Here is a 43,405-nt window from a genome sequence, read left to right as displayed (position 1 = left end):
CGCGGGGGGGGGCCGCCCGCGGCGGTCCCGGCGCCCGCCGGTGACGTCACCGAGCGGCCGGGCGCGCCCTGCCCGCTCGCACCCGGCCGGGGCTTCGTGCCCGTCGCGGAGGCGGACGGCGAGGCCTGACCCGACGCCGACGCCGAGGCCTTCGCCGCGCGCACACCCGCGCTGTCCCCGGAGGCGTCGCCGAGCGGCCGTGCCGTGCCCGTCGCGCCCCTGTCCGCGTCCGGGCTCGCGGTGCCGCCGTCGGCCGCCGCGTCGCCCGCCGCCTCGGGGCCCCGTCCCGCCAGGCCCGGCAGGACGGGTGCGTCGGAGCCCAGTTCGGCCAGGCTCAGCCCGCCCGCCGCGAGCACGAACCCCGCGGTGATCAGCAGGGCCTTGCGGCGCCGCCTGCGATGGGCCGCGGCCTTGCGGTCACGCCGGCTCGCCCTCCCGGCGCGGCTCCCGCCCGTACGCTCGTCGGCACTCCCGCCCGTAAGCTCGTCGGTATTCCCGCCCGTAAGCTCGTCGGCACTCCCGCCCGGGCGCCCGTCGGTACTCCCGCCCGTACGCCCGTCGGTGCTCCCGCCAGGGCCGCCCGCGTGGTCGCCCGCGCTCCCGCCCTGCCGTGCCCGGCGGCGTGCCGCGCGGCCCGGCGCCGGGGCGTGACCGGCCTCGCCGTCCGGCTGCTCCGTGGCCGCGAACCCGGCGTACCGCGCGGGGGGTTCGGCCTCCTCCGCGTGCGCCGGGAGGGATTCGGCCGGGGTACCGCACCCCGGGCAGGCGAGGGCGCCGTTGAGATGGCGTCGGCACGGGGGGCAGTAGTTCATGACGCGGGAAGACTAAGTTGCGGGCGGGTGCCGTTCCTAGGGGCGTCTGTGAAGGTTCCATGGGGAACGAGCGGGCTTGCCGAAACCGTTACCGGTCCGCCCCATTGACACTCCCCGCACCCCGTCCTTACTGTCACGCCAGCATTTCGAACGCGTGACGAAATATCGAACACAGCGAAGGGCAACCGCCGTGCGCATCACCGGAATCAGCACACACGTGGTCGGGACGCCGTGGCGCAACCTGACCTACGTCCAGGTGCACACCGACGAGGGGGTCACGGGGGTCGGCGAGACCCGGATGCTGGGTCGCACCGACGCGCTGGTCGGCTACCTGCGGGAGGCCGAGGCCAACCACATTCTCGGTTCCGACCCCTTCGCCGTCGAGGACCTCGTGCGCCGGATGAAGTACGGCGACTACGGCCGCGCGGGCGAGATCGTCATGTCCGGCATCGCGGTCGTGGAGATGGCGTGCTGGGACATCAAGGGCAAGGCGCTGGGCGTCCCGGTCTGGCAGCTGCTCGGCGGGAAGGTGACCGACAAGGTCAAGGCGTACGCCAACGGCTGGTACACGACCGAGCGGACCCCGGAGGCGTACCACAAGGCCGCGCAGGGGGTCATGGAGCGCGGGTACCGGGCGCTGAAGATCGACCCGTTCGGCACCGGGCACTTCGAGCTGGACCACGAACAGACCCTCTACGCCGTCTCGCTGATCGAGGCCGTACGGGACGCCATCGGTCCGGACGCCGAGCTGATGCTGGAGATGCACGGCCGCTTCTCCCCCGCCACCGCCGTCCGGCTCGCCCGGGAGATGGCGCCCTTCAAGCCGGCCTGGCTGGAGGAGCCGGTGCCGCCGGAGAACCTGAAGGCGCTGGAGAAGGTCGCCTCGAAGGTGGACGTACCGGTCGCCACGGGTGAACGCATCCACGACCGGATCGAGTTCCGCGAGCTGTTCGAGAGCCAGGCCGTCGACATCATCCAGCCGGACGTCGGCCACATCGGCGGCATCTGGGAGACCCGCAAGCTGGCGGCCACCGCCGAGACGCACTACATGCTGGTGGCCCCGCACAACGTCGGCGGGTCCGTGCTGACCGCCGCCTCCCTCCAGGTCGGGTTCACCACCCCCAACTTCAAGATCCTGGAGCACTTCAACGACTTCGCGGACGCGGAGATCAAGAAGGTGGTCAAGGGCGCCCCGCAGGTCGACCCGGAGGACGGCTGCTTCCACCTCTCCCAGGCGCCCGGCCTCGGGGTGGAGCTGGACGTCGACGCGGCGGCCGAGTTCCCGCAGCAGCAGGCCCGGTTCGACCTGTGGGCCGAGGGCTGGGAGACGCGCAGGCCCAAGGGCACCCAGTGAGCACCGCCGTCGTCGTCCGGGCACCGGGCGAGCACCGGCTCGTACCGCACACGCCCCGCGAGCCGGGTCCGGGCGAGGCCCTGGTCGCGGTGCACGCGGTCGGCGTCTGCGGCAGCGACCGCGAGGTGTACCAGGGCAACCGGCCCGAGGGGTACGTCCGTTACCCGCTGACGCCCGGCCACGAGTGGTCCGGCACGGTGCGCGCGGTGGGCGCCGGGGTGCCCGGCCATCTGATCGGCCGCAAGGTCGTCGGGGAAGGCTTCCGCAACTGCCAGGTCTGCGACCGCTGCCACGCCGGCCAGACCACCCTGTGCACCGCGGGGTACGAGGAGACCGGCTTCACCCGGCCCGGCGCGATGGCGGGCACGCTCACGCTGCCGGCCCGGCTGCTGCACGTCCTGCCCGACGGCGCCGACCTGAGTGCCGCCGCCCTGCTGGAGCCCGCCGCGTGCATCGCCGCCGCCGTGCTGAAGGCCGGGGCCCGGCCGGGCGAGCGGGTGGCCGTCGTCGGCACCGGCACGCTCGGGATGTTCGCGGTGCAGTTCCTGAAGGCCCTCTCCCCCGCCGAGCTGCTGGTGGTGGGCGTCCACGACGAGCGGGAGGCCCTGTCGCGGCGGTTCGGCGCCACGGACTTCCGTACCAAGGACGATCCCGCGCTGCCGGACGGCTTCGACGCGGTCGTCGAGACCGCCGGGTCCGCGGACGCGGCGCGCACCGCCGCCGCGCTGCCACGGCGCGGCGGACGGCTGGTGCTGACGGGCATCCCGGCGCCGGGCGCCGAAGGACTCGACCCGACCGACCTGGTGGTGCGGCAACTGGAGGTGCACACCGTCTTCGGGGCGCCGCCGGACGCCTGGGCGCACACCGTCCGGGTGTTCGCGGCCGGCCTGCTCGATCCGCTGCCCCTGGTCACCCACGAACTCCCGCTCACCGAGTTCGCGCGCGCCGTCGAGCTGGCCGGGTCCGGTGATCCCGGGGTCGGCAAGGTCCTGCTGCGCCCGTGAACCGTGCCTCGGTCCGCCCGCGGCCGTTTATCGGTCCGCCCGTGACCGGCCATCGGCTCGCCCGTGACCGTGCACCGGTCCGTGCGTGGCCGTACGCCGGGCCCTTCCTGACCGTACGCCGGTCACGGGGCGACCCGAGGGCCCGCCGACGGCGTACCACCGCTCCTTTCCACGCCCCGAGCCGCGAACCTTGTTCGAAATATCGGACGGATGCCCGGCTCGCTCAAGACCTCTAAGGACAGCTCGTGACCGACGCTCCCGACACGGCGGCCCGCAGGCCCGGTGAGCCGGCGCTCACCGCGCTCGGCCTGGCCGCCCCCGCCCCCGATCCCGCCGACGCCTCCCCGCACACCTTCCCCGGCGGGGGCCGCTGGCGCACCGAGATCCCCTCGTGCGAGGGCCCCGAGGCGCTGGCGGTGGTCCTGAAGGAGTCCTCGCGGCTCGACGTCCCGATCCACCGCATCAGCCAGGGCAGCGGCGTGTGGATGCTGACCGACGCCGAGATCACGGAGATGGTCGGGGCGACCGCCGAACGCGGCATCGAGCTGTGCCTGTTCACCGGTCCGCGCGGCACCTGGGACACCGGCGCCTCGGTGCGCTCCGACTCGCGCGGCGCGGGGCTGCGCGCCCGCGGCCACGACGCGGTCGCCGGGTGCGTCGAGGACGCCGTACGGGCGACGGAACTTGGCGTCAAGTGCCTGCTCGTCGCCGACGAAGGCGTGCTGTGGACGCTGCACCGGGCGCGGCTGGCAGGCATCGTCCCGGCCGACACCACCCTGAAGGTGTCCGCGCTGATCGGTCCGGTCAACCCGGCCTCGTACGCCGTCTACGAGCACCTTGGCGCCGACTCCGTCAACGTGCCCAGCGACCTGACGCTGACTCACCTCACGGAGATCCGGCGGGTGTCGGCGGCCCCGATGGACATGTACATCGAGGCCCCGGACGACCTCGGCGGCTATGTGCGGATGTACGAGGTCGCGGAGCTGATCCGGCGCGGGGCGCCGCTGTACCTGAAGTTCGGGCTGTCCAAGGCGCCCGGCATCTATCCGTACGGGCACCAGTTGCGCGAGGTGACGCTGGCGAGCGCGCGGGAGCGGGTGCGCCGCGGCAGGCTGGCGCTGGACCTGCTGGAGCGGCACGGAGCGGGCGGTGACATGGCGCCGCTGGGCTCCCGGCTGCCGGGCGCGCTCACCCGCTTCGACACACCGGCATAACGTTCCGGAAACTGAGCTTCACAGAAGCCGACACAGCCGCGCACAATCCCACACATCTGTTCCCGGTCCCTCGGGGCACCGTTCGCCGCACCACTGCCCGGCACGACCCACCTGGCACCACGGCAATACCGGCACCACCGGCACCACGCCCGGGACCACGGCACCACCGGCACCACGGCACCACCCCCAGCGTCGCCGCACCGCCCCGCACCGCCTGCACCGCACCGCACGCACCGCCGGACCCACCCAGCACACACATCAAGGATGATGACCATGCGCAACCGCAGAGCCGCACTCGCCGCGATGGCCACCGCCGCCTCCCTCGCCCTGGCCCTGTCCGCCTGCGGACAGAACAGCGACGGCGGCAGCAAGGAGGACAAGAGCAGCAGCAAGGGCGGCACGATCGGCATCGCGATGCCGACCAAGTCCTCCGAGCGGTGGATCTCCGACGGCAAGAACGTCGTCAAGGATCTGGAAGCCAAGGGCTACAAGACCAAGCTGGTCTACGGCGAGGACGACCCGGACACCCAGGTCTCGCAGATCGAGAACCTGATCACCCAGGGCGTCAAGGGCCTGATCGTCGCGGCCATCGACAACAAGTCCCTGAACAACGTGCTCCAGCAGGCCGCCGACGCCAAGATCCCGGTGATCTCCTACGACCGGCTCATCCTGGGCACCAAGAACGTCGACTACTACGCCTCCTTCGACAACGAGAAGGTCGGCCGGCTCCAGGGCACGTACATCGTGCACCGGCTCGGGCTGGACAGCGGCAAGAAGGGCCCGTTCAACATCGAGCTGTTCGCCGGCTCCAACGACGACAACAACACCCGCTACTTCTTCAACGGCGCGATGAGCGTGCTCAAGCCGTACATGGACAAGAAGCAGCTGGTGGTCAGGTCCGGCCAGACCCAGCTGAACAAGGTGACCACCCTGCGCTGGGACGGCGCCACCGCCCAGCGGCGGATGGACGACATCCTCACGTCCTCGTACAAGAGCGAGAAGGTCGACGCCATCCTCTCGCCGTACGACGGCATCTCCATCGGTGTGCTGTCCGCGCTGAAGTCGGACGGCTACGGGTCCGGCAGCAAGCCGCTGCCCGTCATCACCGGGCAGGACGCCGAGCTGGCGTCCGTGAAGTCGATCATCGCGGGCCAGCAGACGCAGACCGTCTACAAGGACCTCCGCAAGCTCGCCGACGTCGCCTCCACCATGGTCGACGATCTCATCAACGGCAAGAAGCCGCAGGTCAACGACACCAAGTCGTACGACAACGGGACCAAGGTCGTGCCCTCCTACCTGCTCCAACCGGTGAGCGTCGACAAGAGCAACTACGAGGACGTCCTGGTCAAGGGCGGCTACTACACCGACGCCCAGCTGGGCAAGTAACCCGCCGCACCCACCGAACCGACCGACTGGAAGGCACGACCATGGCGGGACCCGTCCTGGAAATGCGCTCGATCGTCAAGACCTTTCCCGGTGTCAAAGCGCTGTCGGACGTCACCCTGACCGTCCGTCAGGGCGAGGTCCACGCCATCTGCGGGGAGAACGGCGCCGGCAAGTCCACCCTGATGAAGGTGCTCTCCGGCGTCCATCCGCACGGCAGTTACGAGGGCGAGGTCCTCTTCGAGGGGGAGGCCTGCCGGTTCCGGGACATCCGGGCCAGCGAGCAGCACGGCATCGTCATCATCCACCAGGAGCTTGCGCTGGTGCCGTACCTGTCCATCGCGGAGAACATCTTCCTCGGCAACGAGCACGCCACCCGCGGGTTCATCAACTGGAACGACACGCTCAAGCACGCCGCCGAGCTGCTGCGCCGCGTCGGCCTGAACGAGCACCCGGAGACCCGGGTCTCCGACATCGGGGTCGGCAAGCAGCAGCTGGTGGAGATCGCCAAGGCACTGTCGAAGTCCGTGAAGCTGCTCATCCTGGACGAGCCGACGGCCGCCCTCAACGACGAGGACAGCGACAAACTCCTCGATCTCATCCTGGAGTTGAAGAACCAGGGCATCACCTCGATCATCATCTCCCACAAGCTGAACGAGATCCGCAAGGTCGCCGACTCGGTGACGATCCTGCGCGACGGCCGCACCATCGAGACCCTCGACGTGAAGGCGGCCACGACGACCGAGGAGCGGATCATCGCCGGCATGGTCGGCCGCGACCTGGACAACCGCTTCCCCGAGCGCACCCCGCACCGGCCGGAGGAGGGCGTGGCGCCCGCGCTGGAGATCCGCAACTGGACCGTGTTCCACCCGATCGACCAGCAGCGCAAGGTCGTCGACGACGTGTCGATCCAGGTGCGGCGCGGGGAGATCGTCGGCATCGCGGGCCTGATGGGCGCGGGCCGCACCGAACTGGCCATGAACGTCTTCGGCCGCTCCTACGGACGCTACGCGGGCGGCACGGTCCTCAAGGACGGCACCGAGATCCGTACGAAGAGCGTCGCGGAGGCGGTCGGGCACGGCATCGCGTACGTCACCGAGGACCGCAAGCACTACGGCCTGAACCTCATCGACACCATCAACCGCAACATCTCGCTGACCGCCCTGCGGAAGGTCGCCAAGCGGGGTGTGGTGGACGAGCACGAGGAACGCCAGGTCTCCGAGGGCTTCCGCAAGTCCATGAACATCAAGGCGCCCACCGTGTTCGAGCCGGTGGGCAAGCTGTCCGGCGGCAACCAGCAGAAGGTCGTCCTCAGCAAGTGGATCTTCTCGGGTCCCGACGTGCTGATCCTGGACGAGCCGACGCGGGGCATCGACGTGGGCGCCAAGTACGAGATCTACACGGTCATCGACCAACTGGCCGCCCAGGGCAAGGCGGTCGTCTTCATCTCCTCCGAGCTGCCGGAGCTGCTCGGGATGTGCGACCGCATCTACACCATGTCCGCCGGCCGGCTGACCGGCGAGGTGCCGCGGGCCGAGGCCACCCAGGAAGTGCTGATGCGTCGGATGACGAAGGACACCCAGGACAAAGAGGTAACGCGATGAGCACGGATGTGACCGCCAAGAGCCCGGCCCCGGCGCCGCCGGGCGGCAGCGGAGCGGCGGCCGGCGGCGGCCTGCTCCAGATGATGCTGAACGGACTGCGCCGCAACATGCGCCAGTACGGCATGCTGATCGCGCTGGGTCTGATCGTCATCCTCTTCGAGGCATGGACCGGCGGCGACCTGCTGCTGCCGCGCAACGTCTCCAACCTGGTCCTGCAGAACAGCTACATCCTGATCCTCGCGATCGGCATGATGCTGGTGATCATCGCGGGGCACATCGACCTGTCGGTCGGTTCGCTCACCGCGTTCGTGGGCGCCTTCGCGGCCGTGCTGACCGTGGAGCACCACGTGGCCTGGCCGGTCGCGCTGGTGCTGTGCCTGGTGGTGGGCGCGGTCGCGGGTTCCGTACAGGGCTTCCTGATCGCCTACTTCGGCATACCGTCGTTCATCGTGACGCTCGCCGGGATGCTGATCTTCCGCGGTCTGACGGAGATCCTCCTCGCCGGGCAGACCCTCGGCCCCTTCCCGAACGGCCTGCAGAAGATGGGCAACGGGTTCCTGCCCGAGGTCGGCCCGAACACCAACTACCACAACATCACCCTGCTGCTGGGCCTCGTCCTGATCGTCTTCACGGTCGGGCAGGAGGTCCGTGACCGCCGGCGCCAGCAGGAGTTCGCCCTCGACGTGCCGCCGTTCCGGCTCTTCCTGCTCAAGCTCGTCGCCATGGTCGCCGCGATCCTCGTCGTCACGATGCTGCTGGCCAGCTACAAGGGCGCGCCGATCGTGCTGCTGGTCCTCGGTGTGCTGGTGGTCGGCTACGGCTACGTGATGCGCAACGCGGTCTTCGGCCGCCACATCTACGCGATCGGCGGCAACCTGCCCGCGGCGAAGCTGTCCGGCGTGAAGGACAAGAAGGTCACCTTCTACGTCTTCCTGAACATGGGCGTGCTCGCGGCCCTGGCCGGGCTGGTGGTCGCGGCCCGGCTGAACGCGGCGTCCCCGAAGGCGGGCCTGAACTTCGAACTGGAGGCCATCGCCTCCTCGTTCATCGGCGGCGCGTCCATGAGCGGCGGTGTCGGCACCGTGCTCGGCGCGATCATCGGTGGTCTCGTCCTCGGCGTGCTGAACAACGGCATGAACCTCCTCAGCGTCGGCACCGACTGGCAGCAGGTCATCAAGGGGCTCGCCCTGCTGGCCGCGGTCGGCTTCGACGTGTGGAACAAACGCAAGTCGGGTTCTTGACTCAGACGGGCCCCGCCGGACATCGCTCCGGCGGGGCCCTTCCTTTGACGTCCTTCCAACGGGAGCCGCACATGTCGCACACGGAACTGAACAGGCGCACGGTCATCGCCGGTGCCGCGGCGGCGGGCGTCGCCGCGAGCGCGCTGGGCGGCACCGCCCACGCCGCCGGGCGGGAGTCCTCCTCCGGGAGCCGGAAGCCGGCCAGGGAGTACTTCGGCACCCTCGCCGACGGCACGCGGGTGCACCGCTGGTCGCTGGCGAACGGCGGCACCCGGCTGAAGGTCCTCTCCTACGGCGGCATCGTCCAGTCGCTGGAGATCCCCGACCGCCACGGCCGCTACGCCAACGTGTCCCTCGGCTACGACAACCTGGACGCCTACGTCGCCGGCACCACGTTCTTCGGGGCCACCATCGGCCGCTACGGCAACCGCATCGCCGAGGGCCGCTTCACCCTCGACGGCAAGAACTACCGACTGTCCGTCAACGACGGCGAGAACAGTCTGCACGGCGGCGCGCGGGGCTTCAACACGAAGGTGTGGGACGTCGAGCCCTTCACCTCCGGCTCCGACGTGGGCCTGCACCTCCACTACGTCAGCCCGGACGGCGAGATGGGCTACCCGGGCACGCTGCGCGCGAAGGTGACGTACACCCTCACCCGGCACGGCGACTGGCGTATCGACTACGAGGCCGTCACCGACCGGCCGACCGTCGTCAACCTCACCAACCACACGTACTACAACCTGGCGGGCGAGGGCAGCGGCAGCATCTACGACCACGAGCTGTGGCTGGCCGCCGGGCGCTACACCCCGACCGACGCGGGCCTGATCCCCACCGGCGAACTGGCCCGGGTCAAGGGCACGCCCTTCGACTTCACCCGCCCCAAGCAGATCGGCCGGGACATCCGCACCGGCCACCCGCAGCTGGTCACCGCCAAGGGCTTCGACCACAACTTCGTCCTGGACAAGGGCGTCACCGCCCGCCCGGTCCACGTGGTCACCCTGCGCGACACGGACTCCGGCCGCACCCTGCGCATCTCCACGGACCAGCCCGGGGTGCAGTTCTACTCGGGCAACTTCCTCGACGGCACCCTGGTCGGCGCCTCCGGCCGCACCTACCGCCAGGGCGACGGCCTGGCCCTGGAGACCCAGCACTTCCCGGACTCCCCGAACCACCCCGCCTTCCCGTCGACCGTCCTGCGCCCGGGCCGGACGTACCGGACGACCACGGTCCACTCCTTCGACGCGTGAAGCCGATCGCACTGCCGGTGAGCTGAACACTCCCGCCGGCCGGCCGAGCTGCCCCCTCAGTCCCCCCGCACGTCCACGGCGTAGCCGTCACCGCAGCCCTCGAAGATGCTCGGGGTGCCGTGCGTGACGACCAGGACGTAGGAGTCCGGGACGAGGGGGCACTCGACCTCATGCCACTGGACGGCCAGGAAGGTCCAGACGACCACCAGGACCAGTCCGACAACCCCTCCGACGCTGTACCGCCGCTCCGTCATACGGACCCCCTCCCCCTCGGCCCGCGTACGGGCACAAGCCCATGCTGGGGGTGCCGCTCACCGCGGCGCAAGAACCCTGCGCGCACGGCGCCCGGCCGGCGGCGGCCAGGACACGCCGACCCAGGACATCAGCTCCTGAAGCGCCGGTCGGCAATCGCCGCCGCGGGGGCTTTCCGTCGCTCTAGCGGTACCCCCTCGATCGGTTCAGCGGACTGGTCCGGTCTGCATCGCCTGGGTGCCCACGACGGTCAGCAGCGCGAGTTTCTCGGCGGTGCCGGTCCCGGCCCGTGGGGTGAACCAGAGCAACCGCCGGCGGCCGTCCTCGCTGAAGAGGCTGAGGCAGTCGAGGTCGAGCATGCCGACGGTGGGGTGGACGATCCGCTTGCGCTCGTCTCTGCGCACCCCGACATCCTGGTCGGCCCAGAGCGCCTGGAACTCCGGTGACTGCCGCAGCAGTTCGTCCACCAGCCCGGTCGCCTCCGCGTCGCCCGGGCTGCGTCGCCCGACTGCCGCGCGCAGGTCGGCGACGAACGAGCGTGACTGTGGGGCGAGGTCCTCCTGCGGGTATATCTGCCGCGAGGCCGGGTCGGTGAACCATCGGTGGATGAAGCTCGCCGCGCGGCCGTGGTGCGCGGACAGGTCACCGAGCATCGCGACGGCGAGCGGGTTCTGGACCAGCACGGTGTGCAGGTCGGTGCAGACCATCGCCGGGGTCCCGTCGATTCGTGCCAGCAGGTCGAGCATCGCGGGGTGGACGTGTGCCGCCGTCCCGCCCTGGTTCGGGACCAGGCGGTTCGCCAACCGGTACAGATGGTCGCGTTCGTCGCGACTGAGGCGCAGGGCGCGGGCGAGCGCGGCGAGCATCTGGTCGGAGGGCTGCGAGCCGGCACCGCGCTCCAGCTCGGTGTAGTACTCCACCGAGGCGCCGGCCAGAACGGCGACCTCGTCGCGACGCAGACCGGGGACGCGGCGCCGCGGGCCGGGCGCGAGCCCGACCTCCTCGGGGCGGATCCGCTCGCGTCGCGAACGCAGGAAACCGCCGAGTTCGGAGTACCTCGTGTTCGACATGGACACAGCCTCCCTGGAGGGCGCCGTCGGTGCCAGGGGATGGCGTCCCCACCTTCGCAAGCAACTGTCGCGGGCCCGTGCCGCGCCACAGAGTGGACGGCGTGAACACCTCACTCACTGACACCCTCACTGACTCCGGCGCATCACCGGTCGCTGGAAAGACGGTCCTGATCACCGGTGGAACGAGCGGGATCGGCGCCGCGACCGCCCGGCTCCTGCTCGGGCGTGGCCACCGGGTCGCCGTCACCGGGCGCGACCCCGGCCGGCTCAAGGCCTTCCTCGACGAAGTCGGCCACGCGGACCGCGTCCTGGGCCTGGTGGCAGATGCCTCCGACTGGGACTCCACGGACACGGCGGTCACCAGCACGGTGGAGCGCTTCGGGTCGCTCGACGCGGCGATCGCGAACGCGGGCGGCGCGTCCGCGGATCACTTCCGGACGGGCGGTGCCGGCGTCGTCGACGGCGGCGATCCGCAGCTGTGGGCACCGATGGTGCTCGCCAACGTGCTCGGCCCGGCTCTGCTGGCCAAGGCGGCCCTGCCCCACCTCGAGCAGTCCCGCGGCCGGCTGGTGCTCATCGGCAGCGTGGCGGGAATCAAGAACAGCCCGGGCAACCTCTACTCCGCCACGAAGTGGGCAGTGGTCGGCTTCGCCGAGAACCTCCGCCTGCACGCCACGACCCGCGGCATCGGAGTCACGGTCGTGAACCCGGGCATGATCGACACCGGGTTCTGGCACGGCCAAGCTCCCCCCATCGCGATGAGCCCGGATTCGGTGGCCGAGGCGATCGGCTTCGCGCTCGACCAGCCGGCAGGCGTCGACCTCAACACGGTGACGATCCGCCCGATCGGCCAGCCCGCCTGACTCCGGGCGGGCGGCGTGCTCACCGGATCGCCGCCGGTCGGCGGTGCGCGGCGGAGGGCCGGTGCGGTGTGTCCGCCCGGCCCTCCGTCCGCTCGCCGGGGCGCCGTCCACGCATGCGCGACACTCCGGTGGCCGACCGGTACGGGTCCTTCTCAGCGGAGGGCTGTCCGGCCACGGCTCCGGCCCGGCGGCAGGTCGACCTCCGCGCGTACGGTCTTGCCCGGTGGCGGCACTCGGTCCAGCACCTCCCACCGGGAGGCGTACGCCCCGACCAGGACCAGCCCGCGCCCGCACTCCACGAGAGCGTCCGGCGGCGGTACGCACCCCGGACCGGGCGGAAGCGGCGGCCCGCTCCGGGTGTCACTCACCTCGATGCGGACACTCCCCGTCACGAGCGACAGCCGCAGCTCGAAGTCGCGGCCCGGGACCCGGCCGTGCGTCACGGCGTTCGCGGCCAGCTCCGCGACGATCGCGGCGACGGCGTCGCCGGCGCCGACCCGTACGCGATCCCCCAGGCGTCCAGTTGGTTCAGGGCGAGGTGACGGGCGAGGTGCCCGCCGCGCGGGGTGGCGCTGAGCTGCTGCGCGAACGTACGTACGGTGACGGTTGCTTGGGGAGTGGATGGTGCGGTCATGGCCTCAATCTGCGGCCTGGATCCGGCACTTCACCAGCCCTGACGCGCGTACGCTGCGACTGCGTACACGGTCACCCACTGGACAGTACCGATGACCGACCGTGAGCATGTGCGCGGGAGGTGACGCACAGTGGTGGATGCTGTGGCGGGCAGGGGTGGTGAACCGGAGTCTTCGGACAGTCTCCGTACGTTCGGAGCGGTGGTCCAGGGGTTGCGGGAACACGCGGGGCTGAGCCGGGAGGAGTTCGGCAGGCACGTCGGCTTCTCCAAGCACACGGTGGCGTCGGTCGAGCTGGGCAGGCGCATGCCGGACGTGGACTTCGTCGAGGCGGCGGAGGGGGTACTGGGGAACACGGGGGCGTTGCGTCGGGCGGCGGGGTGCCTCGCGCGGCAGCCCGGGCTGGCGGCCTGGTTCCGGCAGTGGGCACGGCTGGAGCAGTTGGCGATCACGTTGTACACGTACGAGTGCCGGTTGGTTCCGGGGCTGTTGCAGACGGAGGCGTACGCGCGGCAGTTGTTCGTCGATCAGTTGCCCCCGCTGAGCGACGAGCAGATCGAGGCGCAGTGGGCTGCGCGGGCCGAGAGGCAGCAGTTGCTGCGGGAGCGACCTAACACTGCGTTCGGGTTCATCCTGGAGGAGCACCTGTTTCTGAGGTGCACGGGCGGAGCAGAGGTCACGGGGGAACTCATCGACCATGTACTGGACATCGCCCAGCTGCGAAACGTCGAGATCCAGATCATGCCGGTGGTGAGGCACTCTCATGCGGGCATGCACGGCCCCATGCAACTGCTGGAGACGCCGAAGAACAAGTGGTTCGCGTACACGGAGGCGCCCGAAAGCGGCCGACTCATTTCCGAATCGCACGTAGTGAGCGTGCTCCAAAGGAGGTATGCCAGGATGCGTGCACAGGCTCTCACTCTCGAAGACTCCATGAGCCTGTTGCAGCAGATGCGAGGAGCGCTATGAGCACCAGTGAGCTGAAGTGGTTCAAGTCGCGCTACAGCAGTAGCGGGTCCGGCGACTGCGTAGAGGTCGCCACCTGCCCCACCGCCGTCCACGTCCGCGACACCAAGGACCGCCCCCGAGCCTCACTCACCCTCTCCCCCGCCGCCTGGAACGCGTTCCTCACCCACGCCACGCGGTGAACCCTCACGCGCTCTGCGACTTCGCGCACGATCACGACGGTGAACGGCTGCGCGATGTGTACGGCGGTGATCCGTCCGGGGTCACCGCTGTAGGTTGCCTGCCATGACCGACCTCGGAGCCGTCGCCTGGCCGCCTGCCCCGATCAGGACCGACCGGCTCGTGCTCCGCGGGTCCGAGGCCCGGGACCGTACGGCGTTCATCGAGCTGTTCGCCTCGCCCGAGGTGGGCACCTACCTCGGTGGCCCTCGGCCTCGCGCTGAACTCGAACGCGCCGTGCCCGAAGTGCCCGGGAGGCGCCCCGGACTTTTCGTGGTCGATCTCGACGGAGCGATGATCGGCATGATCACTCTCGACCGGCGCGACGCGGAGCGTCCGGGACACGTCCGTCCGGACGCCGGGGAGCCCGAACTCGGTTACATGTTCCTGCCGCAGGCGTGGGGGCGCGGGTACGCCGCCGAGGCGTGCGCGGCCGCCCTCGGCTGGTTCACCGACACGCTTCCCGGCGAGCCGCTGGTGCTCTGCACCCAGACCGCCAACGACCGCGCGATGCGCCTCGCGGCGAAGCTCGGGTTCACCGAGGTGGAACGGTTCGAGGAGTACGGCGCGGAGCAGTGGTTCGGCGTGCGGTCGCAGGAACCGGAGCGGAAGCGGCGTGCATGAGGAAACCCCGACGATCATCACCCGGCGCGGCAAGCAGGAAGCCGTCGTGATCGGCATCCGGGAGTACCAGCGCCTGCGCGAGGTCGCCGAGAACGCCGAAGAGGCGTGGCTCAACCGGCTGGCCGACGACGCCGAGTCCGAGGGCGTGGAGGGGTCGGTCTCCCTCGATGAGATGGCCGCCTTGCTGCGCGCTCGTCAGGACTGACCTCATGGGGCACGTCACACGCTTCACGCCGCACGCACAGCGGGACATGCTCAAGATCCCGCGCCCGGGCGCCCTCCGCATCCTGTACCGCCGCACCGAACTCCAGACGGCGATGGACGCGGGGGGCAGCACTGCGTTCGACGTGAAAGCGCTTCAGGGGCACAGTGCCCGCCGGCGGCTGCGGGTCGGCGACCACCGCGTCGTCTACACCGTAGAGAACGGTCAGCTGATCGTGTGGTCTCCCCCGCTGCCCCAGCCCGCCCCCCGCCCCCGCCACGCAGTGCCCCCTCACGGGTTCTCCCAAGCCGCCGGTTCCGCGGCCAGGGTGCGGATCGGGGGCGGGAGGGTGCCTGTCGCCATGTCGGCGATCGTGACGCCTTCCAGGATGCGGCGGACGTTGGCGCGCAGGGCGATCCAGAGGGGGAGCAGGGGCTCGGCCGAGCCCGTGTAGGTGAGGCCGGTGGGGCGTTCGCCGCGGACCGAGACGATCGGGCCGTCCACCGCGCGGATCACGTCCGCCACCGTGATCCGCGCCGCCTGGCGGGCCAGGGCGTAGCCGCCGCCCCCGCCGCGCCGGCTGGTGACCAGGCCCGCGCGGCGCAGGTCGCCGAGGATGCCTTCGAGGAACTTGTGCGGAATGCCCTGCTCGGCGGCGACCGTCTCGGCCTTCACCGGGGTCGCCGGGTCCGCCTGCTGCCGTACGGCCAGTTCCAGAACCGCCCGTACCGCGTAGTCCGCCCGTGCCGAGATCCTCATGGGGTCCATTGTGACGTCCGGGACAGTGGAGAATGGCGGGACCCGCGCCCCGTAATATCCGCCCGGGAGGCACTCACCTTGGCGCTCAGCAGACGTACATTCAGCGCCCTCGCGGGCTCCGCCGCGCTCGGTCTCGCGCTGGGCGGCAGCGGCGGGCGGGGGGCGGCGGCGGCGTTCGCGGTGCGCGGTGTGCCGACCGGGCCGCCGCCGCCCGTCCCGGCGGCCGACGGACGACGGCACACCGTCGGCTTCGACCGCTACTCGCTGCTGGTGGACGGCAGGCGGCTGGTGCTGTGGGCCGGTGAGATGCACCCGTTCCGGCTGCCCAGCCCCTCGCTGTGGCGGGACGTGCTGCACAAGCTGCGGGCTCTCGGGCACAACGCGGTCAGTGTGCGCGTGGCGTGGAACCAGCACTCGCCCGCCCCGGGCAAGTACGACTTCACGGGGGTGCGGGACCTCGACCTGTTCCTGCGCACGGCCGCCGAGACGGGGCTGTACGTCGTCCTGCGGCCGGGTCCGTACATCGGCGCCGACGTCGACGGCGGCGGCCTGCCCGGCTGGCTGACGGCCGTGGCGGGCACCGCGGGGGCCGCCGACCCCGCGTACCTGGCGCACGCCGAGGAGTGGCTGGGCCGGGTGAACCCGATCGCCGCCCGGCACCTTTTCACCAAGGGCGGCGGGACGGTGCTGCTCTACCAGACGGAGGACGGCGACGACGCCGGCGGCCCGGCCGACCGCACCCGCTCGGCCCGGCTGTACGAGAAGGCGCGGGCCGACGGCATCGACGTGCCCCTCTTCCACGGCGACGGCGGGAGCGGGAGCGGGCGGTGGACGCCGGCGTCCTTCCCCCGGCCCTCGGGGTTCCTGACCGAGGCGGGCGGCGGCGCCGACCCGTGGGGCGGGGCCGCCTTCAGCGGTAAGGGGTACGCCGGGGCGCGGCAGGCCCACGGCGTGGCGTACGAGCGGCGCGACCGGCTGACCGACCTGGCCCGGGGCCTGTCCGTGCACACCACGTACATGGCCTTCGGCGGCACGTCCTGGGGCTGGATGCCCGCGCCGCAGGTCTACACCTCGTACGACTACGGTGCCGCGATCGACGAAGGACGGCAGGTCACCGGGAAGGCGGTGGCCGGGCACCAGATCGGGCACATGCTGCGCCACGTGCCCGACCTCGCCAAGCTGGACCGGGTCGAGGGCGGGACGGCGCGCGGGCTCACCACCTACCACCTGCGCAATCCGGACACGGGCGCCCGGGTGCACGTCCTGCGCAACGACACCGGCAAGGACGTCACCACCACGCTGCCCGCCGCGGGCGAGGACCTGCCGGTGACCGTGGCGGCCGGGGACGCGCGGCTGGCGGTCACCCGGATGCGGCTGGGACAGCTGAAACTGCGGTACGCCACCGCCCAGCCCATGGCGTACCTCACCGTCGGCCGGCAGGACATCGTGGTGTTCTGCGGGCGGCGCGGCGACTTGGCCCGGGTGGCCCTGGAGGCGGCCGGGGAGCCGATGGTCACCCGGCTGAGCCAGCAGGTCGCGTACGTGTACGAGCGCCAACTGGTGCGGATCACGGTCCCCTTCGGCGCCGGGCTGGCCGGGGCGCGGGTGGAGGCGGGCGAGACCGTCGACCGGGCGGTGCTGATGCTGTTCGCCGACGACCGGACGTCCTCGCGGCTGTGGCCGTGGGAGACGCCGTCGGGCTCGTTGCTGGTGTGCGGGCCGAGGCTGCTGCGCACCGCGACCGTCGAGGGCGGCGTGCTGCACCTCACCGGTGACACCGTGGAGGCCACGAAGCTGGAGGTCTGGGCGCCGCAGGGGGCGACCGCGGTGACGTGGAACGGGCGTCCGGTGCGCACCGCCCCCACCGGCACCGGCAGTCTGCGGTCCGTCGCGCCGCTGGAAGGGGCGCCGAAGGTGGAGCTGCCCGCGCTGGGCGGCTGGCGGGCGCGCGTGGAGAACCCCGAGTCCGCGCCCGGCTTCGACGACTCGGCGTGGCGGGCCGCCGACCGGACGTCCTCGTACAGCACCACGCCCGTCCCCGACGGGCAGCCGGTGCTGTTCGCCGACGACTACGGCTTCCACTACGGGGACGTCTGGTACCGGGGAGCCTTCACGGACGCGTCCGGCATCGAGTCGGTGTCCCTGGCGTACAGCACGGGCACGCAGGGGCTGCTGATGGCGTGGCTGGACGGGGAGCCGCTGGGCACGCACCGTATGCCGGTGCCGCGGGCGGGCGCGGCCGGCCGGGGCACGTGGACGGAGACCGCCGTCCTCGCCGTGCCCGAGCGGCTGCGCACCGGTGGCCGGCACGTGCTGTCGGTGCTGGTGCGGCCGATGGCGCACGACCAGGACGGCGCGGCGCGCGACACCGGCAGGGCGGCGCGCGGGCTGACGGCGGTGACGTTCGGGGGCGGGGCGCCGCGGGTGCGCTGGCGCGTGCAGGGCGCGGGCGCGCCCGACCCGGTGCGCGGGCCGCTGAACAACGGCGGGCTCCACGGGGAGCGGGAGGGCTGGCACCTGCCCGGTTTCGCCGACGGCGACTGGGAGAAGGTGGCCTTCCCGCGTGCCGTGCGGCGCCAGGGCGTGACCTGGTACCGGACGACGTTCCGGCTGTCGGTGGACGAGGGCGTGGACGCCTCGGTGGGGCTGACCCTGCTGGACGAGCCGCACCGGTCCTACCGGGCGCAGGCCTTCCTGAACGGCTGGAACCTGGGCCAGTACGTCAACGACGTGGGCCCGCAGCACACGTTCGTCCTGCCGAACGGCATCCTGCGCACCCGGGACACCAACACGCTGGCCCTGGCCGTGCTGTCCGGGGGTGCGGGCGAGGCGGGTCCGGGGCAGGTACGGCTGACGCTGCTGGGCCGCGCGGCCGGAGGGGTGCCGGTGGCGCCGGTGTCCTCCCCCGGCCACTGAGCCCGCGCGCCCGCGCCGGGGCGCGCGGTGCGGAAGGCGTCCGCCATTCGGCCATGCCGGCGCAGGCGCCCTCCATTTCGGCCATGTCGGCGCCGTCGCCGCCCTGGAAGGGGTTCCGGTACCGCACCCGGGTGCGGGCGCTCGCCGCCAGGGCGTCGGCGCCCGTGCCGAGGACGGCGAAACCGAAGCTTCCCGCCTTCACTGTTCGATATTCCGCCATCTGCTCGTGACTTCGAACGGGACCGTCGAGTCGAAGCGCTTGCGCGTCAACGGGCCGGACAGGAACCGTCCGGGAGGAGCGCCGCGAAAGAACCTTTCCCCGGTGCGGGCGGCACGGGGATGATGGGGGCGGTCCCGGCAGATCAACGGGGGAACAAGGGGAAAAGGTTGCGTAGGAAACGGGAGATGCGGCGCCTCGCCGACGCTCTCATCGACCCCATCCGGGTGCCGGTCCCCGCGGACCCGGAGACACTGTTCGCCGCGCTCGTCGACTCGGTCAGCGCCTGGCGCGGACGGCGGGTCGTCGTCCGGCGGGAGATCTTCCCGCCGCACACCGCGAGCGGGCTGTGGCTGGAGGGCGAGACACAGGACGTGGTGGTCGTCGACCGGCGGGCCGCCTCCTGGCACCAGATCGTGATCTTCTGCCACGAGGTGTGGCACATGAGCCGGCGCGACGCGGACGACGCGGCGGCCCCGGTCCCGGCCGGCGCCCCGCCCCGGCCCGTCGCCGCGCGCACCGACTTCAGCCTCGCCGACGAGCAGGAGGCCGACCGGTTCGGCATGCTCATGGGCGGCAGGCTGCGCACCTGGCTCGAGGAGACCCCTGCGGCCACCGCGCCCTTGGCGGACACGGGCACCGAGGAAGACATCGCCGGGCGCATCGGGTCCGCGCTCAACTACCGTGGAGCACACCGGCGATGAGCGGCCTGATCAACTACGTGAGCTGTGGTGCGCTGTGGCTGGGCCTGGCGGTGAAGACGCCCGACCTGGTGCGCCACCGGCACGACCCCTACCTGCGCGCGATCTGCGCGGTGCTGGCCCTGGCGGGCGTGTGCTTCCTCCTCGGGGCCGCCCCCACGGTCGGCGCGGTCAACCGGCTCAGCGGCGTGCCGAACCTCGCCGCGCCGCTCACCTACGCGTCGATCACCGCCTACAGCGCCGCCTCCCAGGTCCTCGTGGTCCACTGGCGCGGCGGGGACCGGGTGCGCCGCGTCACCCGCCGCTGGGTCGTCACCTACGCGTGCGTGGCCGTCGGCATCGCCGCCATGTTCGCGCTCGGCCGGGCGCCGGTGGAGCGCCGCACGGACCTGGACACGTACTACGCGACGACGCCCTTCATCGCCGAGATGATCGTGCTGTACCTGGCCGCGAACATCGCCGCGGTGAGCGTCACCACCGTCTCGGCGCTGCGCTGGGCGCGCCGGGTGCGGGGCTCGCTGCGCGCGGGCCTCGTGCTCCTGGGCCTCGGGTCGCTGTGCAGCGCGGGCTACGGCGTGACCAAGTCCGTGGCGGTCGCGGCCCGTTGGTGCGGGCGGGACTGGTCCTCGCTCAGCACCGACGTGTCCCCCGCCGCCGCGGCCCTGGGCGCGGTGGTCACCTCGGTCGGCATCCTCGTGCCGCTGGCCGGGCCCCGGCTGGCGCAGTGGCGGCGGTCCTGGCGGACGTACGCCCGGCTGGCACCGCTGGAGCGGGAACTGGACGACCTCCTCACCCGCCGCGCCCTCAGGCTGCCCCGCCCGCGCTGGGGCTCCCCCACCACACGGCTGATCTGGCGCCAGACCAGCATCCACAACGCGCTCAGCTACCTGGACGCCTTCTTCGACCGGGGGTTGTACGAGAGCACCCGCGCCAGGACCCTGGCGGCGGGGGGCGACGAGGAGCAGGCTCAGGCCGCCGCGTGGGCCGCGGTCATCCCCGCGGCACTGCGCCTGCACGGCGGCTCCACGGCGTGGGACGCGGACCCGGGCCGTACGGCGTCCGCGGCGGAGGCCGGCCTCGCGGCGCTCGCGGCGGGCGGTCACCTGGCGGCGGGGGAAGCCGACGGCAGTCGTACGGCGCTGGAAGCCCACGGCGGCCTCACGGCACTCACGGCGGGCGGCCACCTCACGGCGGTGGAGGCCGAGGGCAGTCGTACGGCGCTGGAGGCGGTGGCGCGCGCCGCGGTGCCCGGCGGCGGTGCGCACGCCCAGGGCGCGTCCGGTCCGCGGCTGCGGGTGCTCGACGGTGTCGGGCCGGTGGTGGGGCCCGAGGGCGTGGGCGGGCGGTGGCCGGTGCTGCTCGACGGGGTCGGCCGGCCCCACCCCGCCCCGGACGCGGAGCGGCCGGCGCCGGCCGCCGGGGAGCCGGTTCGGACCGCGCCGCCCGTGCCCTCGGGCCCCGCGTCCCCGGCGGCACCCGGGGCGGACGATGGGCCGGGCGGGCGGGTGCCCGGGCCTGCGCTGCTCGTGCGGATCGCCGACGCGCTGGGCGCCGCGGAGCGGACCGCGCGCGGCTCGCACCCGTCGGAGGCGGTGTGACGGGGACACCGGTACCAGGAGCGGCACCCGCGTCAGCGCCTCGGCCTGCGGTGGGGGCGCGGCGCCCGCGGGCCGTGCGGCCGGGCGGGCGGGGGTGGCGCGGATGAGCCTCGTCGTCTACCTCGCGGCCGGCCTGTTCGGGCTGTCGGCCGTCGTGCTGTGCAGGCGGCCGATGCGGGCCGTACGGGACCCGCTGACCGTGTCCACGTGCGTGGCCATCGTGCTCGGCTCGCTGGTGTTCGTCTGCTCGGCGCCGCTGACCCTGGCCGCCGTCAACGGCATCACCGGCATCCCCAACTTCGGCGCCCCGCTGACGTACGGCATGCTCTGCGCGTACAGCTGCTCGCTGCTGATCCTGCTGATCCACTGGCGGGGCGGTCCCCGCGAGCAGGTCCGGCGGATGGTGCTGCGCAGCATCGCCGCGTACGTGCCGCTGGTCGCCGCCATCGTCGTGCTGTTCATGCTGGGCGACGCCCGCACCGAGCGGCTCAACGACCTCGACACGTACTACGCCAACACGCCGTACCTGTGCGAGATGATCCTGCTCTACCTCATCGGCCACAGCGCGGCGACGCTGGCGATGTGCGCGCTGTGCGTGAAGTGGAGCCGGGAGGTCACCGGGCTGCTGCGGACCGGGCTGCGGCTGATCCTCGCCGGGTCGGCGCTGGACGTGGTGGGCTTCCAGCTGACCAAGTACACGGCGGTCGCGGCACGTTGGACCGGTCACGACCTGGACGTGCTGTCCACGCAGGTCGCCCCGCCGCTGGCCGCCCTCGCCGCGCTGCTGTGCTCGGCCGGCTTCGTGCTGCCCCGGCTGCTGCCGTCGGTCCTCGCGCAGGTGCGCAGCCTGGACGACTACCGCAGCCTGGGGCCGCTGTGGACGCGGGTGCGGTTCGTGTCGACCGCGCCCAAACCGCCCAGCGGCTGGTGGCAGTTGCCGCGGGCGCGCCTGCACTGGCGCGAGGTCTCCATCCACGACGCCCTGCTGGGCCTCGCCCCGTACTTCGACGACTCGGTCCGCGAACGCGCCCTGGCCGCCGCCCGGCGCGCGGGCCGCACCGCGCACGACGCCCGGATCGCGGCGGAGGCCGCGATGCTCGCCGATGCCGCGCGCCGCGCCGCCGCCCGCGAGGAGCCCCTGCCCACGCCGAGCGGCTACCGCCTGCACGCCACGGAGGTGTCCGGCACGAGCGGGCTGGTGGAACTGGCGCAGGCGCTGGTCCGGCCGCCCGCCGGCACCCCCGTACGGGGAGGAACGGTGCGGACCTCCCATGGCTGAGCCCGTGATCCACCCAAGGAGTCCCATGCCCCGGTCCCTGTCCTCCCCGTCCCCCCGCTCCCGCCGGCGCAGAGCCGTCGTCGTCGGTGCCGGCCTGGCCGGCATGCTGGCCGCGGCGGCCCTGTCCCCCGTCGTGGACGAGGTCGTCGTACTCGACCGGGACGAGCTGCCCGAGGGGCCGGAGCACCGCAAGGGGCTGCCCCAGGGCCGGCACGCCCATCTGCTGATGGCCGGCGGCCTGGCCGCCATGGAGGAACTGGTGCCCGGCGGCGGCGTGCGCGAGCGGCTGCTGGCGGCCGGCGCCCGGGAGATACCCCTCGGCTCGGGCATGCTGGCCCTCACCTCCGAGGGCTGGTTGCGGCGCTGGCGGCACGACGGTCCGCGCATGCTCAGCTGCACCCGGGCCCTGCTGGACTGGACCGTGCGGGACGCCGTCCTCACGCACACCGGGGCGCAGGTGCGCAGGGCCCGGGCGGTGGGGCTGGTGGGCGACGCGGAGCGCGTGCGCGGCGTACGGATCGCGGCGACCGGCCCCGGGGGGACGAAAGGGGGGACGGGGGCGGTAGCGGGAGCGGAGGAGGAGACCGAACTCGCCGCCGACTTCGTCGTCGACGCGAGCGGGCGCGGCTCACGGATTCTCACCTGGCTGGAGGAGATCGGCGTCGCGGGCGTGCGGACGAAGAGCGTCGACTGCGGCCTGGTCAACGCCACCCGCGTCTACCGCACGCCGGTGGGGGCGGAGCAGTTCCCGCTGACGATCGTGCAGGCCGACCCGTACCGCTGCGAGCCGGGCCGCAGCGGCATGGTCCTGCCGATCGAGCGGGACCGCTGGATGGTCAGCCTCGCCGGGACGCGGGGCGGCGGCGAGCCCCCGGCCGACCCGGAGGGCTTCCTGGCCTACGCGCTCGCGCTGCCGGACCCGCTGGTGGGCCGCCTCGCCTCCGGCGCCGAACCCCTCACCGGCGTGCACATCAGCCGCAGCACCAGCAACGTACGGCGGTACCTGGAGAAGACCGCGCGCTGGCCGGAGCGCTTCGTGGCCCTCGGCGACGCGGTCGCCACCTTCAACCCGGCCTACGGGCAGGGCATGTCGGTGGCCGCGCTCGGCGCGCGGCTGCTGGCCGAGGAGGTAAGGCGCACCGGCCCGGACGCGGCCGGCCTGGCCCGCCGGGTGCAGCGCGGGGCCGCCCGGTCGGTCGGCGCGGCCTGGGCGGCGGCGGTCGGCCAGGACGTCTGGTACCCGGACACGCGCGGCGCCCGCCCGACCCCGGCGGACCGGCTCACCACGGCCTACAGCCGCCGTCTGACCCGGACCGCCACCGGCTCCTACCGGGCGGCGGCGGCCCTGTGGGACGTGACGAGCCTGCGCACCGGACCGGAGCGCCTCTTCCGCCCCCGCACCCTCCTCGACGTCGCCTGCGGACCCCTGCTGCCCCCGCTGCCCGGCCCCCCGCTGACGGCGTCGGAACGCAAGGTCCTGGCGGAACTGGGACGGACGGGGGCGGAGGCCGGTACGGGGCGGTGAACCGGGGGGCCGGAGCGTGCGGAGCCGGAGCGCGCGGGGCTCTTGGGCTCGGGGCTCTTGGGCTCGGGGCTCTTGGGCTCGGGGCCGACGGGTGCGGGGCCGACGGGTGCGGGGTCGTGGCCGGGGGCCGCGGGCGCCGGTGCGCGCTGCCCCCGGCCGCCCTCAGCCCGCGAACGCCGGCTGAGGCAGGCCGCTGCCCGCATCCGGCACCACCAGCAGGGAGCCCGCCACCGGGGGCGGGGCGCCGAGACCGGTGCGGGCCGTGGTGACGTACAGGTCGGTCAGCCCGGCACCGCCGAAGGCGCAGGCCGTGGGGCGCGGGACCGGCAGGGCGACGACCCGGTCCAGCGCGCCGTCGGGCGTGTAGCGCCGGACCGCGCCGCCGTCCCACAGCGCCACCCACACACACCCGTCCGCGTCGACGGTGAGCCCGTCCGGGAAGCCGGCACCCTCCTCCACCTGCGCCAGCGGCCGCCTGTTCACGGCCTGCCGACCGCCGTCGAGGACGTCGAGGACGTCGATCCGGCGGGTCGGTGTGTCCACGTAGTACATGCGGCGGCCGTCGGGGCTCCAGCCGGTGCCGTTGCTCACCGTCACGTCGGCCAGGACGGGCTCGGCCGTACCGTCGCCGGTGAGCCGGGTCAGCGTGCCGCCGCCCAGGGCCTCGTCGTAGCGCATGGTGCCCGCCCACAGGGAGCCGTCGGGTGCCACGGCGGCGTCGTTGCCGCGGCGGCCGGGCACCGGGTCGCGGTGCAGCCAGCGGAAGGCGCCCTGCGGGCCGGGGTCGACCAGGCCCACCCCGTCGCGCAGGTTCAGCACCAGGCCGCCGCCGGTACGGGGCTTGGCCGCGCCCACGTGCTGCCCGGTGGTACGGACCGTGCGCCGGCCGGACGCCGGATCGTAGGAGTGCACCCGGGAGGCGAGGATGTCGACCCAGAGCAGCACGCCCGCCGCCGGGTCCCACGTCGGTCCCTCGCCCAGCTCGGCCCGGGCCCGTACCGCCACCTCGCACGCCGCCGCCGTCATGCCGCGCTCCGGTGGCCGAGGCGCTCCGACAGCTCGGCGGCGCCCTTCACCGCGAGCTGTTCCAGCTCGCCCTTGCGCTCCTCGCTCCAACGGATCATCGGCACGGAGATGGACAGGGCCGCGACCACCTGGCCGGTGCGGTCGCGCACGGGGGCGGCCACGCAGCTGACGTCGGGGTTCGACTCGCGGTTCTCCACGGCCAGGCCGCGGCCCCGGATCTCGGTCAGGGCCTCGCGCAGGGCGGCGGGGTCGGTGATGCTGTTGGGGGTCATCGCGACCAGTTCGGCGCCGTCCGGGACGCGGGCGGCGAGTTCGGGCTCCGGGAGGGAGGCGAGCAGCATCTTGCCGACCGAGGTGCAGTGGGCCGGGAGGCGGCGGCCGGCCGCGGAGACCATGCGGACCGCGTGCGTGGAGTCGACCTTGGCGATGTAGATGACGTCGGCGCCCTCCAGGATCGCCACGTGCACGGTCTCGTCGCAGGTCTCCGCGACGGACCGGGCGACCTGCTGGCCCTCCGCGGCGAGGTCGAGCTGTTCGGCGTAGCGGCTGCCGAGCTGGTAGGGGCGTACGCCGAGCCGGTAGCGTCCGGGCCGGCCGGTCACCGGCACGATGTACTGGCGGGCGGCGAGCGTGGTGACCAGCTCGTGCACCGTGGTGCGCGGCAGCTGGAGCCTGCGCACGATGTCGGGGGCGGAGAGCGTGCCGTCCCCGTCGAGGAACAGCTCGAGTATGTCGAGAGCCCGGGTCACGGCAGGTACGAGGCGTCCCACGACCGGTCCCCTCCCTTGATCCAGGCCTGTTCGAGATTTCAACAGGCGATCGGCATGACGAACAGCATGACGAACACAGGCTAGCCATAGCGGGGGGTGCGGGCAATGGGGCGGGGGTGAGGGGTGAGTGCTCGGGGGCGGTGCGCGCGGGCGGGAGAGCGGCGGGGCGGCGGGGCGGCGCGGCGAGGGACGGCGCGGGCAGGAGAACGACGGGGCGGCAAGGCGAAGGAGCCACGCCGTCAGGAGTACGACCGGACGGCAGGGCAACGAGAGTGGCGCGGGCAGGGGAACGAGCGACGGCAAGGCGAAGGAGCCACGCGGGCAGGGGAACGAGCGACGGCAAGGCGAAGGAGCCACGCGGGCAGGAGAGCGACGGGTGGCTGGACGAGGAGGTGGCGGGCGGGCTCTCGGGGGCCGTGTCGTTCAGCGGGGCAGGACCCAGTCCGGCCGCCAGGTCCCGGCGGTGTCGTGGCCGGCCGCCGTGCCGGCGAGGTGGGCGCGCAGGGTGGCCAGCGCCGGGTGCGGGTTGTCGCGGTGCCACAGCAGCGAGTGCGGGTAGACGGGCGTCGGGTCGGTCACCGGAATGCGGCGCAGACCGTGGCCCGCGGGCCAGACGAGGCGGGTCTGCTCGCTCATGAAGGTGGCCAGGGCCGGGGTGTCGGCGATGGTGTCGAGGAGCGCGTCGGAGCCGAAGTTGGGCCCGGTCGCCTCGATGGTGAGGCCGAACTCGGCGACGAGGTCGTCGTAGTAGGCGGCCCACTCGGTGCCGGGGACGATGCCGGGCATCCAGATCCGGTGCCCGGCGAGCCGGGCGACGGTCACCGACCGGGCGCCCGCCAGCGCGTGGGCGGGCCCGGTGAGGAGCTGGAGCGGCTCGTCGAGCACCCGCACGGACGCGATGTCCTCGGGCAGCGGACGCCCGGGCATGGCGACGGCGCGGAAGGACGCGTCGATCGCGCCCGAACGCAGGGCGGTGACGGCCGCCTCGACGTCGACCAGCATCACCACGTCCAGGTCGATCTCCGGATGCGCGCGATGGAAGCCGCGCATCAGGCCCGAGGGCGCCACACGCGAGGCGATCACGTCGACGCGCAGCGGACGGCGGCCGGCGCGCACGGACCCGGCCGCCCGCTCGGCGACGCGCAGCAGTTCGCGCGCGTGGGGTGCGAACGCCTGCCCGTCGATGGTCAGCTCGGCGCCGCGCGGGGTGCGGGTGAACAGCCGCACCCCGAGGTCGCGCTCCAGCCCGGCGACGCGCTTGGACACGGCCTGCTGGGTGACCGCCAGGTCGGCGGCGGCCTTCTGGAACTGGCCCGCTTCGGCGACGGCGACGAAGGTGCGTACGGCTTCGAGGTCCATGCCGAGCCACCTTAGTGAACAACCGAGAGTTGTGCGTAGCAGCCTCGGCGGTTGTTTGACCTGCTGCTGTGCCGCCCGGTTAGCTCTCGCCGGTCAACGTCGGTTTGTAGGCCGGGCGGCAAGGGGAGCGCTGTGAGGTTCGTGGGCAGGAGACGGTTGGGCCGGCGGTTCGGCTGGCTGTGGGCGGCGTACGCGGTCAGCGCCTACGGGTCCGGGCTGGGGTTCGGGGCGCTGCCGCTGATCGCCGTACTGGCGTTGCACGCCGGCCCCGCCGAGGTGTCCGCGCTGTCCGCGGTGGGACCCGCGGTGGGCGCGCTGATCGCGGTGCCGCTCGCGCCGTGGATGGAGTTCCGGCGCAAGCGCCCGGTCATGATCGCGATGGACCTGGTCCGGTTCGCGGTGATGGCGACGATCCCCCTCGCCTACGCCTTCGGACGGCTCGGCTTCGTCCAGCTCCTCGTGGTCTCGGCCGTGGCCGCCGCCGCCAAGATCGCCTTCAACGCGGCGAGCGGCGCCTTCCTCAAGACCCTCGTCCCGCCGGACGACCTGCTCGTGGCCAATGCCCGGTTCGAGTCCACGAACTGGAGCTCCATCGCGGTCGGGCCGCCGCTGGGCGGGGCGGCGATCGGCCTGTTCGGGCCGGTCACCACCGTCGTGGCCGACGCGCTCAGCTACCTGCTCTCCGCGCTGGGCATCACCGCGATCGGCGGCCGGGAGGAAGCGCCGCCGCGGGCCACCGGCAGGAGTCCGCTCCGGGCGGGCGCGGTGCTCGACGGCTGGCGGCACATCCTGGGCCATCCCGGCCTGCGTGCGCTCTACTTCAACCAGATGCTCGTCTCCGGTCTGATCATGGCCACCGAGCCGCTGCTGGCCGTGCTCCTCCTGCGCAGACTCGGGTTCCCGCCCTGGCAGTACGGCCTCGCCTTCGCCGCCCCCTGCCTCGGCGGACTCGTCGGCTCCCGGCTGGCCCGCCGCGTCGTCGCCCGCCACGGCCGGTCCGCGGTCTTCCGGACCGTCGGCACCCTGCGCGCCATCTGGCTGATCGGCCTGGCCTTCGTCCGTCCCGGCGTCGTCGGCCTCGTCACCGTGATGGCCGTCGAACTGGCCATCATCGTCAACATGAGCCTGTTCACGCCGGTGCTCGCCACCTACCGGCTCGAACACACCCCGCAGCACCTCGTCGCCCGCACCCTGACGGCCTGGTCGATCGGGACACAGGCGTCCATCGCCGTCCTCACGGCGCTCGCCGGGCTGCTCGCCGACGCCACCAGCCCGCGCACCGCCCTCACGGTCGCGGGACTGCTCGTCCTGGCCACCCCGCTGCTGCTCCCCGGGCACGAGCGCACGGCGGGACACGCGTCGGAACCGGTCTCCAGCGACACCTGACACAGCACGAGACGGCACGGCACGGCACGGCAGCGGCACGGCGGCGCCACGACAGCGGCAGCGACAGCGGCAGCGGCACGACAGCGGCACCTGCCCCCGTGCGGGTCGCCGCCGGAGCCGGTCGGTCCCCCGGGGGCTCCGGCCCGTGCGCGACGATGGGGCGTATGGCTGCCTCCTCGTCCGGGCCCCGGCCCCCCTTCACCCCGCGCGACTTCCAGCTGGTGCTGCTGCGCCGCATGGCCGACCACCAGCCGGAGCTGGTGGCCGACGCCCGCCGGGAACTGGGTGCCTCGGTCACGGAGATGCGCGAGGCCAACAAGCGGTGGCAGGCGATGGTCCGCGGGCCGCGGGCGCGCTCGGCCGGCGCCTTCCCCGCCCGAGCCGTCCTCGGACCGCCCGAGTCCACGGCCGCCCGCCGCATCGGCGACCTGGACTGCACGGCCCGGCAGTGGCCGCTGCCGCTCTGGCCGGCCCTGCGCTTCGAGGTGCTGAGCGGCCCGGACGGCCGGGTCTGGAACGCGTGGCTGGTCCGCGCGCCCGGGGCCGAGGGCCCCGCCCTGCGTACCCTCGACGACCTCGTTCCGTGGTCCTGCACCATCGACGAGGCCGCCCGCGCCTTCGCCCCCGCCCGCCCGCTGGAGGGCACGGCGCCGACCCGGTGGGGGCTGTCCTTCGCCGCGCCCGACGCGCGGGGCGTACGGCACGAGGTCGTCGCGGAGTTCACGTGGGGTCTGCTGCAACGGACGCGGGTCGAGGACCCGCGGAGGCCGTAGGAACGACGGCGGCGGCCAGGATCTCCCGCGCCACCCGCTGCTCCGACCCCGGATGCAGCCACAGGAACAGGTTCGGCTCGACCAGCTCCAGTTCCATCACGCAGGGTGAGCCGTCCTGCCCGTCCACGAGGTCGACGCGGGCGCAGAGCAGCTCGGGCGCACCGGGCACGGCGGCCAACGCCTTTTCAGCGACCGCGAGTTCGGCGGGCGTCGGGGTCCACGGTTGCAGGTCCGGGTGGGCCACCTTCACGGCGTCGTAGGCCGTCCCGGGCGACAGCACCGCCCGCTTGCGGCTGGCGTGCAGCAGCCGGCCGCCGAAGAACTGCAGCGCCCGTTCCCCGCTGACGTCGATGCGGGACAGGTAGGGCTGCACCATCACGGTCAGGCCGTCGGCGTGCAGACGCGCCACCTGCGCGGCGGCCGTCTCCCGCTCGGCGGGCGCGTACCGGGCGGCCAGCCGGGCGCCCGCCCCGAAGACGGGCTTGACGACGAAGTCGTGGCCGCCGGGCAGGTCCCCCGCTCCGGCCGGGTCCCCGGGCGCGAGGTACCGGGTCGGCACGACCGGTACCCCGGCCGCGGCGAGGTCGCCCAGGTAACGCTTGTCGGTGTTCCAGCGCACGACGTCGGCCGGGTTGGCGAGCCGCGTCACCTTCGCGCACCGCTCGGCCCAGGCCACGAACTCCTCGGCACGCCAGCTGTAGTCCCACGTCGACCGTATGACGACGAGGTCGTACGCGGCCCAGTCGGCGCCCGCGTCGTCCCAGTGCACGGCCTCGGCGTCGGCCCCGGCGGCGCGCAGGGCGCGGACGAGGGGGCCGAGGTCGCGGTCCCTGCTCGGCACGGCTCCGGGATCGTAGGTGGCGAGGGCGACACGGGGCACGGCGGGCTCCTTCTGCGGGGCGGGTGACGAGTGATGGGGGGGGACGGGTGATGGGGGGGACGGGTGACGGGGGGGGACGGGTGATGGGGGGGGGACGGGTGACGGGGGGACGGGTGACGGAGTGACGCGCGGAGTGCGGTACGGCTGCGGACGGACCGCTGCGCACGCTAACAACCGCCGCCGCGAGGCGGAACACCCCTGTTGACCTTCACCTTCGGGGAAGCCCCAGCATCGGTGGCGGGAACGGGAACGAGGTCCACATGCGGACGGACATGCTGACGATCGGCGCCTTCGCGAAGGCGTGCCGGCTCTCACCGAAGGCCCTGCGCCTTTACGACGAACTGGAGTTGCTGCGCCCGGCCCGCGTCGACGCGGACACCGGGTACCGCTACTACGCGGTCGCGCAGCTGGAACAGGCACGGCTGGTGGCGTGGCTGCGGCGGCTCGGAATGCCGCTGGCCGGGATCCGCCGGGTGTGCGCGCTGCCGCCGGACGCCGCCGCCCGCGAGATCCGCGCCTACTGGGCGCGGGTGGAGGCGGAGACAGCCGTACGGCGGGACCTCGCGACGTTCCTCGCCGACCACCTTTCGGCACCGCCGAGGAAGGACGCCACCATGCTGGAACTGCGCTACGCCGCCCACTCGGACCGGGGCAGGGTCCGCCCCGCCAACCAGGACACCGCCTACGCCGGCCCGCGGCTGCTCGCCGTGGCCGACGGCTACGGAACCGCGGGCGCGCGGGCGGGCAGCGCGGCGGTGACGGCCCTGAAGGCACTGGACACGGCGGAACCGCCCGCCGGGAGCGTGCTGAACCTGCTGGAGGACGCGGTCCAGGACGCGACCCGGGCGGTGGCGGACGCCACCGGGGGCGAGGAGGCCGGGACGACCCTGACCGCGCTGCTGTGGACCGGCTCCCGGCTCGCCCTGGTGCACATCGGGGACAGCAGGGCGTATCTGCTGCGCGGGGGCGGGCTGTTCCGGGTCACCCACGACCACACGGTGGTCCAGGCGATGCTGGACGAGGGCCCTCTGACGCCCGAGGAGGCCGTGAGCCATCCGCAGCGCTCCCTGCTCCTCAGGGCGCTGGACGGCGGTGGCACCCCGCCCGTCCCGGACCTGCGCCTGCACGACGCCCTGCCCGGCGACCGGTACCTGCTGTGCTCCGACGGCCTGTCCGGCGTCGTCCCCGACGACCGCGTCCGGTCGCTGCTCTGCGCCGCCCCGGACCCGGACGCGGCCGTCCGGTCCCTGACCGACGCGGCGAACGAGGCCGGCGGCCCGGACAACGTCAGCTGCGTGGTCGCAGACGTGGTGGAGGCCGGGGCCTGACCCCGGGGGGCGCGGGCCGGGGTCCGGCTCGCGCCCGGCCTGAGCAGGGTCGTGGGAACCCGGGACCTGGGGTAAGAACGGTGCTGTCGGCCCCACGGCCGATCCGGTGCCCGTGACGAGGAAGCCGGTCCGGCAACCATGACGAGGAAGCCGGTCCCGGGGGCCACCGACGAGGAAGCCGGTCCGGTGACCACGACGAGGAAGCCGGTCCGGTGCCCATGACGAGAAGCGGTCCGGTGACCACGACGACGAAACCGGTCCGGTGACCACGACGACCAAGGAGCCTGCCGCGTGTCCTCCCTCTTTCCGGCCCTGACGGATGCCCCTGGCCCCCAGGTCGCCCTGCGCTTCGGCGACCGGGTGACGACGTACGCGGAACTGGCCGCGGCGGCCGGGGCCGTAGGTGCCCGGGTGCGTGGTCACGACAGGGTCGCCGTGTGGGCGACGCCCACGCCGGAGACGGCCGTGGCCGTGGTGGGCGCCCTGCTCGCCGGGGTGGCCGTCGTGCCGCTGAACCCGAAGTCCGGCGAGCAGGAGCTGGGGCACATCGTCGCCGACAGCGCGCCCTCGCTGGTGCTGGCCGCCCCCGGCGACGAACTTCCCGCCGCGCTCGCCGGGTCGGCGCGGATCGACGTCGACGCGCGGGCCCGCGGACCGGTCCCGGCCGGCGGGGAGGCAGCCGGTGACGAGGACGCCGCCCTGGTCGTCTACACCTCCGGCACCACCGGGCCGCCCAAGGGCGCCGTCCTCCCGCGCCGTGCCGTCGCCCACACGCTCGACGCGCTCGCGGACGCCTGGCAGTGGACCGCGCGGGACGTACTGGTGCACGGCCTGCCGCTGTTCCACGTGCACGGGCTGGTGCTGGGCACGCTCGGTCCGCTGCGGCGCGGGGGCTCGGTGCGGCATCTGGGCCGGTTCACGACCGGGGGCGTGGCGCGCGAGCTGGCGGACGGCGCGACCATGCTGTTCGGCGTGCCGACCATGTACCACCGGATCGCGGAGGCGCTGCCGGGCGATCCGGCACTGGCCCGGGCGCTCGCGGGGGCCCGGCTGCTGGTGTCCGGTTCGGCCGCGCTGCCCGTGCACGACCACGAGCGGATCGCGGCGGCGACCGGGCGGCGGGTGGTCGAGCGGTACGGGATGACGGAGACGCTCATGAACACCGGTGTGCGGGCGGACGGCGAGGCCCGCGCGGGCACGGTCGGGCTGCCGCTGCCGGGGGTCGAGCTGCGGCTGGTGGAGGAGGACGGCACGCCGATCACGGCGTACGACGGCGAGACGGTCGGCGAGATCCAGGTGCGCGGCCCGAACCTGTTCACCGGGTACCTGAACCGGCCCGACGCGACGGCCGCCGCCTTCACCGCCGACGGCTTCTTCCGTACCGGGGACATGGCGGTGCGCGACCCGGACGGTTACGTCCGTATCGTCGGCCGCAAGGCCACCGACCTGATCAAGAGCGGCGGTTACAAGATCGGCGCGGGCGAGATCGAGAACGCCCTCCTGGAGCACCCCGGCGTCCGCGAGGCCGCCGTCACCGGGGAGCCGGACGCCGACCTCGGTGAGCGGATCGTCGCCTGGATCGTCCCGGCGGACCCGGCCGCCCCGCCCGGCGCCGAGGAGCTGGCCGAGCACGTGGCCGGGCGGCTGGCCCCGCACAAGCGGCCACGGGTGGTACGGCTGCTCGACACGCTGCCCCGCAACGACATGGGGAAGATCATGAAGCGGGCGCTGACCCATGGCTGACCGGCTCTCCGCCCGCCAGGCCGTCGCCCTCGTCACCGACGACTTCACGCAGCTCCCGGAGCCCGCGGGCGAGTCGGCGGGCTCCGCACCCGGGACCGACGGCCCCCTCGGCTGGCAGGGCTACGACGACGCCCGCGCCCGCGCCGCCGAACGCACCGGTGAGCGCGAGTCCGTGGTGTGCGGCACCGCCCGGATCGAGGGCACGCGCGCGGTGCTGGTCTCCTTCGAGTTCGGCTACCTCGGCGGCTCCCTGGGCACCCGCACCGGCGACCGCCTGGAGGCGGCGTACGCGCACGCCCGTGAGCACCGGCTGCCGGTCGTCCCCCTGGTGGCCACCGGCGGCAGCCGCATGCAGGAGGGGATGCTCGCCCTGACGCAGCTCCAGCGCGTGGCCCGGCAGTCCGCGCTGGTCCGGGCGGCCGGACTCGCGCAGATCGCGGTCGTGCGCGACCCGACGGCCGGCGGTGGCTGGGCGACGCTGGGCGCGGGCGCCGACGTGGTGCTGGCGCTGCCCGGCGCCCAGGTCGGTTTCGCCGGTTCCCGGGTCCGGCCGCCGGACGCGGACCCGGCCGCGTACACGGCCGAGGCGCAGGTGGCGGCGGGCGCGGCGGACGCCGTCGTACGGCCCGGGGAGCTGCGCGCGACGCTGGGTCGGTGGCTGCGGCTGCTGACGCGGCCGTCGGCCGACGCGGCTGCCCCGCCGCGCTTCCTGCCGTCGGCGGACGCCCTGCCGTACGCGAACGCCCGGCCCGGCCTTTCCCCCACCGGCCTTCCCGCCACCGGCTGGGAGGCCGTCCTGCGCGCCCGCGCTCCTGAACGCCCGCGCGCCGAGCGCTACCTGGACGCCTACTTCACCGAGCGCGTGGCCCTGCACGGCGACCGCTGCGGCGGCCGGGACGACGGCATGCTCTGCGGGTTCGGCACGCACGACGGCCGTACCGTCGCCTACGCCGCCCAGACCGGCACCGCCACGCGGCCCGCCGGATACCGCACGGCCACCCGGCTGGTCCGGCTCGCGGACCGGCTCGGGATCCCCGTGCTGACACTGGTCGACACCCCGGGGGCGGCGAACGACGCCGAGGCGGAGCGGCAGGGCGTGGGTGCGGCGATCGCCGGCCTGTTCGGCGCGGTGGCCGCCGCGCGGACGCCGCTCACCACGCTGGTGATCGGCGAGGGCGGCTCGGGCGGCGCGCTCGCGCCGGCCGCGCCGGGCAACACCTGGGTCACGCCCGACAGTTACTTCTCCGTCATAGCGCCGGAACTCGCGGCCGCGATCCTCAAGCGCCCGCCGGATCAGGCGCCCGCCACGGCGGACCAGCTGCGGATCCGCCCGCAGGACCTCGTCGAACTGGGCGTGGTGCGCGGCGTGGTGGGCCCGTAGGGGCCACGGGAAGTCGTATGACGATCCGAACAAGGGATCAGTTGTTCCCTGGAACAGGTGATCGTCGCAGAAGTGATCGGTGCGGGGCCCGCGGGGCGGACGATACTGACGGTGCGCAAGCGACGGGCTGCAGACCGTGGTCGGCGCGGGTCCCACATGAAGCAACACAAGGAGAAGCACGATCATGAATTTCCTCACTGACGTCCTCGCCGGCCTGATCCACATCGTCGGCTGGCTGATCTGACGGCAGCGGAAGCAGGAACAGCACGGCGGCGCCGTCTCCCCGTCCCAGGGAGGCGGCGCCGCCCGCGTGTGTCCTGCGGTCACCTCACCGCTTCTTCACCCCCACGGCCCGTACGATCTCCTGCCGCACCGACCCGCCCCGGTCGTCGGCGGCCGAAGCCCGCAGCGAGACGGTGGCCGCGCCGCGCGGCACGGTCAGCGTGCCCTGCCAGGAGGCGTGCCCGCCGCTGAGCCGCACCTCCTGCCAGGACGTGCCCTCGTCGTACGACACTTCCAGCCGTCCGCCGGAGATGGTGCCGGTGCCGGGCGCGCCCGCCACGTACTCGGCGTGCAGGCCCACCGGGAGCCGTCCGCCGCCGCGCACCTCGCCCGCGAGGTCGGTGTCCACGTCGAAGCCGAGGTTGATCAGGGGCAGCGCGGTCCACCGGTCGGCGGGGGTGGCGGCGGAACGGAACGTCCACTCCGCGTGGCCCCGCCCGGCGAGCTGCCAGCGGGCCGGGTCGAGCGCGGTGTCGGTGACGAGCTTGTAGGTGTGCTCGTCGGCGGGCGCCTCCCACACGTACGCGGCCGAGCTGCTGCCGCGGTCGGCCTCCTTGCCGTCCACGTAGGCCGCCGTGGTCTGGGTCATGCCGCTGTCCGCGCTCCACACGTCGCCGAAGCCGGTGTGGTCGGGGCCGGAGTCGCCCCAGCCGGGCGCGTTGAACCGGATGGTGTTCCCGGACCGCTGCTGACCCCAGCCGAGGCCGGTGCCCAGCCACGGGTGCCAGACGGGCTTGAACCAGTCCCGCTGCCCGTGCGACCCGCCGGTGTAGCGGACCAGGCCGCTGCGCTCCTCCAGGGTGCCGTCGCCGAGCGTCACGGACTCGTGCCAGAGCTGGCCGGGGCCGGTCGAGACGTAGTCGGTCCGCCGGGCCGGGTAGTCGACGCTCTCCGGGAAGCCGAGGCCCACCGGGAAGGTACCGGTGATCGAGTACCGGAACTCGCCGCCGCTCGCCGCCTGGCCGGCGTGGAACTTCACGTCCAGCGCGGCCAGTTCGCCCCGGCCGGGCCGGTAGGTCAGGTCACGGTCGGGGATGGCGCCCGGGTGCCCCTCGGAGAGGTCGTAGACGTACGGGGTGTGGCGGGTGCCGGTCATGTCGACGCGGTGGGCGGCGCGCAGCCGGGCCGCGTCGGCGGCGTTCACCGCGGCGATCTGCAGCGGGCGGTCGGCGTTGTCGGCGGTGCCCCACCACTGGCTGAGCCGGCCGGGCGCGTCGTCCGTCACGAACAGGGCCCTGGCGCCCGCGTCCTGCGCGGCCTGGGCGAGTGCGGCCGGCTCGGCGCCCTCGGTGAGGCGGGCGAGAACCGCCTTGCCGCGCACGTCCTTGCCGGTGAAGTCCCCGCTGCCCACGTCGACCAGCGCCAGCCTGCTGCGGCCCTCGGTCAGCGTGCCGCCCGCCTGGACGAGGGCGTCGCTGACCCCCTTGACCTCCAGCAGGGGCTTGCCGAGCCGCCACACGGTCCGGTACTCGAAGCTGCCCTGCTTGACCCGGGCGGTCGGCGCCGCGAAGAGGCTGTCGTACGTCACGGGCACCTGCACGGCGCCGAACAGGTCGGAGCCGCCCGCCTTGCGGTCGTACTCCATGAGGAGCTGCCGCTGCTCGGTGCGGCGGCCGGCGTCGGCGCGGACCTCGCGCAGCCGGCGTCCGTCCAGGGTGATCTCGCGGTCCCGGTCGAGGGTGATCTCGGGGGCGGCGAGGAAGCCGAGTCCGAGGGAGTCGGCGCCGTGGCTGCCGCGCACGTCGAGGAAGGAGGACACGCTGTACGTGCCCGGCTCCAGCCGCAGCCGCAGGGTGCCGGAGTCGCCGACCTGGGCGCTGACCGGGTCGACTCCCTGGGCGAGTTGCTGCACGGCGAGGTCGGCGGCGGTGGCGGCACCGGACCGGTCCTTGACGTGCACGGTGAGGGTGTACCGCTCCTCTTCCTTGACCAGCCCGAACGCGGTGTGCGCGACGGGGGTGCCGGCGGCGGAGGCCACGATCTGCCCGCTGGTGTCGCCCACCGGGGCCTTCGCACCGTCACCGGTGACGGTGGTGGAGGCGGTGCCGTGGGCCGGCACGGTCAGCAGCGCGTCGGCGAGGGTGGCCACGCCGTCGGGAGCGCCCTGCACGGCCAGGGCCAGCTCGACGGGCCGGTCGGCGGAGTTGGTGTAGGTGAGGGTGCGGGTGACCGGCTTGTTGCCGTCGTAGGGCCAGCTGTAGAAGCCGAGGTCGGCGCTGCCGGTGGCGGTGACCTGGGCGGCCACGGCGTCGGGCACGCTGACCCGGCCCGCGCCCAGCGTGTAGGCGGGGGCGTCGAGCCGCTTCGACGTCGACATCAGCGCGTCCTTGAGGCGGGCCGCGCTCCAGTCGGGGTGTTCCTGGGCGAGCAGCGCGGCGACCCCGGCGACGTGCGGCGTCGCCATGGACGTACCGCTCATGGTCGTGTAGTCGCCGCTGCCCTCGGTGAGGCGGGAGCGGGCGGCGAGGATGTCGACGCCGGGGGCGGCGAGGTCGGGCTTGAGGGCGTTGTCGCCCGAGCGCGGTCCCGCGCTGGTGAAGTAGGCGGCCTGGTCGGCCGAGTCGACCGCGGAGACGGTCAGGGCCGCGTCGGCGGCGCCGGGCGAGCCGATGGAGGAGGGCGCGCCGGTGTTGCCCGCGGCGATCACGAAGAGCGCGCCGGTCTGCGCCGTCAGGGTGTTCACGGCCTGCGCCATGGGGTCGGTGCCGTCGCTGGCCTCGGTGGAGCCCAGCGACATGGACACGATCCGCGCGTGCACGTCCCGTGCGGCCCACTCCATGCCGGCGATGATCTGCGACTCGCTGCCGGTCCCCTGGTCGTCGAGGACCTTGCCGACGGCGAGCGTGGCGTCCGGGGCGACGCCCTTCTCCTTGCCGTCGGAGGCGGCGCCGCTGCCGCCCACGGTGGAGGTCACGTGGGTGCCGTGGCCGTTGCGGTCGGCGACCTCCTCGCCGGGGATGAAGCTCTTGGTCTGCGTGACCCGTCCGGCGAGGTCGGGGTGGGTGGTGTCGACGCCCGTGTCGAGGACGGCGACGGTGACGCCCTTGCCGGTCAGCCCGGCCTCCCACGCCTTCGGCGTGCCGATCTGGGCGTTGGACTCGGCCATGTCGGCGCTGACCCGGCCGTCCAGCCAGACCTTCTCCACGCCGTCCGCCGACAGGCCGCGCCGGGTGCCCGCCCGGGTGAACTCCCGCCAGAACGCGCGCCCCTTGTCCGCCTCCACGGCGGTGCCGTGCACGCTGGCGAGGTTCCGCGTCCGCTCGGCGCCGCGCGGGGTGGCGACCGCCCGGTCCTTGCCGTAGGTCACGATCAGCGGCAGCTCGCCGGTGCTCCGGTCGCCGAGCCCCTGGCGCAGCAGCTCACTGACGTCGAAGAGCCGCGGGTCGAGCCGGCCCGCCCGCAGATAGGGCCGCGCCTCGTCCGGTACGACGGTGACGGCGCCGTTCGCCACACTGGTGCGCACGGCGCCCGCCGCCCCCTCGGGCCGCCGCACCGTGACCGTGCTGTGGCCGCCGCCGAGCGGGGTGACCGTGACCTGGTCGCCGGTGACGAGGGTGACGGTACGGGCGGCGTCGGGCTTCCCGGCTCCGGTGGCCTGCGGGGCGGCGTGGGCGGGGTGGGCCGTGGCCTGCTGGGCGGCGGCCTGCCCGGCGGGCAGCAGGGCGATCACGAGCCCGGCCGACAGGAGGGTCGCTCTCCGTCTGCCTGGTCCTCTGCTCATCCGTGCCTCTCTTCGTTTCGAAAGCTGCGTCGAATGCTGCGTCGAGTGCTTCGAAGAGTGTCAGGAGACTTGTGGGGCAACGGAGTTGACGCGAACTGGCGGATGGCTGCCTTGGCAGGTTCCCGCCAGGGACAAGGCCGCCCACTTTACGCTTATCTGGCGCTTATTCGGCGGAGGCTCGCGAAAAGCACTCGTCCAGCGGCACCCCGCCCGGCCCCCTTGAACAGGCGCCCGCCGCCCCCTCCCGCACACGATGCCCATGAGGCCGCCGCCCGGCGTCCGCCACGGTCCGCGCTCTCAGGAGGATCAGTCATGACCGCCAGTCTGGAGCAGTTGCGCCGCTGCCATGTCGCCGTGGACCTGGGGGCGGCCCGGACCCGGGTGTACGTCAAGGGCGCGGGACTCGTCGTCGACCAGCCCTCGGTCGCCGCCGTCAACACCCGTACCGGAGCGCTGATCGCGGTCGGCGACTTCGCGGAGAGGATGACGGGCCGCACCCCCCACTACATCCGCGTCGTCCGCCCGGTCACCGGCGGCACCGTCGTCGACATCGAGATGGCCCAGCGCATGCTGCGCCACCTGCTCGGCGACAAGATGCGCCGCTCGCTGCGCCGCAAGGCCCGGCTGCGGGCCGCGGCCTGCACCCCGCACGAGGCCGATCCGCTGGCCCGGCGCGCCACCGTCGAGACGCTGGTCGGACTCGGCGCCCGCCGGGTCGAACTCGTCGACACGCTCATCGCCGCGGCCGTCGGCTGCGGACTGCCCGTGGAACGGGCCGAGGCCACCATGATCATGGTGTGCGGGGCGGCGGCGACCCAGGTGGCCGTCCTCTCCCTCGGCTCGATCGTCGCCGCCGTACGGATGCCCGTGGGCGGGGAGGCCGTCGACCACGCGATCGTGCAGCACCTGCGCCAGGCACACGCGTTGGTGCTGCCCAGCCAGTCCGTGCGCCCGCTGCAACTCGCCCTGCACGACAACGGGCTGACCGCGCACGGCCCCGCCGCCACCGAGATCCACGGCCGGGACGTGGCCACCGGGCTCGTCCGGTCCGTCCTCGTCGACACCGCCGCCGTACGGGACGCCATCCAGACCCCGCTGACCGCCGTGCTCGACGGCATCTACACGGTGCTGCGCGAGTGCCCGCCCGACCTGGTGGCCGACCTCGCCGACCGCGGCATCATGATGGTCGGCGGCTCCGCGCTGCTGCCGGGCCTCGACCAGATGCTGCGCCGGGCCACGGGCATGCCGGTGCACATCGCCGAACGCCCCGACGTGTGCGCGGTCCAGGGCCTGGGCGAGATGCTGGAGGGCAGGGTCGAACCACTCGTGCTCGACCCGCTGGGAGCGTAGGTCCTACGAGTTGGTCAGGCTCACGGCGTGAGCCAGGCGCGGACCGTGGTGCCGGTCTCGTCGGCGTGCAGGCGGACGAGGTCCGCCAGCAGGTTGACCATCAACAGGCCGCGCCCGCCCCGCTGGTCGCGGGCGGCGGGCCTGCGCCCGGCCAGGGGATCGGCCAGGCGCCCCGCGTCCCGCACCTCGCACAGCACCTGACCGTCCGCGGCCCACACCCGCACCTCGCCCCGACCGCCGCCGTGCACCACGCTGTTGGTGGTCAGCTCGGCCGCCACCAGCGCCAGGTCCTCCAGCCGCGTGCCCGCGAGGCCGAGCCGCGCGCCCTCGGCGACGGCGACGTGCCGGGCCTGCGAGAGGGTCTTCGCGGTGAAACGGAAGGACAGCGCGTCCGGGGCGGCGGGCAGCGGCTCGTTGTACCGGGCGACGACGTCCGCGGGGTCGTACGCCCCGCTGGCCCGCTCCCTGGCCGCACCGGCCGGGATGACGACGGGGTGGGTGGCGTGGGCGTCGGCGAGGGTCCGCTCGTCCAGGCGTACGGCGTCGTACGGGCACAGGATGGTCACCTCGCGGCCCCCGAACGCCGCGTTGATCAGCGCCTCGTGCTGGGCGCAGGCCGGGTACTCGGCGGCGCTGCGGCCCGCCCAGATCGGCTCGCCGATGATCCGCACCCGGCGCCCTGCGGGCTGGGCGTCGGCGAAGGCGCGCAGCACACCGGGGATGATCCGCCCGGGGTTGCGCCCGGCCTCGCGCATGTCCAGCAGCCGTACGGACCGCGCGTCCGCGCCGAGTTCGCCCTCGATCAGCCGCAGGTTCTCGCCCGGCACGGCCACCGCGACCGGCTCACCGGCCGCGAGAGCGGCGCGCACGAAGGGCACGGTGCCCGCGAGGTACTCCTGCTCGCCGCGGTAGAACAGGGCGGGATGGACGAACGGTTCCGTCGCGGCCGTCATGACGTCGACACCTCGATCCCCGGCAGGCCGGGCCAGAACATCTCCAATATGCGGGGCAGTGTGGACGGCGGCCGGTGCAGCACCATGCGGCGGCCCGGCCCGAGCCGCCGGGCGGCGTCCGCGAGCGCGCCGGCGCCGGCCACGTCGACGAACGTCACGTCCGAGAGCTCCAGGCGGTACACGTCCTCACCTCCGCTCAGCGCCTGTTCCAGCACGCGCTCCCATACCCCACGCGTGGCCAGGCTCACCTCGCCCACCGCGCGCACCCCGGCCTGCCGGGTCAGCGGGGACACCGACAGTCCGGGCCCCGCGGCCTCCGAGCGAGCCGCATCCGGCGGAGCCGGCTCACGGGAAGGAAGGTCCACACCGTCTCCCTGTCGCCTCTGCACGGTCGTCGATGAACGGTCCCCGCTGAACGGTCGCCGATGAACGGGAGAACAGTACGCCCTGGCGCCGCCGCCATGTGTAGGGCGCCGCGGACCGGGCAGGCGCAGACCAGCACCGCCCGCGACCGCGGGGTCCCGCGCCCCGACGCAACGGTGCGCGGCGGCACGAGTTCGGCCGGGGACGGAACAAGGCGGGGACGTGATCTCTACGGCAGCACCACCTCTCGCTCGAAGGATCAGCGCACTGGCCCGCACCCTGACCATCGGCGTCCGCGTCTGCCCGGACGGCCGGGCCCGGCTCACCCCGCGCGGCGAACTGGTCCACGGCTGCGCGGACACCCTGACCGCGACACTGGCCCGCCTGCCGTCGGGAACCGGCCGCGTCGAGCTGGACATGGCCGAGGTGACGTTCATGGACTCGGCCGGGCTGGAGTTCCTGGACGTCCTCGACGCGTTCGGCCGCACGACGCCCGCCCGGGTGACGGCCACGGGCTGGACGGGCCAGCCGCGCCGGGTGCTGGAACTGGCCGGCCTGGACACGGCAGACCCGCTGAGCCACCCCGCCGCGCCGCCCCCGGCGGACGCACCCGCCAAGCCCGCACCCCACGGGCCCGCACCCCACGCGCCCACCCCGCTCGCACTCGCACCGTCCGCCGTGGCCGTCGAGCGGACGGAACGGCTGCTGGAGCTGGAGCAGGAGGTGGAACAACTGCGCCACGCCCTCGACTCCCGCCCGGTGATCGACCAGGCGCGCGGCATCCTGATGGCCGCCCACGCCTGCTCCCCGCGGCAGGCCTGGGACATCCTCCGCGAGGCCTCCCAGCGGTCCAACACCAAGCTGCGGACGGTGGCCGCGGCGGTCACGGCGGGCGCGCAGCCGGACGGCCCCGCACCCGCGGAGGAGATACGGACGGCCCTGCGCACGGCGGTGGAGCTGACGGTGGGCACCGGTCCCGCCGGTCCCGCGGCCGGGTGACGCGAAGCACAACAAAGGACCCGGGAGGGGACGGGGCAGAACGCGCGGACGTTCCGTTCCAGGCCGGCGCGGGTACCCGGCCGGGCGAGTGACCACTTTGTCCGCAGGAGTCACCATGCGAGAGCACACCCCCTCACAGGCCGAGGGCGAGCGGGACGACAACGACGCCCGGCGCACCGCCGAGGCCCCGGACACGCCCTACCCGACGCCCTCCCAGGCCGAAGGCGACCGCGACGACCTCCCGGAGACGGCCGACGCCGCCGACACCGAGGACGGCCGTCATCCGTGAGTCCCCCACGACCGGCTCGCCCGCGCCGCGAAGCCGGTCCGGGACCTGTCCCCTGCTGTCCTGGGCCGGGCGAGTACCGCCCTGGGCCGAGCGGGTACCGCTTGCGCCCGAGCGCGTACCGTCCTGGTCCGACCGAGTGAACGAGGGCCGCCGCATCAGCGCGGCGACCCTCGTGTCTGCGTCCTCGCAGGTAGAAACGCTTCTGCCCGCGTAACGCCCGGTGGGGCGGGTGGGACTCGAACCCACGGCCGACGGATTATGAGTCCGCTGCTCTAACCGGCTGAGCTACCGCCCCGTCCGGCGCGTCGCGTACACGTGTGCGCGCCGTCTGCCGCAGCATAGCCGCTCATACGATCTCCTGCTTCGCCATGGTCGGCTCGCTGCGCTGCTTCCTGACCTTGAGGACTCCTGCGAGGTCACGGCGGTTCCCCCGAACACAGGTCCGGCAGGTACCCGGACATGAAAAAGGGCCCCGGAGGGCCCTCGTTCAGCATGCTCCCCCGACTGGACTCGAACCAGTAACCTGCCGGTTAACAGCCGGCTGCTCTGCCAATTGAGCTACGGAGGACCGAGCTCCCCCGACTGGACTCGAACCAGTAACCTGCCGGTTAACAGCCGGCTGCTCTGCCAATTGAGCTACGGAGGAATGCCTCGTCGCATCGTACGCGTCTACCGGGGTAGTCCCCGGGGAGCGCGCGTTCGCTGCGACACATACATTAGCGCAAGCAGGGGGGTGCTCCGCCAATCGGTTCCCCCGGGCTCCGACGTCGAGGCAAGGAAGGGTGGCACCATGCGCTACCGGCTCGTGTTCATCGCAGGGCTGGCTCTGGGTTACGTACTGGGCACCAAGGCGGGACGGGAGCGCTACGAGCAGCTCCGGAAGTCGGCGCGGCAGGTGGCGCAGAACCCCGCCGTGCGCAACACCGCCGAGACGGCGGCGCAGCAGGGACGCCAGTTCGCGGGCAAGGCGTACCACGCGGTGAGCGAGAAGGTCGGCGACCGCGTCCCCGACTCGGTCGCCCAGCGGGTCCGTTCCCTGCGCGAGCGCGCGGGCGGCAACGGTGCGGACGACTGGGGCACCAGCAACACCTGAGCGACCGCCGGCCGCCGGGGGCGGGGG

The 43,405-nt window shown here is 73.6% G+C and carries 37 protein-coding genes, 3 tRNA genes and 2 pseudogenes; 27 read left to right on the top strand and 15 right to left on the bottom strand.

Annotated features, from left to right (window positions below; translation table 11 throughout):
• The coding region (locus tag ACFC02_RS24225) for a hypothetical protein (protein ID WP_376360972.1) at window positions 1-812 on the bottom strand (812 nt) is incomplete at its 3' end.
• A gap of 190 nt (window positions 813-1,002) precedes the next feature.
• Between ACFC02_RS24225 and ACFC02_RS24220 the strand changes: the two genes are divergently transcribed.
• The 7 genes from ACFC02_RS24220 to ACFC02_RS24190 all read left to right on the top strand — a co-directional run bounded on the left by ACFC02_RS24220 (window position 1,003) and on the right by ACFC02_RS24190 (window position 9,859).
• Entirely contained in the window at window positions 1,003-2,166 is a 1,164-nt protein-coding gene (locus ACFC02_RS24220; protein WP_376360969.1) for a mandelate racemase/muconate lactonizing enzyme family protein, read from the top strand.
• On the top strand, window positions 2,163-3,170 hold the full coding sequence (locus ACFC02_RS24215; protein ID WP_376360966.1) for a zinc-binding dehydrogenase: 1,008 nt from the start codon (window positions 2,163-2,165) through the stop codon (window positions 3,168-3,170). Before ACFC02_RS24220 ends, ACFC02_RS24215 begins: the two co-directional genes overlap by 4 nt.
• Before the next feature lie 245 nt (window positions 3,171-3,415).
• Window positions 3,416-4,384, top strand: a complete 969-nt coding sequence (locus ACFC02_RS24210; protein ID WP_376360963.1) for a hypothetical protein — start codon at window positions 3,416-3,418, stop codon at window positions 4,382-4,384.
• A 273-nt stretch (window positions 4,385-4,657) separates the two neighbouring features.
• Window positions 4,658-5,770 (top strand): multiple monosaccharide ABC transporter substrate-binding protein, encoded by a 1,113-nt coding sequence (chvE, locus tag ACFC02_RS24205; protein ID WP_376360960.1) that lies wholly within the window; start codon window positions 4,658-4,660, stop codon window positions 5,768-5,770.
• 41 nt (window positions 5,771-5,811) lie between these two features.
• The gene (gene mmsA / locus ACFC02_RS24200) at window positions 5,812-7,371 is read left to right on the top strand and encodes a multiple monosaccharide ABC transporter ATP-binding protein (RefSeq protein WP_376360958.1); all 1,560 of its coding nucleotides are present in this window, start codon (window positions 5,812-5,814) and stop codon (window positions 7,369-7,371) included.
• The gene (gene mmsB, locus ACFC02_RS24195) at window positions 7,368-8,612 is read left to right on the top strand and encodes a multiple monosaccharide ABC transporter permease (protein WP_376360955.1); all 1,245 of its coding nucleotides are present in this window, start codon (window positions 7,368-7,370) and stop codon (window positions 8,610-8,612) included. Before mmsA ends, mmsB begins: the two co-directional genes overlap by 4 nt.
• Window positions 8,613-8,683: 71 nt before the next feature.
• The gene (locus tag ACFC02_RS24190) at window positions 8,684-9,859 is read left to right on the top strand and encodes an aldose epimerase family protein (protein ID WP_376360952.1); all 1,176 of its coding nucleotides are present in this window, start codon (window positions 8,684-8,686) and stop codon (window positions 9,857-9,859) included.
• Between the two features lie 56 nt (window positions 9,860-9,915).
• Here the strand turns inward: ACFC02_RS24190 and ACFC02_RS24185 are convergent, their stop codons facing one another.
• Both ACFC02_RS24185 and ACFC02_RS24180 read right to left on the bottom strand, forming a co-directional pair.
• Window positions 9,916-10,113, bottom strand: a complete 198-nt coding sequence (locus ACFC02_RS24185) for a hypothetical protein (RefSeq protein WP_376360949.1) — start codon at window positions 10,111-10,113, stop codon at window positions 9,916-9,918.
• Between the two features lie 204 nt (window positions 10,114-10,317).
• Window positions 10,318-11,181: a helix-turn-helix transcriptional regulator gene (locus tag ACFC02_RS24180; RefSeq protein WP_376360946.1), complete on the bottom strand. Its 864-nt coding sequence runs from the start codon at window positions 11,179-11,181 to the stop codon at window positions 10,318-10,320.
• 167 nt (window positions 11,182-11,348) lie between these two features.
• Between ACFC02_RS24180 and ACFC02_RS24175 the strand changes: the two genes are divergently transcribed.
• The gene (locus ACFC02_RS24175; protein ID WP_376360975.1) at window positions 11,349-12,044 is read left to right on the top strand and encodes an SDR family oxidoreductase; all 696 of its coding nucleotides are present in this window, start codon (window positions 11,349-11,351) and stop codon (window positions 12,042-12,044) included.
• Between the two features lie 152 nt (window positions 12,045-12,196).
• Here ACFC02_RS24175 and ACFC02_RS24170 read toward each other — a convergent pair.
• Window positions 12,197-12,678: pseudogene (locus ACFC02_RS24170) on the bottom strand (ATP-binding protein).
• A gap of 130 nt (window positions 12,679-12,808) precedes the next feature.
• On the opposite strand from ACFC02_RS24170, the gene ACFC02_RS24165 reads away from it, so the two are divergent.
• The 5 genes and pseudogenes from ACFC02_RS24165 to ACFC02_RS24145 form a co-directional block, all read left to right on the top strand.
• Complete coding sequence (locus tag ACFC02_RS24165; RefSeq protein WP_376360943.1) at window positions 12,809-13,645, top strand: Scr1 family TA system antitoxin-like transcriptional regulator; 837 nt, start codon at window positions 12,809-12,811, stop codon at window positions 13,643-13,645.
• Window positions 13,642-13,824, top strand: a complete 183-nt coding sequence (locus ACFC02_RS24160; protein WP_376360941.1) for a DUF397 domain-containing protein — start codon at window positions 13,642-13,644, stop codon at window positions 13,822-13,824. Before ACFC02_RS24165 ends, ACFC02_RS24160 begins: the two co-directional genes overlap by 4 nt.
• A gap of 103 nt (window positions 13,825-13,927) precedes the next feature.
• Window positions 13,928-14,485 (top strand): GNAT family N-acetyltransferase, encoded by a 558-nt coding sequence (locus tag ACFC02_RS24155; protein WP_376360938.1) that lies wholly within the window; start codon window positions 13,928-13,930, stop codon window positions 14,483-14,485.
• Window positions 14,478-14,690, top strand: a complete 213-nt coding sequence (locus ACFC02_RS24150) for a type II toxin-antitoxin system prevent-host-death family antitoxin (protein WP_376360935.1) — start codon at window positions 14,478-14,480, stop codon at window positions 14,688-14,690. Before ACFC02_RS24155 ends, ACFC02_RS24150 begins: the two co-directional genes overlap by 8 nt.
• Window positions 14,691-14,694: 4 nt before the next feature.
• A pseudogene (locus ACFC02_RS24145) lies at window positions 14,695-14,928 on the top strand (type II toxin-antitoxin system RelE/ParE family toxin); the annotation flags it as partial.
• 50 nt (window positions 14,929-14,978) lie between these two features.
• On the opposite strand, the gene ACFC02_RS24140 reads toward ACFC02_RS24145, so the two are convergent.
• Complete coding sequence (locus ACFC02_RS24140; protein ID WP_376360932.1) at window positions 14,979-15,446, bottom strand: RrF2 family transcriptional regulator; 468 nt, start codon at window positions 15,444-15,446, stop codon at window positions 14,979-14,981.
• A 78-nt stretch (window positions 15,447-15,524) separates the two neighbouring features.
• On the opposite strand from ACFC02_RS24140, the gene ACFC02_RS24135 reads away from it, so the two are divergent.
• The 5 genes from ACFC02_RS24135 (at window position 15,525) to ACFC02_RS24115 (ending at window position 23,682) form a co-directional block, all read left to right on the top strand.
• Window positions 15,525-18,362 carry a beta-galactosidase gene (locus ACFC02_RS24135; protein WP_376360929.1) on the top strand — a complete coding sequence of 946 codons (2,838 nt, stop codon included), beginning with the start codon at window positions 15,525-15,527 and terminating at the stop codon, window positions 18,360-18,362.
• Between the two features lie 405 nt (window positions 18,363-18,767).
• Complete coding sequence (locus tag ACFC02_RS24130; protein ID WP_376360926.1) at window positions 18,768-19,283, top strand: toxin; 516 nt, start codon at window positions 18,768-18,770, stop codon at window positions 19,281-19,283.
• The gene (locus ACFC02_RS24125; protein WP_376360923.1) at window positions 19,280-20,878 is read left to right on the top strand and encodes an MAB_1171c family putative transporter; all 1,599 of its coding nucleotides are present in this window, start codon (window positions 19,280-19,282) and stop codon (window positions 20,876-20,878) included. Before ACFC02_RS24130 ends, ACFC02_RS24125 begins: the two co-directional genes overlap by 4 nt.
• 103 nt (window positions 20,879-20,981) lie before the next feature.
• Window positions 20,982-22,157 (top strand): MAB_1171c family putative transporter, encoded by a 1,176-nt coding sequence (locus ACFC02_RS24120; RefSeq protein WP_376360921.1) that lies wholly within the window; start codon window positions 20,982-20,984, stop codon window positions 22,155-22,157.
• A gap of 25 nt (window positions 22,158-22,182) precedes the next feature.
• Window positions 22,183-23,682, top strand: a complete 1,500-nt coding sequence (locus tag ACFC02_RS24115; protein ID WP_376360918.1) for a pyridine nucleotide-disulfide oxidoreductase — start codon at window positions 22,183-22,185, stop codon at window positions 23,680-23,682.
• A 162-nt stretch (window positions 23,683-23,844) separates the two neighbouring features.
• Here ACFC02_RS24115 and ACFC02_RS24110 read toward each other — a convergent pair whose 3' ends face one another.
• The 3 genes from ACFC02_RS24110 to ACFC02_RS24100 all read right to left on the bottom strand — a co-directional run bounded on the left by ACFC02_RS24110 (window position 23,845) and on the right by ACFC02_RS24100 (window position 26,837).
• Complete coding sequence (locus ACFC02_RS24110) at window positions 23,845-24,708, bottom strand: SMP-30/gluconolactonase/LRE family protein (RefSeq protein WP_376360915.1); 864 nt, start codon at window positions 24,706-24,708, stop codon at window positions 23,845-23,847.
• Window positions 24,705-25,478, bottom strand: coding sequence for an IclR family transcriptional regulator (locus ACFC02_RS24105; protein WP_376360912.1), 774 nt, complete (start codon window positions 25,476-25,478; stop codon window positions 24,705-24,707). The genes ACFC02_RS24110 and ACFC02_RS24105 overlap by 4 nt, the downstream gene beginning before the upstream one ends.
• Window positions 25,479-25,901: 423 nt before the next feature.
• Entirely contained in the window at window positions 25,902-26,837 is a 936-nt protein-coding gene (locus ACFC02_RS24100) for a LysR family transcriptional regulator (RefSeq protein WP_376360909.1), read from the bottom strand.
• A 156-nt stretch (window positions 26,838-26,993) separates the two neighbouring features.
• On the opposite strand from ACFC02_RS24100, the gene ACFC02_RS24095 reads away from it, so the two are divergent.
• Both ACFC02_RS24095 and ACFC02_RS24090 read left to right on the top strand, forming a co-directional pair.
• Window positions 26,994-28,223, top strand: coding sequence for an MFS transporter (locus ACFC02_RS24095; protein WP_376360906.1), 1,230 nt, complete (start codon window positions 26,994-26,996; stop codon window positions 28,221-28,223).
• A 164-nt stretch (window positions 28,224-28,387) separates the two neighbouring features.
• Entirely contained in the window at window positions 28,388-28,996 is a 609-nt protein-coding gene (locus ACFC02_RS24090; RefSeq protein ID WP_376360903.1) for a hypothetical protein, read from the top strand.
• Here ACFC02_RS24090 and ACFC02_RS24085 read toward each other — a convergent pair.
• Window positions 28,944-29,876 carry a RimK family alpha-L-glutamate ligase gene (locus ACFC02_RS24085; RefSeq protein WP_376360900.1) on the bottom strand — a complete coding sequence of 311 codons (933 nt, stop codon included), beginning with the start codon at window positions 29,874-29,876 and terminating at the stop codon, window positions 28,944-28,946. The two genes, ACFC02_RS24090 and ACFC02_RS24085, sit on opposite strands and share 53 nt — an antisense overlap.
• A gap of 260 nt (window positions 29,877-30,136) precedes the next feature.
• Between ACFC02_RS24085 and ACFC02_RS24080 the strand changes: the two genes are divergently transcribed.
• The 3 genes from ACFC02_RS24080 to ACFC02_RS24070 all read left to right on the top strand — a co-directional run bounded on the left by ACFC02_RS24080 (window position 30,137) and on the right by ACFC02_RS24070 (window position 34,328).
• Entirely contained in the window at window positions 30,137-31,204 is a 1,068-nt protein-coding gene (locus ACFC02_RS24080) for a MerR family transcriptional regulator (RefSeq protein WP_376360897.1), read from the top strand.
• Window positions 31,205-31,495: 291 nt separating this feature from the next.
• A complete protein-coding gene (locus ACFC02_RS24075; RefSeq protein WP_376360894.1) occupies window positions 31,496-32,947 on the top strand; it encodes an acyl-CoA synthetase in 1,452 nt (483 codons plus the stop codon).
• Window positions 32,940-34,328 carry a carboxyl transferase domain-containing protein gene (locus ACFC02_RS24070; RefSeq protein ID WP_376360891.1) on the top strand — a complete coding sequence of 463 codons (1,389 nt, stop codon included), beginning with the start codon at window positions 32,940-32,942 and terminating at the stop codon, window positions 34,326-34,328. The genes ACFC02_RS24075 and ACFC02_RS24070 overlap by 8 nt, the downstream gene beginning before the upstream one ends.
• 328 nt (window positions 34,329-34,656) lie before the next feature.
• Here ACFC02_RS24070 and ACFC02_RS24065 read toward each other — a convergent pair whose 3' ends face one another.
• Window positions 34,657-38,331 carry a S8 family serine peptidase gene (locus tag ACFC02_RS24065; RefSeq protein WP_376360888.1) on the bottom strand — a complete coding sequence of 1,225 codons (3,675 nt, stop codon included), beginning with the start codon at window positions 38,329-38,331 and terminating at the stop codon, window positions 34,657-34,659.
• A 312-nt stretch (window positions 38,332-38,643) separates the two neighbouring features.
• Between ACFC02_RS24065 and ACFC02_RS24060 the strand changes: the two genes are divergently transcribed.
• Entirely contained in the window at window positions 38,644-39,681 is a 1,038-nt protein-coding gene (locus tag ACFC02_RS24060) for a rod shape-determining protein (protein WP_376360886.1), read from the top strand.
• Window positions 39,682-39,701: 20 nt separating this feature from the next.
• Here ACFC02_RS24060 and ACFC02_RS24055 read toward each other — a convergent pair whose 3' ends face one another.
• Both ACFC02_RS24055 and ACFC02_RS24050 read right to left on the bottom strand, forming a co-directional pair.
• The gene (locus ACFC02_RS24055; protein WP_376360883.1) at window positions 39,702-40,634 is read right to left on the bottom strand and encodes an anti-sigma factor RsbA family regulatory protein; all 933 of its coding nucleotides are present in this window, start codon (window positions 40,632-40,634) and stop codon (window positions 39,702-39,704) included.
• Window positions 40,631-40,927 carry an STAS domain-containing protein gene (locus ACFC02_RS24050; RefSeq protein WP_376360880.1) on the bottom strand — a complete coding sequence of 99 codons (297 nt, stop codon included), beginning with the start codon at window positions 40,925-40,927 and terminating at the stop codon, window positions 40,631-40,633. Before ACFC02_RS24050 ends, ACFC02_RS24055 begins: the two co-directional genes overlap by 4 nt.
• A 292-nt stretch (window positions 40,928-41,219) precedes the next feature.
• Between ACFC02_RS24050 and ACFC02_RS24045 the strand changes: the two genes are divergently transcribed.
• Both ACFC02_RS24045 and ACFC02_RS24040 read left to right on the top strand, forming a co-directional pair.
• Complete coding sequence (locus ACFC02_RS24045; RefSeq protein WP_376360878.1) at window positions 41,220-41,996, top strand: ANTAR domain-containing protein; 777 nt, start codon at window positions 41,220-41,222, stop codon at window positions 41,994-41,996.
• A gap of 115 nt (window positions 41,997-42,111) precedes the next feature.
• Entirely contained in the window at window positions 42,112-42,285 is a 174-nt protein-coding gene (locus ACFC02_RS24040; protein ID WP_360968967.1) for a hypothetical protein, read from the top strand.
• A gap of 221 nt (window positions 42,286-42,506) precedes the next feature.
• On the opposite strand, the gene ACFC02_RS24035 is transcribed toward ACFC02_RS24040, so the two are convergent.
• From ACFC02_RS24035 to ACFC02_RS24025, 3 genes are all read right to left on the bottom strand, one after another.
• Window positions 42,507-42,580: transfer RNA gene (locus ACFC02_RS24035), tRNA-Ile, on the bottom strand.
• Between the two features lie 200 nt (window positions 42,581-42,780).
• A tRNA-Asn gene (locus ACFC02_RS24030) sits at window positions 42,781-42,853 on the bottom strand.
• Window positions 42,854-42,858: 5 nt separating this feature from the next.
• Window positions 42,859-42,931, bottom strand: a tRNA-Asn gene (locus ACFC02_RS24025).
• 144 nt (window positions 42,932-43,075) lie between these two features.
• Here ACFC02_RS24025 and ACFC02_RS24020 point away from each other — a divergent pair.
• Window positions 43,076-43,378 (top strand): YtxH domain-containing protein, encoded by a 303-nt coding sequence (locus ACFC02_RS24020; protein ID WP_360968970.1) that lies wholly within the window; start codon window positions 43,076-43,078, stop codon window positions 43,376-43,378.
• Window positions 43,379-43,405 lie beyond the last annotated feature (27 nt).

Origin of the sequence: Streptomyces sp. NPDC056160, from assembly GCF_042268205.1 — a bacterium.
Taxonomy (GTDB): domain Bacteria; phylum Actinomycetota; class Actinomycetes; order Streptomycetales; family Streptomycetaceae; genus Streptomyces.
This window is presented reverse-complemented; position numbering and strand designations above follow the sequence as displayed.

Bases quoted from the DNA above. Each gene is read 5' to 3' on its own strand.
- chvE (WP_376360960.1), top strand. From the start codon at position 4,658: ATGCGCAACCGCAGAGCCGCACTCGCCGCGATGGCCACCGCCGCCTCC.
- mmsA (WP_376360958.1), top strand. From the start codon at position 5,812: ATGGCGGGACCCGTCCTGGAAATGCGCTCGATCGTCAAGACCTTTCCC.
- mmsB (WP_376360955.1), top strand. From the start codon at position 7,368: ATGAGCACGGATGTGACCGCCAAGAGCCCGGCCCCGGCGCCGCCGGGC.
- ACFC02_RS24190 (WP_376360952.1), top strand. From the start codon at position 8,684: ATGTCGCACACGGAACTGAACAGGCGCACGGTCATCGCCGGTGCCGCG.
- ACFC02_RS24185 (WP_376360949.1), bottom strand. From the start codon at position 10,113: ATGACGGAGCGGCGGTACAGCGTCGGAGGGGTTGTCGGACTGGTCCTG.
- ACFC02_RS24180 (WP_376360946.1), bottom strand. From the start codon at position 11,181: ATGTCGAACACGAGGTACTCCGAACTCGGCGGTTTCCTGCGTTCGCGA.
- ACFC02_RS24160 (WP_376360941.1), top strand. From the start codon at position 13,642: ATGAGCACCAGTGAGCTGAAGTGGTTCAAGTCGCGCTACAGCAGTAGC.
- ACFC02_RS24155 (WP_376360938.1), top strand. From the start codon at position 13,928: ATGACCGACCTCGGAGCCGTCGCCTGGCCGCCTGCCCCGATCAGGACC.
- ACFC02_RS24140 (WP_376360932.1), bottom strand. From the start codon at position 15,446: ATGAGGATCTCGGCACGGGCGGACTACGCGGTACGGGCGGTTCTGGAA.
- ACFC02_RS24130 (WP_376360926.1), top strand. From the start codon at position 18,768: ATGCGGCGCCTCGCCGACGCTCTCATCGACCCCATCCGGGTGCCGGTC.
- ACFC02_RS24125 (WP_376360923.1), top strand. From the start codon at position 19,280: ATGAGCGGCCTGATCAACTACGTGAGCTGTGGTGCGCTGTGGCTGGGC.
- ACFC02_RS24120 (WP_376360921.1), top strand. From the start codon at position 20,982: ATGAGCCTCGTCGTCTACCTCGCGGCCGGCCTGTTCGGGCTGTCGGCC.
- ACFC02_RS24115 (WP_376360918.1), top strand. From the start codon at position 22,183: ATGCCCCGGTCCCTGTCCTCCCCGTCCCCCCGCTCCCGCCGGCGCAGA.
- ACFC02_RS24110 (WP_376360915.1), bottom strand. From the start codon at position 24,708: ATGACGGCGGCGGCGTGCGAGGTGGCGGTACGGGCCCGGGCCGAGCTG.
- ACFC02_RS24100 (WP_376360909.1), bottom strand. From the start codon at position 26,837: ATGGACCTCGAAGCCGTACGCACCTTCGTCGCCGTCGCCGAAGCGGGC.
- ACFC02_RS24090 (WP_376360903.1), top strand. From the start codon at position 28,388: ATGGCTGCCTCCTCGTCCGGGCCCCGGCCCCCCTTCACCCCGCGCGAC.
- ACFC02_RS24080 (WP_376360897.1), top strand. From the start codon at position 30,137: ATGCGGACGGACATGCTGACGATCGGCGCCTTCGCGAAGGCGTGCCGG.
- ACFC02_RS24070 (WP_376360891.1), top strand. From the start codon at position 32,940: ATGGCTGACCGGCTCTCCGCCCGCCAGGCCGTCGCCCTCGTCACCGAC.
- ACFC02_RS24065 (WP_376360888.1), bottom strand. From the start codon at position 38,331: ATGAGCAGAGGACCAGGCAGACGGAGAGCGACCCTCCTGTCGGCCGGG.
- ACFC02_RS24060 (WP_376360886.1), top strand. From the start codon at position 38,644: ATGACCGCCAGTCTGGAGCAGTTGCGCCGCTGCCATGTCGCCGTGGAC.
- ACFC02_RS24055 (WP_376360883.1), bottom strand. From the start codon at position 40,634: ATGACGGCCGCGACGGAACCGTTCGTCCATCCCGCCCTGTTCTACCGC.
- ACFC02_RS24040 (WP_360968967.1), top strand. From the start codon at position 42,112: ATGCGAGAGCACACCCCCTCACAGGCCGAGGGCGAGCGGGACGACAAC.
- ACFC02_RS24020 (WP_360968970.1), top strand. From the start codon at position 43,076: ATGCGCTACCGGCTCGTGTTCATCGCAGGGCTGGCTCTGGGTTACGTA.